We start from the raw sequence: 57,671 nt of genomic DNA on the forward strand, positions 1-57,671 counted from the left end.
GGTTTATTCTGGCCTATGTCGGTGTCGGTGAAGAGTATTATGCCGAGGCCAATGAGATTATCAGTGAAGAGACCAAGCAGACGCTGAAGAGCGGCGAGATCACCATCCGCGATGACGATACCGAGTACATGAACCGGGGCATCCGCTCGCTGATCATTATTCCGCTGAAGGAGAAGGGTGAAGTGACGGGGGCGCTCAAGATTTACTACACCAATGCGCATAAAATCACCTATTCCCTGCAGGCAATGGCAGTCGGGCTGTCACAGATCATCTCAACTCTAATGGAGGTTTCGCGGGTGGAGGGGATCAAGGAGATGGCCAACAAGGCCGAGCTGAAGGCGCTGCAGACGAGCATCAACCCCCATTTTCTGTTCAATGCGCTGAATGCCATTATCTCCTCGATCCGGATCGATCCGGACAAGGCGCGCGAGCTGATCGTCAACCTGTCGGGGTATATGAGATATAATCTGGAGCTGACCGATGAGTCCATTGATATCCGCCGGGAGCTACAGCAGGTCCAGCATTATGTGGAGATTGAGAAGGCCCGCTTCGGCAGCCGCCTGACCGTTCTGTACGATATTGATGAGGTGGCGGTGCGTATTCCAAGCCTGATTATTCAGCCGCTGGTGGAGAACGCGATTGTCCACGGGATTTTGAAGGAGAAGGGCAATGGCACTGTGGAAATTTCAGTCAAAGACCACGGTGACAGCGTAAGGGTGAGAATTGCCGACACTGGAGCGGGAATTAGCGAAGAGACGATTGCCAAGGTCTATAGCGGCAGTATGGAAGGGAACAAAATCGGACTGTACAACGTGCACCAGCGGGTGAAGCTGATCTATGGCACGGGTCTGACGATCCACCGGCTTGCTAAGGGTACGGAAATTTACTTTGATGTGATAAAGGAGCAGCGATGAGAGCGATAATTGTCGAGGATGAAGTGCTGGCGAGGCAGGAGCTTGCTTTTCTGATACAGGCACACAGCAGTTTCAAGATTGCCGCCGAGTTCGAAGACGGGCTGGATGCGCTGAAGTATCTGCAGACCGATGCTGTGGATGTGATTTTTCTGGATATTAATATTCCTTCGGTTGACGGCGTGCTGCTGGCCCATAATATTAGCCGTTTCGCGGTCAAGCCCTATATTGTGTTCATCACAGCCTATAAGGAGCATGCCGCCGAGGCGTTCGAGATCGAAGCGTTCGACTATATCCTGAAGCCTTACAGCGAGACGCGGATCAAAGCGATGCTGCAGAAGCTGGAGGGGGCCATTGCGGCCAGAAGCCGCCAGGGGGAAGAAGAGCCGGTCAAGCTCAGCAGCGGTAAGGTCAATCTGTGGAAAAATGAAAAGATCATCGTCGTCGATACGGACGAGATCTACTATGCTTCGGCGCAGGAGAAAACAACGAGCGTCATCACCAAAGACGGGGAGTACAGCATGGCCTTAAGCATCAGCGAATTCCATAGCCGCCTGCCGCAGGAGCAGTTCTTCCGCTGCCACCGTTCGTATCTCGTCAATCTGTCCAAGATCAAGGAGATTATCCCCTGGTTCAACAACACCTATCTGCTCCGGCTGCGTGATTTGGACTTCGAGGTGCCGGTCAGCCGCGGCAAGGTGAAGGAATTCAGGCAGATCATGCGCCTCTAGCGGCAGTTCATTCCCCGTTTGCGTCATCTCATTCCGGATTTCTCTTAAGTCAGCATCTTTTCGCTACAATGAAGAGGCAAAGCAAGCCTTGAAGCGACTTTGGAAGCGATATTAGAGAGAAAGAGGGAATCACCCATGACTACGACTACGCCAGGCAGCAAGCGGTGGCTCATCGTGCTAGGTACAGTGATTATGCAAATGGGACTGGGTACGATCTACACCTGGAGCTTGTTCAATGCCCATCTTGTCAGCAAATTCGGTTGGGAGCTCAGCTCTGTTTCGATAACTTTTTCCATCACCAGCTTTGCCCTGGCCTTCGCGACACTATTCGCGGGGAAACTGCAGGACCGGTTCGGCCTCCGCAGACTGACTGCTGCTGCCGGGATTATGCTAGGGCTTGGTCTGATTCTAAGTTCGCAGGCCAGCTCCCTCCCGATGTTCTACCTGCTGGCCGGCGTAATTGTCGGGTACGCGGACGGAACGGCATATATTACTTCACTCTCCAACCTGATTAAGTGGTTCCCGAAGAATAAGGGACTGATCTCCGGTGTATCCGTGGGTGCTTACGGCACGGGCAGTCTGATCTTCAAATATATCAACGGCAGCCTGATTGAGTCGGCGGGCGTGTCGAATGCTTTTCTGTACTGGGGCTTCATGGTGATGATTATGATCGTAATCGGCTCAATGCTGGTCCGGGAAGCGCCAGTGGCGGCCCCGGCAGCAGCGGGTATGGCTGCTGGGAATCGGGTGAAGCCTGCCGCTGGAGCCGTTATTGTACCGAAAGATTACACTGTTAAAGAAATGCTCCGCACGAAGGAAGCATACCTGCTGTTCGTGATCTTCTTCACCGCCTGTATGAGCGGCCTCTATCTGATCGGCATCGTGAAGGATATCGGTGTGCAGCTGGCCGGACTGGATGTTGCGGCAGCGGCGAATGCTGTAGCGATGATCGCGATCTTCAATACGGCCGGGCGCCTGATTCTGGGTGCATTATCCGACCGCATGAGCCGCTTGAAGCTGATTAGTGTAACGCTGGCTGTTACGGCTGCAGCGATGTTTACTCTCAGCTACGCCACCCTGAGCTACGGCATATTCTTCACCTGTGTGGCGGCGATTGCCTTCTGCTTCGGAGGTAATATTACCGTATTCCCGGCGATTGTCAGCGACTTCTTCGGCCTGAAGAACCACAGCAAGAACTATGGCATCGTCTATCAGGGCTTCGGCATCGGTGCGTTGTCCGGCTCGTTCATCGCCGCGTTCCTGGGCGGGTTCAAGCCTACGTTCATCGTGATTGGTCTGCTGTGTATCCTGGCCTGCATCCTGGCGGTTTCCCTGAAGCCTCCGGTACTCAGACAGGTAAAAGTAAAGGGAATGAGCCTGAAGCCTTCACGGCATACGGCTTAACCATATAGAAATTGATGCCGGCTTGAAAGAAACAGAGACAAAGAGTGTTGTAGAGAAAGAGAATGACGAGCAGCGAGTGTTGTAGAGAAAGAGCACTGTAAAAAAGAGTGCTGTAAAAAAGAGTGCTGAAGACCAAGAGACTGGTTTCGGAGAAGAGATGTCCATACTTCCGCGTGAGCGGAGGGGGATGTCTCTTTTTTTGTTCTGTGGTGAGGGATAAGAGTCTGGAGGGGGACGGATGAGAGGTGGAAAGTGCATAAATCAGCCTTCAATAAATCTGCTAAAGTTATATTATATTGGATTGAAAGATTACATAGGACGAAGCCCGTACAACCGTTTTTACTCGAATAAAGTTGTGCCGGTAGGCACTTTTTGCAGAAGTCAGGTGTTATAGAGATATACAAGCTAGGAGGTGAGGGCAACGTCACAGGAGAATATGCCGGATATGCGGCAGGTAGAGGCGGTCATTATCAGGGTTCAACAAGGGGAGCGGGAATCCTTTGCGTTCATTGTGGATGCTTTTCAGCAGCCGGTTTACCGGTATTGCTGCCGGATGCTGGGGAACAGGCAGGATGCCGAGGATGCGGTGCAGGATGTGCTGGTCAAAGCCTATCAATCCATCAGAGGGTACAAACCTACGGTTAGCTTCTCGGCTTGGCTGTACCGGATTGCCGGCAATCATTGTCTGAACCTGCTGCGCCGGCGGCGGATGCAGGGGCACTTCCTGCGGGTGTTCCGTCCCGATACGGCGGCAGCGGCCGGTCCGGAGCAGACGCTGGAAGAGCGGCTATACAGTCCGGCGCTGGAGGCTGCACTTGGACGGTTATCGCTGGAGGAACGGAATTTGCTTGTTCTGCGGGTGTTTGAAGAGCAGACCTTTCTGGAGATCAGCGCAATTCTGAACATTACGCCTAATGCGCTGCATAAAAGGATGGAGCGGATCAAACGAAAAGTGCGGGAAACGATGCAAGCGGAGGAGGGGATATCATGGAACGGGCAGGAATCGGCAATGAGTACCAAGATATAAGAGACGCTGCAGTCCGTGAAGAGCAGCTATCCGTGATAGAGGTTACTGATAGAGTTATGGCCCGTGTACGGGGGACTGAACAGAAGCGGAGTCCGCGCGGGATTAGATTCGCCGGTAAAACAGCTGCGTTCACAGGGATGCTGGTTATGCTGCTGCTGATCACAGTAACAGCCTACGCTGCCTCGGAGTATATTCAGATCCGGAATAAGGCAGGCGAGGTGAAGGTACAGCATCTTGCGGAGAGTCAGCTGCCGCAAAGCGGAGGGGGATCCTCATATTATAAGTATGAACAGAAGCTGATGGATTTTGCCGAGCCGGGTGAGGAAATTGTGTATTACGTCAGAGGAGAGCCGGTTTCTGAGGGAACGGGGGGCCTGCTGCAACTTGCTTACAAGGAGCAGAAAATCACAGACTATCCCACATTTCTCGAGCAATTGAAAACCAAAAACTCGCCTATTCTCCTTCCTGAAACAGCAGGTGGTTATGCTTTTAAATATGGCAAGGTGAACCCATTGTATCCGACAACGGCAGAACTGGACAGTAACCCGCTCTACAGCAATTCACTGCGTGAGCTGATCGGCGAAGCCAAGCAGGACCAGAAGCGGAATCTGTTCATGAAAATCGTGCCGTGGACGAAAACGGGGGCAGTGAGCGCCGAATATACGAAGCAGGGAGCCATTGTCGGGATCACGGCCTACCTGATGAACGGCGGAGACATGACAGTATATCAGCAACCGGAGAACCAGGTAGAGAAGCTTAACGTAGACGGCCGGGAGGTTATCTATAATCAGGTGGTCAGACCGGGAGTGGTCACCTACCATTACCTGAATTGGTACAACGAAGGGCAGGATGCCTACTATACGCTCACGACCTACGGGGATAGAGATCTGACCAAGGAGCAGCTGCTGAAGATGGCAGGTGAGTTGATGGAGGGGGGGCTGTAGGCCGGAGGCGGAGATTTCGGTATAGTAGGGTAGATGGGAAATGGAACAAACGGGCCCGGTCTCCACATCATGTGGGAATGGACCCGTTTGTTCTATTGTTGTAAGTGGAGAAACGCCGTACGTTGTTAAACGCGAATTGAGGAAAGCTCATGGCTATTCCCTCCCCAGAATGAAAGTGTGTCGATGATCTTTTGATAAAAGGCTTGACGGTTATCGCCCCGATGGATTTCAGCTGCCAGTTTGCCGTCTTTAATGAAGATAATTCTGTTGCAATAGCTGGCTGCCAGCGGATCATGCGTCACGAGCAATAGCGTGGTACCTTCTGTGCGGTTAATATCCTCCAGCGATTCCATTACAATTCGTGAGGAATTGGAATCGAGCGATCCTGTTGGTTCGTCGGCTAGTATGATCGCTGGTGAAATAATGATTGCCCGGGCAATCGCTGTACGCTGCCGCTGTCCACCGGAAATTTCATAGGTGCGTTTGTTCAGAATATCGGTGATGCTCAAGCGTTCTGCGACCTTTTGCAGCAAGGCTTCCATCTTGGTGAGTTTCGGATTATCCAGTGTTAGGGGCAGCACAATGTTTTCGGCTACCGTTAACGTCTCCAGAAGGTTAAAGTCCTGAAATACAAAACCGAGTTGTCTCCGACGAAAATGGGCGAGTTCATTTTTATTCATAAGATAGGGGTTGCTGCCGTTGATATTTACTTCCCCTGAGGTGGGTTGGTCAATCGTGGATACCATGTTAAGCAGTGTCGTCTTGCCGCTACCGGATGGGCCCATAATTCCGATGAATTCACCACTTTCAATGCTAAGTTGAATATCGGTGAGGGCATGGGTCGTTACTTTGCCCGGATATACCTTGTTAAGTCCTTTGACTTCTAAAACATTCATTGGATTCACTCCCTTACCCTCTGAACTTAGTGCTATAGGTGATTACTATTGCTAAAAGAGAGTCGAACGGTAGTTCCTTCACCGAGCTTTGATTGAAGTTCTACCTTGTGTCCAAGTCTTCTGCAAACCTCCCGGACAAGGTACAAGCCCATGCCTGTTGATTCGTGATACTGTCGTCCTCGTTCACCTGTGAAGTACGGGTTAAAGACCCGCTTAAGATCTTCGGGTGAAATACCGATGCCTTGATCGGTAATGTTCAAAATAATATCGGAGCCCCTGCGCTGAGCTGAGATTGTAACGCACTTGCCGGTGCCGGGGGTGTAATTCACAGCATTGGTTAGGATTTGGCTCAACATAAACATTAACCATTTGGCATCACTATATACGGCGAAGTTAGCACCTACTTGTATATCTGCTCTAATGTTTCGGCGGATAAAAAGTCTACGGTTCTCAGCTACAGCCTCACTGACTGCCTTGTGCAGAAGTAGCGGCTCCACTTGGAAATCTTCTTCGAATCGGTCGATCCGGGAGGTATAGATCACCATTTCGAGCCCTCTTCGCAGACGATCCAGCTCCTCTTGAATACTCGCAGCGGCCTCATCTTCGAGATCCTGTAATGTAAGCTGAATAACGGAGAGAGGCGTTTTCATCTGGTGTACCCAGCGGTTCATGAACACGATGTGCTGATCCATCCGGCGAACATGTGTATTCACCTGCTCTTGATACTGGCGATCAATTAGCTGCATTAGCTCATGAATGGCTTCGGGAAGCGGTGCTTCTCCCATGGAAACAGGTTGCTCTTGTGTCAGGCTCACGGGATCGCATAATGCCGTGTATAATTTACGATACTGAATGTATCGGTAGCCCAGATAGAGCAGGAGAACGACAGTGCTAAGCACTATTCCATACAGCATGATGGAGAGGGGTCTGTCCTCACCAGTCAGCCAATATAGTGATGGGACTAGCAGCATCTGTAGCAGATAGAATAGCAGCAGCGGAAGCTGGTCCTTCCAGAATAATTTCATTGTATATCCTTAGAAGTATTCAGCCGATAGCCGGCGCCTCTTACCGTTTCTACAACGTCTCCGAGACCAAGGTTCTTGAGTTTTTTTCGCACACGAGTTATGTAGACATTCAAGGTATTATCATCTATGAAATGCTGATCCTCCCACATAAGATCAAGCAGGCGCTCACGGTTAACAACTCGTCCTTCCTTAAGCAATAATCCCTCTAGTAAGATTGCTTCCTTCTGCGTAAGTTCGCTGGATTGCCCATTATATTGGATCACATAACGTTCAGGGTAAAGGATTAAATCACCCAATTGGACTTTCCGTTCCTCTTGGTGCTGTGAGTAAGAGCCATAAGCCCGGCGTAAATGACTGCGGATTTTGGCAAGAACGACTTCATAATGAAAAGGCTTAGTGATGTAATCGTCACCACCGTTCTCCAGCGCCATCACCTGATCGATTCCACCCTCACGTGCGGATATGAATAAGATTGGGCAGAGTGAGGTTGTACGAATCTGGCGGCACCAGTAGAAGCCATCGTATCTGGGAAGGTTAGCATCCAGCAGAACGAGGTTGGGGGAACTCTCGTTAAAAGTCTCCATTACCCTATTGAAATCTTCTACTATTATCGTACGGAATTCATACTTTGATAGATAGGCGCTCAGAAGGCCTGCTAGCTTGGCATCGTCCTCTATGATTAGAATAGTCTCCATAGGTTCACTCCTTTGTTCAGTTATACAGTAACACGTATCAGGAAAAATATGCAAAAAATGATTGCGAGTAGACTACTGAATATAAAGGCGAACGTAAGCTTAACCGTGATGTAAGCTATATTTAAGGAAAGTCGATAGTTCCTATGACGCTGATAAGGTACATTAATAGAGAAAGTACCAGTAATCCGCTTCCTTGAAAGGAATGAAAAGTATGAGCATTTTGCAAGTAAAGGCTCTTAATAAAGTATATCCGGGTAAAGTTGTGACAAATGCCTTAACGGATATACATCTGACCATAGAGCAAGGGGAATTTGTGGGTATCATGGGACCGTCAGGCAGCGGAAAAACAACACTGCTCAATATGGTTTCCACGATTGATGAGCCCAGCTCCGGGGAGGTGCTAATTAACGGCAGTAATCCTTTTAAGCTAAGAACAAAGGAACTGGCATTATTTCGCCGCCGGCAGCTTGGCTTTGTATTCCAGGATTTTAATCTGCTGGACACCCTTACTGTCGCAGAAAATATTGTTCTTCCGCTGACACTGGACAACCTTCGCCTGTCGGAGATGGAGAAGAGGCTGGGGCAAGTTGCCGAGCGTTTGAACATTACTTCGATATTAAACAAACGGACGTATGAAATATCTGGAGGACAGCGCCAGCGGACAGCCATAGCCAGGGCGGTGATCGCAGCCCCGTCGCTGCTACTCGCTGACGAGCCCACAGGATCGCTGGATTCAACCTCCTCGAAAGTTGTCATGGAATCGCTGGTCGACATTAATAAACAGCAGGGCACTACGCTGATGCTGGTTACTCATGATCCACTGGCAGCCAGTTATTGTCATCGGATTGTGTTTATTAAAGATGGGCGTATGGCCACGGAAATTCGCCGCGGGAAGAATCGCCAAACCTTTTTTCAGAAAATCATCGATACGTTGTCTTTCTGGGGAGGGAATCTGAGTGAATTTTCCTAAGTTCGCTTTTAATAATGTCAGTCGCAACGGCCGTGCTTACATGGCTTATTTATTAAGCAGCGCATTTATGGTGATGATTTTTTTTACATTTGCTGTATTCATCTATCATCCTGAAATTCGGCAGGCACCGATGGGTGCATTGACGTTAATCAGCATGCAGGTTGCCGCTTATGTGGTGTTTATTTTTGCGATCTTTTTTGTGCTCTACTCCATCAGCGCTTTTTTGAAGTCCCGCAATAAGGAGTTTGGGATTTTGATGATATTGGGCGCGAAGGCAGGACAAATTAATGGCCTGATTTTTTTGGAAAATATGTTTATCGGTACAGTTTCTATTATCACCGGAATAGCCAGCGGGCTGTTGTTTTCCAAGCTGTTTTTGCTGTTCAGTACAAAAATGATCGATATTAACGAGCTGGCCTTTTATTGGCCAGTGAAGGCAATCGTGCTGACAGCGGGCTGCTTTATTGCTTTATTTATGATGATATCGCTATTTACGCTGCTGTTTATTCGCAAAAACAGGGTGCTGGAGCTTTTGCAGGGCAGCAGCAGACCGAAGCGGGAACCGAAAGCTTCGATTTGGCTTTCCGTATTGGGCGCGATTTTGCTGACTATTAGTTTTGTGGTCCTTGGCAAAGACACTCTATCTCCAAAAACTCTGATGATTGCCGCTTTTTCCGGCATTTCTGGCACCTATTTCTTTTACTCCCAGCTGTCAGTTCTCATCATTCGTTTGCTCAAACGAAATCGAAAGCGGGTATGGCGCGGCACTAATTTGTTATGGATTTCCGAGATCGGCTATAAGCTGAAGGATAATGCCAGAATGCTGTTTCTGGTGACGGTTGTTACTTCGATCGCTTGCATAAGCGCGGGCTTCGTACTGGCAATTGATCAAGACAACAAGCAGCAGTTTATGAACAATAAATTTGCTTTCACTTATGACGTATTTCAGCCCAAGCATATCGGTGCAGAGCTGGCGACTATTGAGCAGTCAATGCAGGAAGCAGGCATCGCTTTTGAACGATATCGGATAGACAGTATCCTCGCTCATCGACCGAATGCGGTCGATGACCCAAGCAAGAGTAGCGATGTAGAACTTGTTCGGTCAAGCCAGATTAATAAACTAGCTACTTTGTTGAACATAGCGCCGTTGCGGCATCTATCGAAGCATACGGCTGTTGCGGTTTATGGGGACTCAAATCGTTTGCCAAGACAGCCATTAAAGCTTGAGGGAGCCGATTCAAGCATTACGATTGTGCAGGAAATCAGCATCCGCCAGATTGTAGGCGTTAGTGATGCAGGGGCTATGCTCATTGTTGATGATGCCTTTTTCACCAAATTATCAGCTGATTTACAAAGCAGACCCAAGTATTTCTATCATGTACCTGCCTGGACACAGCCTCCCTCACGGCAAGATGAGCAATCCAAGATCGGTACAGAGCTTTACGCATGGAATCAGAAGCAAATATTCGAGACTCGAGGCAGCGTTGCAGGCTGCCCAAATTGTGCTAATTTTTTAACGGTCCGTTCCTCCCAGTATTGGAGCACGAAAGATACGACCTCAGTGTTCAGCTTTATTGGGGTTTTTATCGCTTTAATCTTCTCGATTTCGACGGCAAGCTTTTTATACTTCAAGCTATATACTGAGCTATCTGCCGACAGCCGAATGTACCGTGCACTCTCCAAGATCGGGCTAAGCAGCAGAGAAATGAATGCGGCGGCCACGAAGCAAATTGCTTTTATCTTTTTTATTCCGATTCCGATATCCACGATACAAACGCTTGTAGTTTTGAAGCCTGTGCTGGGACATATGAAGGTCTCTTATGTTAATACGGCTACTTTTACAGTGGCGCTGGCTTTTCTGGCCGCCCAGACCGTATACTTTGTCATTGCGAGATCGCGTTATGTAAAAGCTTTGCAGAAAATGATGGTTTAAAAAGCATAATATTCTTAAGAGAATAGAGCCCAGGGTCACTGCATGTGAACTAAAATTATAGACAAATAAATCAAGGCGGAACTTATGAACTTTTTATGAAACACCGTTCAGTGATTATAGACTTCTTCCTGCGCTGAATTGGATATCTTCTTACAAGTATCTACATCAATATCTCTACTTCCAAATGAGCGGAAGGGAAAAACCACTTGGTTTTGGGCGTTAAAAAAGAGGGATACAGGACGATGCTGCTGTCCTGTATCCCTCTTGATATGTGATTGTCCAAGGCTGATGCTTGTAGAGGCGAGCTCCTGATGGCAGCTTAGCCCTCCAACAGCAGCGCCTCTGGATCTTCGAGTAATTCCTTGACTTTGACAAGGAAGCCTACCGCCTCTGAACCGTCTACAATCCGGTGATCGTATGATAAGGCGACATACATCATCGGACGGTTAGCTGTCCGCTCTTCATCCAAGGCGATCGGACGAAGCTGGATCTTATGCATGCCGAGAATGCCGACCTGCGGCGTGTTGAGGATCGGCGTAGACAGCAGAGAACCAAATACACCTCCGTTGGTAATCGTGAAGGTACCGCCCTGCAGCTCAGGCAGACTGAGCGTGTTGGCGCGCGCTTTGGAGGCGAGCTCGCCAATCTTCCGCTCGATTTCCGGGAAGCTGAGCCGGTCGGCATCGCGGACGACCGGCACGACCAGGCCTTCTTTGGCAGCTACGGCAATGCCGATGTCATAGTATTTCTTCAGCAGGAGATCCTCACCGTCGATCTCGGCATTCAACAGCGGATAAGCCTTGAGTGCGCCGATCACGGCTTTGGTGAAGAAGGACATGAAGCCGAGTCCGACTTCATGCTTCTCTTTGAAGGCATCCTTGCGGCGTTTGCGGATGTCGAGAATAGCGGTCATGTCCACCTCGTTGAAGGTGGTCAGCATCGCTGCCGTCTGCTGCGCTTCGACCAGGCGGCTGGCAATCGTCAGCCGTCTGCGCGACATGCGCTTGCGCTCGGTCGCTTTGCCGTCCTCCGCGTGCGGCGCCTTGCCCGCCGGCGCGGGCGGCTTCACCGGCTCCCCGGCTCCGGCCGCGCCGCCGCCGGAGCTGCAGGCGCAGCGGCCTCCGGCACGGCTGCGCCATGGCCGTTCACATCGGCCTGGCCGATCCGGCCGATGGGGTCGCGGGCACTGACCTCGCCGAGGTCGATGCCCCGCTCCCGGGCTAGCTTGCGCGCCCCCGGCGAAGCCAGGGCCGCAGAGTCCGCCGCCGCACCTTCGGAGGCGGCAGGAGCCGTTGCAGCAGCAGGCGCGCTGCTGCCTGGCGCTGCACTTGCCGCTTCCGGCTTACCGCCGTCAGAGCTCGCCGCTTCCGGTTTGCCGCCTCCTACTGCCGCACCGTCGGCGCTGCCGATAATGCCGATAGCTTCGCCAACGGCAACGTTCTCGCCCGCCTGGCGCAGGATGGAGGAGATGACACCATCCTCCTCCGCACTGATCTCCAGGTTGACCTTGTCGGTCTCAAGCTCCGCGAGCACATCGCCCTGGCCGACAGTGTCGCCCTCTTTAACCAGCCATTTGTAGATCGTTCCTTCGGAAATGGATTCGCCCAAATCGGGTACTTTAATTTCGGACACAGGCCGTTACCTCCCCAAATATAGTAGTTTACGTTATCGAGAGACCGCCTTGCTGCTGTCAGGAAGACGGTACAGGTGCTTGTACTTGAGCGTTTAGTTTCAGGGCTTCTCTAACGATGCGCCGCTGCTCGAAGCTGTGCACATCGGCATAACCGCTGGCCGGGCTGGAGCGCTCCGGACGGCCGATATACTGGACGGTAACATTCTGCGGGGCAATGGCGCGCAGCCGGGGTTCGGCGTAGCTCCAGCCGCCCATATTCTTCGGTTCCTCCTGCACCCAGATGATTTCCTGCAGGGAACGGAACGAACTGAGATGTGCGCCAAGCTCACGTTCCGGGAACGGATACAGCTGCTCCAGGCGGAGAATATGCAGCCAGGAGAAGTCCTGTCCGCGGGCGGCTTCCAGCTCAGTCTGCAGGTCGATGGCGACCTTGCCGCTGCATACCACCAGGCGCTTGACCTCTTCGGGCTTGCTGCCGAGCAGCGGTTCCGGAAGCACCGGCTGGAAGCTGCCGGAGGCGAGATCAGCACCGGCCGAGGTGCTGCGCGGATTGCGGATCAGGCTCTTCGGTGCCATGATTACCAGCGGCCGGGCATCGGGCTGTCCGCAGAGTGCAGCCTGACGGCGCAGCAGATGGAAATACTGGGCCGCGCAGGTCAGGTTCGCTACGGTCCAGTTCTCCTCGGCGGAGAGCTGCAGATAACGTTCAAGCCTGCCGCTGGAGTGTTCCGGTCCCTGGCCTTCATATCCATGCGGCAGCAGAATCGCAAGATTGCTGCGCTGTGTCCACTTGGCGCGTCCGGCGGAGATGAACTGGTCGATAATGACCTGGGCGGCATTGGCGAAATCGCCGTATTGCGCTTCCCAGAGCACGAAGGTCTCCGGTGCGAACACATTATAGCCGTATTCATAGCCGAGTACAGAGGCTTCTGACAGCGGGCTGTTGTAGACGCCGAAGGAGGCGCGGGAATCCTTAAGCTGGTGAAGAGGGGAGAAGAGCTCCCCGCTCTCACTGTCATGCAGGACAAGGTGACGGTGAGCGAAGGTGCCGCGCTGTGAATCCTGTCCGCTGAGGCGGATCGGCGTGCCGTCCTTCAGAATGGTAGCGAAGGCCAGGGTTTCAGCCAGCGCCCAGTCTACCCGCTCGCCGTCATTGAGCGCATCCTTGCGCCGCTGCAGAATCCGCTCCAGCTTCGGATAGACTGTGAAGCCGGCCGGTACGCTCAGCAGCTCACGGTTAATCTCCTGGAGGCTGGCCAGCGGAACCGCTGTGGGGCGGTGCACCGGTGTTCCCGTATCCAGGACGACCGAAGTCTTGGACTCGGCGTTCTTCTGTTTCCCTTCCTTCATCTGCTCGAAGGCCTGCTGCAGCACATTCTCGGCCTCGGCAATCATGCTCTTCACCTCATCGGCGGTAACGACCTTCTCGCGCTGCAGGCGTTCCGCATAAACACGGTAGACGGTAGGGTGGTTGCGGACCTTGCCATAAACCACCGGCTGGGTGGTTTCCGGATCATCCATCTCATTATGGCCGTGTCGGCGGTACCCGATCAGATCAATCAGGAAATCCTTCTTGAACAAATGGCGGTAAGCGCTGGCCATACGGACGGCAGCAATACAGGCTTCGGGGTCATCGGCATTGACATGCACTACCGGGATCTCATAGCCCTTCGCCAGATCACTGGCATAATGCGTGGAGCGGGAATCTTCACTTTCGGTGGTGAAGCCGATCCGGTTATTGACGATAATATGCACGGTGCCGCCATTCTGATAACCTTGCAATTTGCCGATATTAAGTGTTTCCGCAACAATGCCTTCACCAGGGAAGGCGGCATCGCCATGCATAAGCACGGCCATGGCTTTGTCCGTATTCAGCTTAGGCAGGCCTGGGGTGCCCCGTTCCTCCTGGGCTGCACGCGTGAAGCCTTCAACGACCGGATTCACGAACTCGAGATGGCTCGGGTTGTTCGCAAGCGTGATGCGTGTACGCACGGTTTCGCCTTCGCGGACGGCGCGGTCGGCGCCTAGATGGTATTTCACATCACCGCTCCAGCCATAGGTGACACCCATGGAGCCTTCGGACGGGAAGAGCTCCTTGTTCGGCGAATGATGGAATTCCGAGAAAATAATATCATAAGGTTTGCCCAGAATGTGGGCAAGCACATTAAGTCTTCCGCGGTGGGCCATACCCATCAGGATATGCTCTGCGCCGTCATGTGCGGCAGCGCGGACAATTTCATCCAGCATAGGCACGAGGGCATCATTGCCCTCCAGGCTGAAGCGCTTCTGGCCGACGAAGGTCTTATGCAGGAAGGTCTCGAACTGCTCTACCTGAATCAGGCGTTTCAGCAGCTCTTTGCGTTCCGCATGGTTCAGTGGAGCAGGCGACGTTGTGGATTCCGCCTGGCTGTTGAGCCAGCGCAGCTCACGCTCGTCATGCACATGCCCGAATTCATAGGCAATGGTCTGTGTGTAGGCCTGGCGCATTCTGTGAACGGCATCCATAGCGGTATGCACGCCCTCAGGGGCATTCTCCCAGATCAGTGAAGCCGGCAGGGCATTCAGATCTTCGCGCGTCAGCTCATAGGTCTCGATCTCCAGCCATTTCGCCATCGGGTTGGTGCTCCGCTCCAGCGGATCGATATCGGCAGCCATATGGCCGTATATTCGGATGTTAGCCATTAGCTTGGAAGCTTTAACGGCTTTCTTGAGCCACTCTGTATCTCCTGAGATGGCGGGGGGAGGCGTCTTGACGGCATCCGGAGCCAGGGGAGGCGGGCCGGATACTGTGAAGAGGTCGCGGTAATGATGCTCTACGGAAGTGGGGTCCTTGACAAACTGCTCGTATTTCTCCTGAATGTAGCCCAGATTGGGACCGTAATACTTGCTCCAGACAGATTCGTTATAGGGCTCTTTGACGGCCATGAGTAGGTCCTCCTAACGGATAAACTCCACATGCGGTATATTAGGAACACCGCTTAGCGGAGCTGCGATGTTTGCGGTTTCATTCTCATCTTATTGTGCTACTTTCCGGCAGGGTAATCAATTCATACTTTCGTGCAATCCGTTCGCAAAACGGTATGATTCAGCAGGGGATTCATACGGAACAATCATAAATTTTCCGGGTGAAGCCGGAGAAATAAAATATCGTTAAAAATAATAAAAAATTAAGGGGTTTAGGTGGTTGTAAATCATAGAAATGGGTAATTACATCTATATTGTATTACGGGATTAATATCTATTTAGTATATTTGAACTAATTTGGACCGATTGAAGATGAATTGGAATTATTTATACAAGCTATTGGCAATTTTAGCTAAGGGTCCTCACGATTTAACATAAAAAAATTCCAGAAAACGACACACTTTTCATGTAAGATCTTGTATAATGTTATTGCGGAGAACGGTTTCATCGATTCTTTCCAGATCCTTTCATGTAAAGGGTCCAGTAAAGGGTAAACCTGCCGAAAGACAGGGGCACAAAGTCTCGGATCTAAAGTAGAAATACTATGATGGCCGGACTGCCTGGGGACGCGAAAATTCTAGGAGGAGATTTCTTGGATAAGTCCAACCAGGGGAATGACGAACTGCAGGCAGTTGATCTGGATTTAGAATGGGTGCATTTGCTAATGTCTGCTAAGCAGGCTGGCATCCAGGCAGACGAGATTCGGCGTTTTTTTACTGAAAAAGCACTCCAGGCGATGTAGGGCATTCAGCATTGTACGGATACATACAGAACAGGGCACAGCGGTGTACACGCTGTGCCTTGTTCTGTTAACCGGGAAGGGGGCAGGCAACATTGTTCCTCCCTGCGGTTCATCCTGTTTAGTTATCCTTTTGCTCCAGCCGCCATTTCTGATAATCGAGAAATTCCTTGAATTCACGTTTGCTTATACCAGAGGCCATCGCATCCTGTACCAGCCTGAACCATTCTCCATCGAGAGCCGGTTCTGCAGTCTCTGCAATTCCGCCATACAGTAATACGTGAATCGATACTTGAAGTGCATCGGCAATTTTTTCGATAAATTGAATGGAGGGGTTGGATTGGATATTCCGTTCGACATTACTTAAGTATGATTTCGCCACGTCAGCCTTATCCGCAAGCTCGGATAAAGAATAACCCTTCTCCAGACGGAGCCTATGGATGCGGCTTCCCATGTTATCTGACACGATTACAACGCCCTCCGTACTTTTTGTTATCAGTATAACAAAAATTCGCAAAACGGACAAAAACCCTTGTTCCTGCCAGAAGCTGGCGGGGAGAGACAAAACGGCATATCCAGCCCGGATGAGGGAGGATATGCCGTTTTGTGTATATAGTTTAATGGCCTTATTTGGCTTCTCCCAAACCTTGCGTAGCATTGAATGTCCAGTTCAGCGCCAAGCCGTCACCCTGGAAGATATTCTGATCCTGGGTATTGTCAACGAATTCGAAAGCAATCTTGAAGGTTTTGGTTTGGGTAGCGGCGATGCCTCCCGGCAGTACACCCGCCGTTACGAGATCATAGCTGGAAGTGTTCTTCAGGTCCTTCAGGGAGATCTCGGACAGCACATGGCCGGCAAGCGGACCGCTGGTGTAAGAGCTGTCGAGAAGTTTGATTTTGAAGTGATCTCCAAGATCCTGGCCGGCATTATCGCCCTTCGCATCAGTTATAGTGTAGCTGGTGGCCAGCGTTAGGAGTTTGATATCCAGGGTGCCGTCATTGGACAAGGTGAAGGTGCGTACGGTGTAATCACCCGGTTTCAGATTGGTCAGGGCAACAGGTGTATTAAAGGAAGAGCCGAGCTTCAGCGTGCCTGCCGCAAAGGTTGCCGTGCTGGTTGCTGTGGAGCTGAAGTAAGCGAAGGTGCCCCCTCCGATTAAAGACAATCCCAGTGCTGCCGATGCTACGCCAAGACCCAAAGTTTTCTTGATACCCATAATTAATTTCCTCCTCGAGTATATTATGTTTTTTTAAGATTGGTGATCAGGAATCGTGTACAGACAGATTATTTGAGGGCGCCTTTTTCCTGATTGGCTTCGAAATTCAGGGTCAGGGCCAGCGTATCGCCTTGATAGTAGTTTTGCGGCTGGAAGGTTTCCTTGAAGGCAAACTGTACGCTCAGTTTATCTGAAGTGCCTGCTTTGATGCCCCCATTCTCTACACCAAAGATCCCGCCGAGAATTCCCTTAGCTACAAGATCCGGACTTTGCTGCTCAAGGTCGGCCAGTGAAATGACCAGGACAGGCGACGTTAGCTTATCCTTGTTAACAAGGAAGGTCACGATAATATCGTCTTTGAGATTATGGGCGCCGTTATCCCCCTGGGCATCTGTAATGACAGATGAGGTGCGCAGAACAACTTTGGGAATATTGAGCGTTCCGTCATTTTTCAATTTAAAATCTCTTAGGATTGTATCTCCCGGCTTAAGATTGCTGAGATTGACAATAACGGAGGGGTCCGAATTAAGTAATAAAGTTCCGTTGTTAAAAGAAGCTGCAGTGGTGGAGGTACTGCTGAAGTAAGCGAAGGTTCCTCCGCCGACCAGGGTTAATCCGAGTGCTGCCGATACAACGCCGAGACCTAATGTTTTTTTAACGTTCATTTGTTCATCCCTCTCTCATCGTTCTTTTTTTGTCTTTACCTGTCTTCGGGGAAAATTTATTGTTGCTCCGCGTTTCGTAAACGGGAGAGGACAATCGGTTTATTGCACAATGTCTGGAAGGGTATCCGGTCCGCCGGTCACCGCTGGCCCTGCATTCTTCTTCTCCAGTGCCGCAACGGCTTTCCAGGAGGAATACAGTGCGTAGAGCAGCAGGAGCAGCCCGGGGATAATCATCAGCATTACGCTTCCGGCTTTGGAGACCGCAAAATTCATGGCATATCCTACATAAGGGACGGTGACGCCGGTATATTGGCCTACCACATTTGTTGAGCTGACCGCTGAGGTATCGGCTGCATCGTTATTGTCCCCTTTGGTGGTATAGCTGGCCTCGCCTATGGCACTGTTTATTGAAGCATCGACCACACGGTGTGTAATCAGGAGGTTATCGGGATTCATGAATGTAATCACATCGCCTTTTTGAAAACGGGTCATATCCCCGCCCGGCTTAATCGCTACAATAGATCCGGTCTGGATGCCCGGCTCCATGGAACCGGATAACACCGTCTTGATCTGATAGCCGAAGAAGGAAGGTTCGCCTCCGGAGGCTTTAGAGATGACTACTGCTGTTACCAGCACCAGGAAAATCATAAATATCAGTGTGGACAATGTGGTGCTGACTATCTTTTTGATGCGCATATTATTCCCCGCCTTTGCTGATATCAGATTGTGGAGCAGGTGTAGCTGTAGGTATAGCTGTAGGTATAGCTGTAGCTGTTGGCTGCGCGGTATCTGTACCGCTATCCGGGAGCTCCTCAGGTGATTCTGCCGCTGGAGCCGCCTCCGGAAGATTGGCTTCCGGTGCCGGTGTGGCAGGCGGAGCGGTAACCTCTGCATCCGGTGAGGGTGCAGGAGCCGGCTTTTCTCCCTCAGGAGCTTCTATAGCAGGTTCTTCTATGGTCTTATCTTCTCCAGGAATCTCCGCTGCGGGTGGATTATTCTTGGTTTGATCGTTCTCCTGTTTCTGCTTCTCCAGTGCCAGCCGTTCCGCTTCCTCAGCCTTGGCTTTCTCCAGCGCCAGCCGTTCCGCTTCTTCAGCCTTGGCTTTCTCCTCCAGCGCCGCCTTCGCTTCTGCAATGTGTACCTGCTGTTCCTGCAGCGTGGTGATTGTGGACGATAGGTTGTCTCTGGAGGCTGTTAATTCTGCACTTAACTGATCGTAGCTTGACTGTAAGGCGGGAGATACATTGGGGTCTGCATTGTAGGCTCTGGCCATGAATGAGAAAATCGGTTCCTCGGCAGGGAAGCCGAAGCTTTCTTGCCGGAGAAGCACCCGGTCGGGATTACCGGTCGGCAGCGAGCCGCCGAAATCATGAATCGTATTCAGATAATGCACAATGCCCGTTAATGTATCCGTCAGGGATTCCGACAGCACCCCGCTTTGATGGAGACCTTCCTGCAGCTGTTCGAAGAACTGGGCGTCACGGATTTCCAGGCAATTGGGTTCGAGATTAACCATATATCCTCCGAGTTGATGCAGAATGGCTGCTGTACTGCCAATTTCCTGCAGAATTTGCTGCCAGATACCTGCATTGAGGCTCAGCTGTGTATCCAGTGCGCTAACTGTATCGCTTGCCAGCCGGATTTGTTCCGAGATCTCACTGGAGATCTGATCCAGTTCCTCCGCTGACAGTTCTTCAGAGACCGGGGGAGTGTTATAGTTCCCGCTCGTAATGTGGCTGCCAAGAGAAGATTTCAGTTCGATAATTGTGCGGACATGTCCGCTGAACTCTGACAGCAGCTGTTCGATCTGACCCGGGAATACGGAGCAGAGCCCGATAGAGGTGTTCTGTTCCTGGGAAGTGTTATACTCTCCGTAAGTACTGCCAATCTGATTGGATGTATACATTATAAGGACAGATACAGCCACACCGGATTGCAGGATCCGAAGACCGAGTTTCGCGTATTTCCGTTTACGCCGTTTGGCGGATCTGGGGTACAAAGGTAGGCCCCCTCTCATGGCTTACTGATTAATATTCGTTATATTCGTTCTTTATTAAGAACGTTTTCGTAATGAAATCATACACTGCGCACCCGGGAAAAGAAAAATGTCAATTTCAGCGAATTGTTCGCAATAAAGCACGAATGCATCTTATTATCTTTAATTATCTTTATATATCGCTGTTTTTCACAAATGTTCTTTATTGAGAACGAAAAAAGGTTATGCTATCCGCATAATAAATACGGATGGCATAACCTTTTCCATTTGTAGTGAAGCCCGCTCCTTAAGGAAGCTTCTCTCCGCGAGAGCTGACGTACAGCTCGTACCATTCCTTGCGGGAGAGCTCAATCTTATCCGCTCCTCCGCAGGCTGCGATGCGCAGCGGATTGACGGTGCCGATTACAGGCTGGATGGCTGCAGGATGCGTCATCAGCCAGGCCAGGACGATGGCCTCAGGTGTTGTATTCTTCTCATCGGCAAGCGCCTGTACTCTGGCCGCTGTATTCACCACGTTCTCCGGCTGTCCGTCAAGCGGCCGTCCGCTGAACAGCCCCTGGGCCAGCGGGCCCCAGGCCTGAAGCTGGATGTTCCCCGCGCGGCAATACTCTATTGTACCCTCAGGAAACGTGAGGTCTTTCCACTGTTCCCGGTTCACGCTGAGTACGGCATCGACCCAGCTGATTTTGGCCAGGCTCATATGCAGCTGATTGACGATGAAGGGCTCGTCACAATAGGTCTCCAGCAGTTTGATCTGGGCAGCACTCATATTGGAGACACCGAAGTGGCGCACCTTGCCGGCTGCCTTAAGCTGGCGCAGTGCTTCGGCGACTTCCTCGGGGTCCATCAGCGGGTCGGGGCGGTGCAGCAGCAGAATATCAATATACTCTGTGCCCAGCCGGGAGAGGGTTCCGTCTACACTGGACAGAATATGCTCCTTGGAGAAGTCGAACATATTAGTGATATCACCCGGCTCCATCAGCCTGATGCCGCATTTCGACTGCAGGATGATCTCATCACGCAGACCCGGACGCTCCCTGAAGATCTGTCCGAACACCTTCTCCGCCTTGCCCCGGGTATAGATATCCGCATGGTCAAAAAAATTGATGCCGATCGACAGCGCCGCATCCAGCGCCTCATGCCCCTGCTTTATGTTCTCCGCTGTAACCGGTTCATGGTCCCAGCCTCCGCCAAGCCCCATACAGCCCAGCGCAATGCGGCTGGCGGGAATTCCGCGTTTGTTAAGTGGCAACGCTTTCAGCAATTGTATCCCTCCATAAGCTATAACTTTTGAATGCACTAAGATTAAGTGTACACTTTTAGAATCCGGTATGGTATTTTTTGTCGCTGGAGGAGCGGTGTTTCGTGCCTTCCTTATCCTTCTCCTCCTGCTTCTCGAGTGTCAGATCCTCGACCGGAATCGGATCTACATTCTGTTCGCTTTCATCAAGGTCGAATAAGCTTGGCTTGTCGGTCGGGTATTGCTCGGGGTGGTCGCGTTCGTCTCTTATCGGCTTCTTATCGTCACTATGGCTCATCTTAAGTTCACTTCCCTTTCGGAATATTTGCAGGGCAAGGATGGGAATGTGCTAGACAATTCTCCTGTGCCTTGCCGGCAGTTTGCTCCCTAATAAACACAATTCGGGCTAATTAAACACAGGGACCTGTGATAAACCGCAGGTTCCTGTGAGAACAGGCTTTGGAAATGAAATGGAGGACTGCCCCGGCTGCCTGTAACGGCGGCGGAACAATCCTCCTGAAATTCTATGCTTATTACTATGGAATAATCGGGCTGCCTTTGTCACTCAGCCTGCGGGCGGCCACATCCTCATGGAGCCGCTTCAGCCATTTCAGCTCTGTCAGGCTATGCTCATACCGGCCGTACATCAGATGCAGCGCCGAGCGGGGCACAATGGAGATATGCTCCTCGTATACCTGGTAGGCGAAGTTAACCTGGTGCTCCGCTTCGCGGATGCGTTCCTCCAGCAGCTTCTCTACCTTCTCCTGATCAATATAGCGCGAGAGCGCCAAGGCCATGTAGAGCGGATGATACAGGGGATCGTTCTTCTTGATCTGCTGCAGAATGAGTTGTTCCATTAACTCCTTGCCTTTATCCGTAATCCGGTAGATCGTTTTATCCGGCCGGTCCGCGCTGCGGATGATCTCTACAGCTTCGATATGCCCGCCTTCGGCCAGCTTGTCGACAGCATAATACAAGGAGCCCATCTGCAGCTTAATGAACTGGTCCATCGTGCGTTCCTTCATAACGAGTGTAATCTCATAAGGATGCATGTCCCGTTCCAGCAGCAGCCCCAGAATCAGCAGCTTCATGGTCATGGTGTTTACCTCTGCCCGGAAGCTGGAGCAGGCTGGGATTCCTTAGGCTGAATCGTCAGGCGGTCTTTGGGCATCAGCAGGACAAAGACAACGGCAAGCACCGCAGGAACAATAGCCCACATGAAGGTATGTGCGATCGAGCTAGACAGTGAATTCGTGATTTTCTCCAGCACCGGTGCCGGAATCTGTGCACGGGCCTCAGGAGTCAGTGCAGAACGCGGATCGCCGAATGAAGAGGCCTGAGCGCCGTCTCCGAAGGCAGTGCTAAGCTCCGAAGTGAAGCTGTTGCGCTGGATAATGCCGAAGATGGTGATTCCCAGCGTCATCCCGAGCGAGCGCAGGAAGGTGCTGGTGGAGGTTGCTGAGCCGCGCTGGCGCATATCGAAATGGTGAATGGACGACATGCTGAGCACGGAGAAGGAGAATCCTACCCCGAAGCCAGTTAGCGCCATGAATGCATTAAGCAGCAGACGGGAAGTATCCGGAGTCAATGTGCTGAGTGAGAAGATCCCGGCAACGAAACAAACTGCGGACAGCAGCATGATGTTGCGGAAGCTCGTCTTGGTGGTGAGCAGACCGCCGGACTGGCTGCCGATGACCGTACCGATCATCATCGGCATCAGGATCAGACCGGAGTTGGTGGCGGAGCCGCCGTATACCCCCTGGACATAGATCGGAATGTATACCGTAGCTACGATAAACGCCGAGCCGTAGAACAAGCCGAGCAGACTGCTGGTGGCAAACAGGCGCCCCCGGAACATGGCGAACGAGATGACCGGCTCTGCCGCATTCTGCTCAATGAAGATGAAGGCAATCAGGAATACGGCGAAGCCGGCGAACAGTCCGAGAATCGTTGCTGAATCCCAGGCATACTGATTGCCGCCAAGCTCAAGCGCGAACATCAGGCAGATAATTCCTGCCACCAGCGTGAAGGCGCCGCCCCAGTCAATCCGCTGTTTGGCATGGGAGACGGATTCCTTGTAGGACGTCATAATCAGGAAGAAGGAGACGATACCAATCGGCACATTAATATAGAAAATCCAGTTCCAGCCGACGAAATCAGTGATATAAGCGCCAAGCAGAGGACCGATTACGCTGGAGATTCCGAAGACTGCACCGAATAATCCGGTGAGCTTGCCTCTTTTTTGCGGCGGGAAAATATCAAATACAATCGTGAAGGCAATCGGCATCAGCGCACCACCGCCAACCCCTTGAATCGCCCGGTAGATACTGAGCTGTGTGATGCTCGCCGCCGTACCGCACAGGGCGGAGCCGATCAGGAACACGATGAGTCCGAAGATGAAGAAGCGCTTGCGCCCGTACATATCGGACAATTTGCCGAAGATGGGGGTTCCGGCCATAACCATGACCATATAAGCGGAGGTTACCCAGACGATTTTATCGAGTCCCCCCAAGTCGGAGACGATGGTGCCCATAGCTGAGGCCACAATCGTATTATCCATGGCAGACATCAGAATACCGAGCAGCAGGCCGGCGACGACGAGCTTAAGATTGCTTTCTTTAGTATGCATTTACAAACTCCTTTACGTTCAATATTCAATGTGGAATTTCATTATATTCAAATTTGAATAGGGTAGCAATCATTTTTTCAAAATTAAAGTAAGTTGTGGACGCAAATAAGCCGCCCTTGTACAACAAGAACGGCAGGACTTCTATGTATGGTATTCCCTTACAGGCGAACCTTTATCCGTAGCGGGGGTGCAGGCTTCCTCCTACATGGCCGCACCGCTTGAACGCAGCTCCCGGGCCTCAATATATCCGATGAACAGCTCAGTCAGCTCCGGGTCAAATTGGCTTCCCGCGCAGGCCCGCAGCTCCACAATAGCTTCCGCGAATGATTTGGTCGGCTGGTACGGACGCTCCGTGGTCATGGCATCGAACGAGTCGATAATGGTCAGCATCCGGCATAGCCGGGGAATCTCTTCTCCTTTGAAGCCGTACGGATACCCTTTGCCGTCATACCGTTCGTGGTGCAGCTCGATATAAGGGGCGAGATCCTTGTATTTATCGTTGGTAAGTGCCATCTCTTTGCCCCAGGTGACATGCCATTTGACCATCTCCCATTCCTCCGGCGCGAGCTTATCCTTCTTGTTAAGTATGCCCCAGGGAATCTCCAGCTTGCCGATATCGTGGATCAGTGCGCCGAGCGTGAACTGGCGTTTGGAGAGATTGTCCAGCGCCAGCAGCTCGCTGATGTCCATGGCATAGCGGAATACTCGTTTGGAATGCTTGAAGGTCTCCAGATCCTTGTACATAAAAAGATTAAGCTGCTGCTCAATATCGCGCACATCCTGGCTGAAATCGATGTCACGCTCCAAGAGAGACTGGTTACCGTAGACGTGGACCATGTTCTTGCCCTGTTTTTTGGCATAGTACAGCGCCTGATCGGCATGGTCGACCAGCTCTGACTTGAAGTGGACATCCGGCCGGTATCCGGCTACGCCTGCGGAGAACGCCAGACAGCCCTGCGGGAAGATCTCGCTGCCTTCAAAAATAGAATTGTTGAGTGTTTTGCGCAGCTTTTCGATGAATTGCTTGGCCGTCACGGCATCGTAGCCCGGCATCAGCAGGGTGAATTCTTCACCGCCATATCTGGAGACAATAATATCGGTGGACCCGGTTTCCTTCTTCAGCAGGTCAGCCAGAAAAACGATCAGCCCGTCGCCCTTAAGATGGCCGAAGTGATCATTGTATTTCTTGAAATCATCAATATCAATCATGGCCAGGGAGAGTGCGCTGCCGCCTGCCTGCGATCTGCGCATTTCTTCTTCAAGCGCCGCTTCGAAATAGCTGTGGTTAAACAGTCCGGTACGTTGATCACGGTTGGCCCGCTCTTCAATGTCACGGTACATGCTGAACAGCCGTTTGAAGGAATAGGAGATCAGTACACTGAGGCCCAGGAACAAGGCCAGGCCGGTAATTCCGTTGTAAAAAAGCAGAACGGTCAGCACCAGGGAGAGCACCAGCGTACACAGATACGCCAATACGGCGTCTGTCAGCATTGCTTTGAGTGTATTGTAGAGATTCTCATGGAAAATTATGTAGTAGAAGAAGCCGACAAGCAGCAGGTTCAGGATGAAATAAACAGCCATGGCACCGATGTATGCTGTCAGATGGCTGCTGAGAAGCGGTCCCTGCCGGCCCCCGAACCACGAGAAGATAAAGGCTGCGGAAGTGATCATGATACAGTACACGGCGAAATTATTGAGATGCTTCCAGAGTGGAGTGCTTCCCCATTCGATGAATAGCAGTACGATGGAGCAGAGCAGGAGAACCAGAAGGGCGGACGGGGCGCCGAAGATAAAGATGCAGGCCAGATAGATGGAAGAATCCAGTGACAGCCCGTTCCCCTGCGGAGGCAGCTGAAAGGTGAAGACTGTAAGGAGGACGGCCGCGCCTGACATGGCGGTAACCCAGCCCCAATCAGATGTGGAGAGTTGAAGAATTTGCGGTTCCGTTTGATAAATGAACAAGCCCAGCCCTGCGAGGCATATGGTAAAGGAGTACAAATAGCTCCTGCGGCGATGCATCTGGCTGATGATTGATTTGAGCACTGCTCCTCCTCCATTCGCGTAGTTGTAGATGTTTTATTCTAGGAGATTCGCGTTTACACCAAGAATCTCCTGCTAAATCATGACAAATCCGCATGTGTTATAGGATAAGGGAGGTAAGTTGCGGTGAGGTCTTGACATACCCATGGGGGGTATATTATATTGTTACTTGAGGAGGCTGATTCCTGTGTCAACAAATGAGAAGGAGCATGCCGGGCATGACTGCGGCGAGGATTGCCATTCTTCTGCATCCGGTGTCCGCAAGAGCCATCATTCCCCGGAATTCAAGAATGGACTGACCACCCGGCTTAACCGGATTGAGGGACAGATCCGCGGCGTCAAAGGCATGATTGAACGGGATACCTACTGTGATGATGTGCTTAATCAGCTGGCGGCGGTGCAGGCGGCACTGAACAGTGTCGGCAAGCTGCTGCTTGAGGGCCATATGAAGAGCTGCATTATCGAGCGGATCGAAGCCGGCGAGCATGAGGTTATCGATGAGCTGCTGATTACGGTGAATAAGCTGATGAAATAGAGGTTGGCCTGGATAAGCAGAGCTCTGAAATTCATGCAAGGGTGGCGGGCGTAACTGCGGTGAATGTTTGAACTTTCGGCCGCTGTTGTCCCAGGATTTCTTTGATTTAAACCGCTATTTGCGGTAGAAATCCGGTGACAAAGGCGGTCGCTGGCGCTCCTACAGTTTCAAAATTCCCCTCCGTTACTTTCATCCCTTGTTTGGATTTAATAGTTCAAGTTATCCAGGCTGTGGTGGGGAAGGAAGCAATGAAAAGCTAAGTGCTTGCTATTGAAAACTAAGCGCAAGCTTACAAAGCCGGTTTGTTGCGGTGAAGAATCAGGGAGCTATGCTCCCTAAAAGGTAGCGAATGCTAACCAAACTTTTAGGAGGGTAATCAAATGTCGAACGTAACATTGAATGTAGAAGGAATGTCTTGTGGTCACTGTGTAAGTGCTGTAGAGAAAGCTGTGAGCGGCGTTGGGGCTGCGGCGAAGGTAGATCTTCCGGCGAAGACGGTAGCGGTTGAATTTGACGAGAACACTGTAAGCCTGGATGCAATCAAGGCGGCTATTGAGGATCAGGGCTACGACGTAGTTTAAGTGAAGAATTGTAATGTAAGGGCTTGGAGCCGGGAACCCTAGAGCAATAGGGCCGGGCGCCAATGCCTTTTCTTTTAAAGATAAATATACCCCTTGGGGGTATAGGGAGGTGCGTGAATCATGGAAAAGAGTGCAGAACCGGTCCAGCAGCAGGCTACGCTGCAGATTACCGGGATGACCTGCTCCGCTTGTGCGGCGCGGATCGAGAAGGGATTGTCCCGCATGGAGGGGGTATCCCGGGCGAATGTCAATCTGGCGCTGGAGCAGGCAACGGTGGGATTTGATCCGAAGGTCGCTGGCGTTCCGCAGATTGAGGAGAAGATCCGTTCGCTTGGCTATGATACGCTGAAGGAATCGGCGGATTTCGATATTACGGGCATGACCTGTGCGGCATGCTCGGCCAGAATTGAGAAGGTGCTGGGACGGATGCCCGGGATTGCCGCAGTGAATGTGAATCTGGCGCTGGAGACAGCACATGTGGAATATTCGCCGGGTAATATCAGTACAGCCGAGATTATGGATAAGGTGAGCAGCATCGGCTACAAGGCGGCACTGAAGCAGGACCGCAAGGATATCGCCGGACAACGCGGAGAGGAGATTACGCGCAAGCGCAATAAGTGGATGATCTCCGCCCTGCTGTCTTTGCCGCTGCTTTGGGCTATGGCGGGCCATTTCTCCTTCACTACCTGGATCTGGACGCCGGAGCTATTCATGAATCCCTGGTTCCAACTGGTGCTGGCGACTCCGGTACAGTTCTTCATCGGCTGGCAGTTCTATGTCAGCGCTTATAAGGCACTTAAGAACGGCAGCGCCAATATGGATGTGCTGGTGGTACTGGGCACCTCAGCCGCTTATTTCTACAGTCTGTACCTGACGGTGGATTCCTTGAACATGAGCGGTATGCACCATACGGTGGAGCTGTACTTCGAGACCAGTGCGGTTCTGATTACATTGATCCTCGTAGGCAAGTGGTTCGAGGCGCTGGCCAAAGGGCGTTCATCGGATGCGATCCGCAGCCTGATGGGGCTTCAGGCCAAGACTGCGCTGGTGCTGCGTAACGGTGCGGAGCTGAACATTCCCGTAGAGGATGTAGTAATCGGAGACATCGTGCTGGTGAAGCCCGGCACGAAGGTTCCTGTAGACGGTGAAGTGGTAGAGGGACTGTCCTCAGTCGATGAATCCATGCTCACCGGTGAGAGCATCCCGGTGGAGAAGAAGCCGGGTGACTCCGTGATCGGAGCGACGCTGAACAAGAACGGCATGCTGCGGGTCAAAGCCCGCAAGGTCGGCCGTGATACGGCACTGGCACAGATCATCAGAGTAGTGGAAGAAGCCCAAGGCTCCAAGGCGCCGATTCAGCGGGTCGCCGATGTCATCTCCGGCATCTTCGTGCCGATTGTTGTCGGCATTGCCGCTGTTACCTTCGGGATCTGGTATCTCTGGGTGGCACCCGGACAGTTCGCCGAGGCCCTGGAGAAAGCTATCGCAGTGCTAGTCATTGCCTGTCCGTGCGCACTTGGGCTGGCAACCCCGACCTCCATTATGGCCGGTTCCGGCCGGGCCGCTGAATTCGGCATCCTGTTCAAGGGTGGAGATCATCTGGAGGCTGCACAGGGCGTCAAGGTTGTGGTAGTGGATAAGACGGGAACGGTGACCAACGGGAAGCCGGTGCTGACCGATATTATAGCGACTGCCGGAAATGAGACACAGGGCAGGGTGCTTGCTGAGAATCGTCTGTTGTCGATTACAGCGGCTGCGGAGAAGCTCTCGGAGCATCCGCTGGCGGATGCTATTGTGGCAGGCGCACAGGGCAGAGGCATTGATCTTCCGCCTGCCGAACAGTTCGAGGCTGTGCCGGGCCGCGGCGTGTCGGCTGTCGTAGACGGCCGGAAGGTGAGCGTAGGGACGCGGCGGATGATGATAGAGAACGGGCTGGATATTGAAGCCTGGACGGGGATCATGACCCGGCTTGAGCATGAAGGCAAAACAGCGATGCTGATCTCTGTGGAGGATGCGGTAGCGGGAGTAGTGGCAGTGGCGGACACGATCAAGGAAACCTCGCGCGCGGCCGTAGCCAGATTGCAGGATATGGGTATCGAGGTCGTAATGATTACCGGCGACAACAAGATTACGGCTCAGGCTATTGCGGAACAGGCGGGCATCCACACGGTGCTGGCAGAGGTGCTGCCGGAAGGCAAGGCAGCCGAGATCCGCAGACTGCAGGAAGGCGGAGTCAAGGTCGCCATGGTCGGCGACGGCATCAACGATGCACCGGCGCTGGCGACAGCAGATACGGGGATGGCTATCGGCACGGGTACGGATGTGGCGATGGAGGCAGCGGATATTACGCTGATGCGCGGTGACCTGATGAGTATCCCTGATGCCATTCTGATGAGCCGCAAAACCATGCGCAACATCAAGCAGAATCTGTTCTGGGCGCTTGCTTACAATACCATTGGAATCCCCATTGCTGCGCTGGGCTTCCTGGCTCCGTGGCTGGCCGGTGCAGCAATGGCCTTCAGCTCTGTATCCGTTGTGCTGAATGCGCTGCGGCTGCAGCGGGTCAAGCTGTAATGTTCACTGCTTCTGCTGCAGACGGAGCGATCCGGACTTGAGTGCCGATAACCGGCTGAGCGCCGATAACCAAAGAACCGCCGGAGCGTTAATGCCGGCGGTTCTTTGTGTCGCCGCCGAAAGCGGAACAAGGGAGGAAATGAGGGGCATTAGTGCCCTTGATTCCGCCGAAAGCGGGCCAAAGGAGGAAATGAGGGGCATTAGTGCCCTTGATTCCGCCGAAAGCTGGACAAGGGAGGGAATGAGGAGCACTAGTGCCCATGATTCCGCCGAAAATGTACCAAAGGAGGAGATGAGGAGCACTAGTGCCCTTGATTCCGCCGAAAATAGGCGAAAGGGAGGAAATGAGGGGCATTAGTGCCCTTGATTCTGCCGAAAGCTGGCCGAAAGGTAACCGGACCCAATGTATGCAAAAAATCGAATACAATGTGCTCTGCGAAGGTAACCGTGCCTAATGTATGCGAAAAATCGAATACAATGTGCCTCCGCGAAGGTAACCGGACCTGTATGCGAAAAATCGAATACAATGTGCCTCCGCGAAGGTAACCGGACCAATTGTATGCGAAAAAATCGAATACAATGTGCCTCCGCAAAGGTGACCGGGCCTAATGTATGCGAAAAATCGAATACAATGTGCCTTCCTAGAAGTAGTCTGAATAAAGCCATGTGGAAAAGCGCACTACCTGCTTGCAGACTCGTCCCGGCCGGCAACCTGCACGCCAGGCTTGTTCCGGCCCAGCCGGTTGGTGCCGATTACCCCGGCTATGATCAGAAGAGATCCGATCCAGTGGTACACTGTAATCTCTTCCCCCAGGAAGAATGCTCCGGCTGCAATGGAGACGATGGTTGAGAGATTGGTGAACACGCTCATGAGTGAAGCTTCGATTTTGGACAAGATATAAGTTGAAGTCAGGGTAGTCACCAGCGAGGCTATGACTCCCAGATATACAGCAGACAGGATAAAGGTGCCGCTCCCTAGCGGGCTCAGGAATTCGCTGAAGGTTCCGCTGGCTGCATGTCCGGTGAGCGAAATGATCAGGAAGATTGCGAAGCCGATCCCCATCATGAGGTAGCTGAGTTCAGCGGGGCTGAAGTGCCTGGAGAGTGAACGGGCCAGCACGCTGTATCCGGCAAACGCGAGACAAGTCAGGAACAACAGCACAATCCCGGTCATATTGGATAGCTGAATACTGCTTCCCTTCATGACGAAGATAAACACAACGCCAAATACCGACAGGAAAATACACAGCTTTTGCAGCAGAGAGGTCTTCTCCTTCAAGAAAAGAGAAGCGATGATCATCGTCACGACCGGAGTGAACGAATAGAGAATTCCGCCCTCGGCAGAGGTGGCACGCTGAAGTCCGAATACCTGAAGGGTGAAGAATCCCAGCGGATACATCGCTGCCAGCAGCAGTGCCCGGCCAACCGGCTTGCCGCGGTAGGAGATTTTGACCCAGCCGAAGGCGACCGGGACCGACATCACTGCAAACGAAGCAGCGAAACGGTAGGTTAGTGTATCGAGCGGTCCGGCATGGCCGAGAGCCACTTTGGTGAACAGGAATGAGAATCCGATAATGACCGCATTGAGTACGGCAAAACTATAAGCCAGCTTGAGTCCTTGCTGCTGCATAGGTACATCTCCTTTGTGTGAGTAAGACTGGATGCTGTAAACATCGTATGTGTTACTTTAAAATTAAAGGGAATTCAGCAGCAGAACAATACCGCCTTTCCGTTACTGTACCGGTACAGTTTGTTGTTTCCTGTATAATAATTGAAGAATGATAGAGGTATCATGAAAAGCAGGCCGTAAAATGAAGGAGATGGGAGGCGAGGCAGCGTGAAAAAGTATCATTCGGTTGTATCGGAGATAGAGAAGCGGATGAAGGAAGGACAGTACCGTCCTGGGGAAAAGCTGCCTTCCGTGCGCAGTGCCGCAGCATTCTACGGCTGCAGTGTCAGCACCATTCTGCGGGCCTACGGGGAGCTGGAGAGGACACATGCCATATATTCGATTCCGCAGAGCGGCTATTATATGGTGGAGAAGACGGAAGAACCCGGACCTGCCGGGGGCAGCGGAACAATCGACTTCGCTTCGGCATCGCCCGATCTGAACGTATTTCCGTATCTGGATTTCCAGCATTGCCTTAACAAGGCGATTGACCATTACAAATACAACCTGTTCACTTACGGGGATGCGCAGGGACTGGATTCGCTGCGCCGCACGCTGGTGTCTCATCTGGCGGAGTATCAGGTTTTTGCCAAGGCAGAGCGGATTATCATTACTTCGGGAATCCAGCAGGCACTGGAGATTCTGGCCAGAATGCCGTTCCCCAGCGGCAGGACGGAGATCCTCGTTGAACAGCCGGGGTATGATATTTATTTGAGGTATTTGGAGGCGGAGGGACTGCCTGTCAGCGGAATCGGCCGCTCCGCAGCCGGCATTAACCTGCGGGAGCTGGAGGAGCGGTTCGCAAGCGGCAGGTTTAAATTGTTCTATACCATGCCCAGGTATCATAATCCGCTCGGAACATCTTACAGTACAGCAGAGCGGCAGGCTATTGCCAGACTGGCAGGCAAATACGATGTGTATATCGTTGAGGATGATTACATGGCTGATCTGGGTGCCGGACGGCAATTTGATCCTGTATACGCGTATGACCAGACTTCACATGTGATTTATTTGAAAAGCTTCTCCAAAATCATCTTCCCCGGCCTTAGGCTGGGGGCGGTTGTGCTGCCGGAACCGCTGCTGGAGACCTTCCGCGCCTATAAAGGATACACGGACACCTCGCTGTTATCCCAGGCAGCGCTTGAGGTATATATCAAGAACGGCATGTATGAGCACCACAGGCACAAAATAAAAGCGATGTACGCAAAAAGAATCCAGGCGGTGTATGAGGCGCTCCGGCGGCACAATACGGAGCGTCTGATTGAGGCCTCTGCGGACAGCTCTGGCGTCTACATACAATTCAAATTGCCGGTAACCGTGAATCTGGAACGGCTGGTCAAACGGCTGGGAGAGCGGAAGATCAGCGTCGTACCCGGTAATGGATTCTATTTACCCTATTACCGGGCCCGGGACAAGTTCATACGCATCAGTATTTCCCGCGCCGGGCTGGACCAGATTGATGAGGGGATCAAGGGTATAGTCCAGGAGGTGAAGCGGGGGAGCGGATGGTAACGCGAAGGCCCTCCTGTTGTCTGGATATTAAATTGTGTTCATAATATTCCTATATAACTGTGAAAAGAGAGGCGAACCTACTGTGAAACCTGTGAATGAAACCCTTGAGCTGTTGAACCGTCATACCTCCGTCCGCCAGTTTCAGGACAAGCCGGTCAGTGACGAGCTGCTCGCTGCCATTATCGGGGCGGGGCAGATGGCCTCCACCTCCAGCAATGTACAGGCTTATAGCGTAATTGCCGTAACGGAGCCTGCACTTAAAGCGCAGCTGTCCGCCTTATCCGGCAATCAGGCGTATATCGAGCAGTGCCCGGTCTTCCTGGTCTGGTGCGCCGACCTGTACCGGCTGCGTGAGGCAGCGGCTCCCCATCTGCAGGGGGCGCCATCCTATGAGGACAGTACAGAGAATCTAATCGTTGCCACCGTCGATGTGGCGCTCGCGGCGCAGAATGCTGCGGTTGCCGCCGAATCGCTCGGTCTTGGCATCGTGTATATCGGCGGCGTCCGCAATAATATTGCCGGGCTGTCAGAGCTGTTGGGCCTGCCTGAGCTGGTCTACCCGGTATTCGGCATGTGTCTTGGTTATCCCGCTGCTGTGAATGGAGTGCGGCCGCGTCTGCCGCTGCAGGCTGTGCTGCATCATAATAGTTATGATGCCGAAGCCGCATTGCAGCAGGCCGGGGTGTATGACGGAATCTCACGGGACTATATGCGTGAGCGGACCGGTGGCCAAAGTGAGGCCTCGTGGTCGGAGATCATGGCGAAGCGCCAGGCCCAGCCGTCAAGAATGCATATGAAAGAGTTCCTGCTGGGCAAAGGGTTCATGCAGAGATAACCGGTTAAAGTGTGTAACTGAAGCTATATGGATAACAAAAGAAGCCTTCCCCCTTAAAGAAAGGGCGAAGGCTTCTTGCTGTTTACAGGATTCAGCCCGCTTTAGAACGGATTGCCGTACCACTTATATGTCATCACTGACTTGGCGGGCACATTTACGATAAACGACTGGCTGCCCCATTGTATCTTGACGTTCTTGGCCGAGGTCTGCGGATTATAAGCGACAACTACCTTGGAGCCGTCGGGATTCTTGAACGCCACATTCTTCAGATCATTGCTGGTGTTGGTCTGGATGCGGTAAGCACCCGGAACGACAAATTTGCTGAAGTGGCCCAGCAGATAATATTGCTTGGTATAAGTGACATTGTTCTCCGGATTGCTGTTTGAATTGTCGGAGTTCTGAACAGTGACCATGCCCCGGTTGGTGTTGTAGGCGGACAGCAGGGCAGGACCGTCTTTCTGATCAAGTGCGGCGTTCCAGAGAATAATCGATTTGGACCAGTTGCGAGTAATATTGATGAATTCAGTAATCATGTTGTCGAAGCCCTGGCTTGTGCCGTTCTGCGGATCATTCCAGGTGCCGAACCCTCCCTCTGTGAACCAGATGTCTTTATCAGGATGGGCATTATGCATGGAGGTCATCTGCGAGCCGTCGCCGCTGTCGTAGTGATGGAAGGCGCTGCCGGCGATATAGCTTGCTTTGCCGGAGTTTTTCAGATTCTGAACGACCGTATCCGGGAAGCTCCAGTTCAGATAATTATGGTCAAAAGCAATGATCTTGGTATTGATCCCGGCGTTCTGCAAAGTTGGGCCCAGGTAGTCTCCGATGAAGCCGGTCTCATCCTGCTCGTTCATGCCCATCGAGGGGTAAGCTCCGGTTTCATACATGGGCTCGTTCTGTACGGTGACGGCATAAATGGGAATCCCCTGGGCCTGATAGGCCTGAATGTATTTTTTGAAATAATCGGCGTAGGTCTGATAGTACTCAGCTTTGAGCTTGCCGCCGTTCAGGGTGCCGGAATACTTCATCCAGGCCGGGGCGCTCCACGGTGAAGCAAACACCTTGATACCGGGGTTCTTGGCAATCGCGGCTTTGACCATTGGAACGATATAAGGCAGATCACGGCTAATCGTGAACTGGCCGAGTGAGGTGTCCCCAGCCGTGTCATCATACGTGTAGGCCGACCAGGTGAAGTCCGAGCTGCCCATCGGCTGCCGCAGCACACTCAAGCCAATACCGGTGTTGCCAAACAGCTTCTCCATCACCTCGGCCCTCTTGGCGGCATTCAGCTTATAGTTCAGCAGCCAGGCTGAAGAGTCGGTCAGGGAAACGCCGAATCCATCCATTTGCTGATAGGTGGTGCCTTCGTTAACAGTAATTGTATAATCGCTGCTTCCGGTGGCGGCGCTGAAGCTCTTATCCCCGATGCGTGTCAAGCGGGCACCAGTGCTTAATCCGACAGCCGGCTCCGTATTCGGATCTGAGGTGGATATCCATACCTCTGCCGTTTCCCCTGCAGCCGAAACCGGTTGCGGCGCAATGCCTCCGCTGCCCGCAAGCAGCGTGGCGATCAGCGCTGCCAGTCCAATTCTTTTGATCATACCTTAAACTCCTCTCGATTATGCAGAAATGTAATCGCTTACTTTTATGGCAGGATTATCTTAAATCAATCGTCCATAAAAATCAATAATTTCCTTAAAAAGTTATTCATCCGGGTGACAGTTGTCACCTTGAACGAATGACAGTCCATACTGATGTTCATTTTCGGCCTCCTGTACTATAGAAATATAGCCGGAGGGCATATGGATACGGAGGGATACAGAATGGATCATGTGATCGAAATGAAGAATGCCAGCAGAAGCTTTCATGATACAAAAGCGGTAGACGGCGTCAGCTTCACCATTAACAGAGGTTCCATTACAGCAGTGCTCGGGCCCAACGGAGCAGGGCTGAAGGATGAGCCGGTGGACAAGCTGGCGGAGGCGATCCGCCGGGTGATGGGCGGGCACCGGGAGGTGTCCCCCGAGCTGGTCTTCGGCAGCCTGCGGGAAGAGAACCCGCTGTCGGACCGGGAGCGGGAGATTCTGAAGCTGGCCGGAGCGGGCCGGAGTGCCGGGGAGATCGCCTCGGCGCTGCATCTCTCCTACGGCACCGTCCGCAATTACATCTCGGAGATTCTCGGCAAGCTGGAAGTGAAGAGCCGGATTGAAGCGGTGCGGCTGGCTGAGGAGAAGGGCTGGATGTAGGAACAACAGCTGACCCCGAAATCTGCTGGAAAAATGAATCTGTTGTACTTTGTACAGCAGAAATCTGTAAAGACAGTGTTACTGGATGAATATTCAGAAATCGGTTGTACGAAATACAACAGAATGGGATTTATCTCTGAACATTGGGAATTCTGTTGCACCAAATGCAATCACTGAGACAATTAAGCTTCTTAAGGTCACATGAACAGGCATTATGTTGTACGAAGTGCAACTCTGGTACCCCTATAATAGGGTGTTTGGGAGAATTGTTGTACGAAATACAGCAGTTCTCCCGCTAAGCCGCTTTGAGAAGGAGAAATGCTGCCTTTTGTACAACAATCTTGGATCAGAGGCGGGGATTAGGAGGGGAATGTTGTATTTAGTGCAGGATTTCTCCGGAATTCCGGAAAATGTGACTCCTCACCGCAAACGGCAGGTCATCGGGAAATGTGAATAGCTAGGTTCAGCATACATGGGCCGAATAGCGCCGACTCACGTCAAAGGCTCTTGGCCTGCTCCTCGCGCATCCACAGCGAGAGCTGGCGCTTGAGCTGCAGGAACTCCGGCGCATCGGTGATTTCATCGCGGCGCGGACGCGGGAACGGCACATCGACGGTGTGCAGGACGGAGCCGGGACGTCCGGAGAAGACATAGATGCGGCTGGAGAGCAGCAGCGCTTCTTCGATGTTGTGGGTGATGAACAGCACGGAGCGGCGGTTCTCCTCCCACAGCTCCAGCAGCCAGCGCTGCATCTGCTCGCGCGTCAGCGCATCGAGTGCGCTGAACGGCTCGTCCAGCAGCATCAGCTCCTGCGGAGCGAGCATGGCCCGCAGGAAGGCGGCCCGCTGCTGCATGCCGCCGGACAGCATATGCGGATAAGCGCGCTCGAATCCGCCCAGGCCGACCTTGGCCAGCCAGTGGCGTGCCGCTTCGCGAGCCCGCGAGCCTCCGCTTGCGGCGCGCCCTGCAGCTCGGCGCCGAGCAGGACGTTGTCCAGCGTGCTCCGCCACGGGAACAGCGCGGGCTGCTGCGGCATATAGCTGATCTTGCCGCGCTGCCCGGTAACCGGGATGCCGTCCATGCTGACGGTTCCGGCATCCGGCAGCGTCAGGCCGCCGATAATGTGGAACAGGGTGCTTTTGCCGCAGCCGGAAGGGCCGACAATGGAGACGAATTCCTGCGGCTCTACCGTCAGCGACACCTGATCCAGCACATGCGTCCCCCGGCGGCGGTGCGTGAACGACTTGGAGACGCTGCTGACTTCAAGTGCAGGCGGTGCACTTCTGGCCTCATCAAGGCTGCTGCCGGGGCCGTCCTTCTTGAGCTGTACGCTATTCGTGAGTGGAGACACTTCGGTCAGCTCCTTCTATATAGAAATCTTTGTACTTAAGGCTTTATCTCAAACGTGCTCAGTATAGCGGTGTATTGTTACCCTATGCGTGTTAAGCTTCCTTGCGCGGTTTCCAGCGCACGAGCCATTTCTCCAGCAGGGCAATCAGTGCGAACAGCACCAGACTCAGCAGCACAATAATGACAATGGCCACGAACATCCGGTCCGTGCGGTAAGAGGCCTTTTGCAGCAGCATATAATAGCCGATACCTTTGTCCGCGCCAATCCACTCGGCAACCACTGCGCCCATGACGGCATAGGTTGCGGAGATTTTGAGCCCTGAGAACAGGGAGGGCAGGGAGCCGGGAAGCTCCAGCTTGGTGAAGATCTGCCAGTTGCTTGCGCCGGCCATTTTCATATAGTTCAACATTACCCGGTCGCTTTGCGCCAGCCCGCCCATGGCCGCTACGGCTACCGGGAAGAAGCAGACGAGGGTGATCAGGACGATTTTGGGCAGCAGGCCGAAGCCGAACCAGATAATGAGCAGCGGTCCAAGGGCAATGGAGGGCACATTCTGGCTGAGGATCAGCAGCGGATAGAGCGCTCTTTTGAGCCAGGGCAGCAGATGCAGCAGCAGAGCCACAATGAGGCCGATGCCGGTGCCGACCGGGAAGCCGATCAGGGTCAGCCGCAGCGTTGCGGCCGTATGCGCCCAGATCCCGGAGGCGTTGCCGCGTGATTCACGCGCGATATCGGACGGGCTCGGCAGCTGCCAGGCCGGGATATGGAACACCGATACCGCAATTTGCCATGCGCCCAGAAAAAAGATGACCGCCACAAGGGGCGGCCAGATTTGTCTCCAGGTGCTTCTCACGGCCGGTATTTCTCCGTCAGCTTGTCCATGCTAATGCCGCTGGGATTATGGGCGATCTTGATCTGGGAGATCACGCTCGGGCTGCCGGAGGCAATCAGTGCCTCATGCATCTGGCGTACAACTTCCAGCAGCTCCGTGAGCTCGCCTTCCATGGTAGTATCAAGCGGATTCACCTGATGTTTAACCCCCGACTTCTGAATTACCTCAATCGCAGTGTCCACGTAAGGGATCGAATCCTCATTGTTTGGAGTCTTGGGAATTACCTGAATGCTAAGCAGTGTATTAGCCATTTATTATTCATTCCTCTCATGTGAGTTAGTGTCAGTATTATTCCACTCGGTGTTTACTGGCCTTCCGGCAAAAATTCATTCGTAAATGTACTTGCGGCATCCAGCGGTTTATCCAGCAGCTTCAGGCCGTACATCCACTCTGCGTAATTCTGCCAGATTTCAAGCTTCTGCTCACCCCAGCGGGCGGCATCGTCCTTGTATTTCGGGCTGAGCCATTTCTGGCTGGCCAGCACCAGCTCGGGATCAAGATCAGGCACTGCATCGGACAGGACCGTGGCCGCTTCTTCCGGATGGTCGATCGCGTATTGGTATCCTTTCGACGTAGCTTTGAGGAAAGCCTTCACCACTTCCGGATGCTCGGCGATTTCCTTCTCACTGGTGGTCAGCACCGGTGTGTAGTAATCCAGCTGCGGCGCATAATCCTTCAGGTACAGCATATCCAGCGGCTCGCCGCGCAGCTCGGCTTCGATCCCGGTCCAGGCGTAGAAGATCCAGGCAAAGTCGATATCGCGTTTCACCGCAGTGAAGAAGTCAGCTTCGCCGATATTCACCAATTTCACTTTGGAGACGTCTCCGCCATCGGGGTCCATGATGGCTTTCATAGCTGCTTCTTCCGCTGGAGAGCCCCAGCCTCCGTAGGTTTTGCCTTCGAAGTCTTTTGGCGTCTTAATGTTGCGGTCCTTCGGAGCGGCAAAGCCGGAGGTATTATGCTGAATGATTGCGGCGATGGATACGAGCGGCACATCCTGCAGGCGGGCCAGGGTGAGCGCCTCCTGTGCACTGATGCCAAACTGGGCTTCACCGGAAGTAACCATGGTGTCAGATCCGGCAGCACCCGGCTGCACGATCTCCACGTCAAGACCTTCCTCAGCGTAATATCCCAGCTCCTTGGCGGTATACAGGCCGGTGTGATTCGTGTTCGGCGTCCAGTCCAGCGCAATCTTAACCGGGGTCAGCTCTTTAGGCGCGTCGGTGGTACTGGCGGCTGCGGTTGCTTCAGGTGCAGCGGTGCTGTTCCCGGCGGCAGGTGTGCTGCCTCCGGCATTGCTGCCCGGGTTGACGTTCCCGTTGCCGCATCCGGCCATCACGAGCACAAGCATAGAGCTAAGCAGCAGCGGTAATACTTTTTTGACTCCCATTTCTCTTCTCTCTCCTTCCAGCAATCCCTAGTCTTCCAAAATTCAGAGTAACCCATACCAAAAAGCGCCCCGGAGACCGGGACGCCAGTTATTTGCGCAAGGTGAGTTCAACTTCAGGCCCATGAAGGGGTTCAAGTTAAATGAAGATTCCTACGCTGGCATTATCCAGATCAGGTATAAGGGTCAGTATCTTGTGGGATACAATCTCAGCCGGCCAATTCCAGCACCCCTGGTTCTATGAAGTTCACGGGTATTGCTATGTTCTTACGGTGTATTATAGACGCCGCTCTTGCGGTTGTCCAGTCTCCCCGTCCTAATCTTCGAGCTTTAGCGGCAGAATCCAGGGGCCTTTGAGCAGGAATAGAGGCTCCGACATTCTAAAACGCAGCGTATCCGCGCCGGGCTCTGCATCCAGAAGAAGAGTCTTCAAGATTCTTGGGAATGTCTCGGTATCCTGCCAGCCGTATGAATATTTGTCCCCAGAACCCGGATAGCGGATGAAGAAATGCGTCAGTGACTTTGCCGCTTCGGGATCAAAATTCATATCCACATCAACACTGACAGCCGTCCCGCTGCTGCGCTCAATGCGGGTGAATTCTACCGGGTAACCGGCGATCTCAGCGGTAATGTGGAGAGGCGCACTCTCCCCGCTGGCGGGCAGCGGCAGAACGACCTCCCGGGAGAGTGCCTTCCGTTCCGCTATTTCGATGTAAGGGATGACGACCCTGTAAGACTGTTCTTCAGCTGATGCCAATTCCCGGAACGAGAACTCCGACGGGTAGACCATAGTTGAAGGAGGTTCAACCTTCGCTTTGACACCCTCTTCATTCTCGACATACAGGTCATTCCAGGATACCAGCGGCTCCAGTGAATAAGAATGGACGGCGGAGAACGAATCTGGAAGGGCCGGAACTAATTCGACGCGGACAAGCCCGTCATCCAGACGTACCGGAAAAGCCGTAATCCGCACATCCTGGTGCACATCACTTGCGCCTAAATGCTGCAGATCATCGGCGGTCACCGGTGCTTGAAGCACCAGTGGCCCGACTGCTGCTCCATTGATATACAGAGTAACCGGTTCAGCGGTTTCAAGCTCCAAATTTCCGGGAAGTGCAGCGCTGTAGCTTGCATACCAGTCTCCGGATGCAGAAGACCGCATATTGGAAGTAAAGGTATAACGGTCCCCTCCGATGTCTGCCTGAAATTCAGTAATGACGGGAGTCAGTTGTCCCCGCAGCGTAATGGTCCCGCTGTTCTCCTGCAAAAGTATGGCATGAACTATCAGCTTTCCCTTGCCTATGGCAGCAGTGTAAGGCTTCTCCAGAACATAAAGCTGACTGTCCGGGCTGCTTTCCAGAACAGTGCCGAAGCCGGGCAGGAAGCTAAGGGCTTGCTTTAGACCTGCCTGGACGTCAGGGGAGAACGACAGCAGGCCTGCGGCCATAAGGATCGCGGCCGCCGCCGCTCCAATAGCCGTACGCCGCCGCGGCTTGCGGACAGCAGCAGGCAGTTCAGGCGCCGGTTCAGTCTGAATAAGGGCGAGGGTACGGCTCTTGATCCGCTCAAGTGAGGCAATCTCTTCTTTAGACCCGGGTACCGGGCTGGACTCAGGCTCCCCCAGCAATCCGTTCAGTGCAAGTTCAGCCTCGCTGAATTCCAGATGATCGAGCTGATCAAATATGCTTTTCTCACCGCTGTTCCTATCCTTTACCATGATCCGAGTTCCCCCTTTCCATCTTCGCCAGTCTGATGTATAGCCTGCTTCAGCATTGTCCGGCAGCGGTACAGACGGCTCTCGACAGCTTTTTTACTGAACCCAAAGGCCGCAGCCAGTTCATCCAGACTCTCGTATAGGTAATACCTGCGCAGAAACAGGCTGCGGTCCGGTTCACGGAGCTGCCCGATATAGCGGAGCATTTCCCCCGCTGCCTCACGTTGTAGAAATTCCTGTTCGGTGTTGCTCCCGCTCTGCATGTTAAGCGCTGCTTCGTTCAGCGTCCTGCCAAGGTCCGGCTGCAATTTACGCCTCAGATCCAGTGCCTTGTATTTCGCGAGCAGGAATATCCAGGTGCGGAAAGAAGCGCGTGACGGGTCGTAACGTCCGATATTGTTCCAGGCTGCCAGAAACACATCGCTGACACATTCCTCGGCATCCTCTGCACTCCCGCAGCCGGCCAGAATGCGCTGGACCAGTCTGTGCACATCGGGTCCGTAGAAGTCGATGGCATCCGCGAGAGCTTGCTTATCTTTTGTTCTGAACCGGCCGGGCCAGGCCAGGCTGTCATGATCATTACGCGTCATTGGAACCTCCGGCATTTCTTTTCATGAGTTACCTACTAATAAGTCATATATGTATTACTACGCATGCCTGCGGGAAGATCACTCAGAAGATTTGTGAAGTGAATAATAAAAAAAGCCGCCGTCACCGGCAGCCCCTCAATCCTTATCATAGAACCGCTTCTTACGGCTGCTGCGTATTCCGTTCCACGCCTCCCTCAGTGTCAGGCCCAGACTGACTGCGATCCCGGAGAAGGTGAGGAACAGCGCCAGGTACTCAAACGCAGAGTACTCCAGCATTTTGCTCCAATCGATGGGTGCCTTCAAGTCCTCAATGACCTGATTCATCCCGTAAATCCCGCTTATTACCGTAAATACAGTCAGGACCATCAGCAGCGTATCCCGGCGTTTGGCCTGGAATTTATCCTGATACTGGAACAGGTCATTCAAGGTCATCTTCACTTCATCGAACAGGGCGTCATTGCCGTAAACCTTGCGCAGCTGGAAGAAGATCTCCCGTCCCTGCGACTGCGAAATCAGCTCCAGAAAGTAGAATTTGGCCGAGAACTTATTAATCAGGAAGATCAGATTCTCGATCTCGTCATAATCGTGGTTGATGCGCAGCCGGGAATGCAGATTGGCCAGCTTCAGCAGCACGATTTTATGAAAAATACTCAGCAGCAGCCCGTAATAATACTCCCCGTACATCTGGTTAATCAACTGGGTGGCGATGTCGGATTCGGCCCGGCTCAGGCAGCAGAAGGTCTGCTCATTAGTCATATAATAGGTGTCCGGCCCCCAGCGGCTGTAGCAATGTTCAGAGGTATACTGTTCGATATATTCGGGATCGCTGGCACTGGTATAGGGTTTACCCTCCATATTCAGCCCATCCAGCTGGGCGGCACGGTAGCGCAGCTCGATACTGATCTCATCCGATTCTTCCCCGCGGTTGAAGCCATAGAAAGCCTGCACCAGCATCCGTTCATCCACGAAAAAAGGCAAGGTCTCGAAATACGCGCCATCGATCTCCGCAGGGTCGAGAAACGGCTCCAGCCCGGCAACCAGATTCTTGAATACGAAATCCTCCACCTGACCAAAAGACTTCTTATGACAATGGATAAAGGACTGCTTATCCTGGTAGGATACGTCCTCCAGTGTACGGAAGCGGTCGGCGAATTCCAGCGCAGTGCTGAAGGAGAGATTTTCTTCTTCAATAGCCACTCTTATGGTCAGGAAGCCCAAATCAAACGGGCAAAGGAACACATCCGTGGACAGCACGCGGAAATTTACGGATTGAAACGGCATTTCAAGCTGGCACTGCAGATCGTTCACCCGGGAAAAGCGGCGGAAGGAATCAGCATCCTTCTCACGCGGAAAGAGGACATGAGCGGCGAACGGCAGGTAGCTGCGCTCCATTTTCTCATGGGACACGCAGTAGCCCTCCCCGTAATAAGCATGCTCAAGATCCTTGTTATCGAGAAAAAAACGCGTAAATCCGTCCTGCTGCAGACGCCCGGCCAGATCTTTGTCCTGCCCGGCCTTGATGGAGAAGGGGAAAATGAATTGCAGCAATGCAGTATGCAGCAGCGGTTCGGGTCTCTCGGAGTGCAGCTCAGCCATATAGGGGTTCCGTCCTTATTCACAGGATATTAATCTCGTTGCTATATTACCCGATTTTCCAGGCGGCCACGCTAAGCAGGAATAATACGGCGGCAAAAGCGGCCAGCAGCCCCGATGTCTGGGCCACCTGCATATGGTCCATGGACCAGCCGGTCAGCAGCGGCAGCACCGCGCCGCCGATTCCGCCCGAGGCGATCATGATACTTGGCGTGGATTCCTCTGCACCGGGCAGCAGCTTGCTTGCGAAGACCAGGGCGATGGAGAAGATGCCGGACATGAACAGCCCGAGCAGCAGAATGACGGCGAATGCGGCAATCCGGTGCTCTGCGAACGGGAAAATAACCAGCAGCAGCAAAGCGGCGAAGCAGCTGATGAGCACATAGATGCGGTAGGAAATCCGCTCGGCAACCACACCGGCGAATAGTCTGCCCGCCGACATAGCCAGCCAGAAGAAGGTAACCGTCAGCGCTGCCGCAGCTTCGCTCATGCCCAGCTTGGCGATGAAGATCGCCGGCATGAAATTGACCAGACTCATCTCGGTACCTACATAGAGAAAGAAGAAGACGATGAACAGGGCAAGCAGTATCCACTGTTTGCCCTTGTACGGCAGGCGTCCGGATTTGCCGGCGGCGGGTACTGTTGCGGTTGCTGTTGCGTCTGCGGGGGCCGCGGCAGCGGCAGGGCGTGACGGCCGCTCATCCAGCACACGCTGGAGCGGACCGAAGCTGCTCTTCGCCCAGAAGAGCAGTGAAACCAGAGAAAAGGCGGCAACGATCAGGAAAGCCAGCCTCCAGCTGCCGGCGGCAATCAACGGACTTGCGGCCAGCGGCATGAGCAGCGCGCCTACACCGAACAGCACCTCCAGCCGGCTCATGGCAATTGCCGTCCCTTCGGTGATCGCGGCGATAATGATCGTGCCGATGACGGCTTCGATCATGCCGAAGCCGAAGCCTGCGGCTACCGCGATCACGTACATCCAGCCCCAGGGCGGGAGGAAGGCGTAGGCCGTTTCGGCGCAGACCAGCAGCCCGGTGGCGATCAGGATGCCGCCGCGTTTGCCGAAGCGGCGGTTCAGCAGCGGCGAGACCAGCACACCGGCGAGGAAGCCGCTGAACTGGCTGAAGATCAGCTCGCCTCCGGCACTGTAGCTGCGGTCATAATGCTGGAGCAGCACAGGCAGAATAGAGCCCAGCACCACATGGGCAAGGCCGATGACGAAATAGGAGAGACAGCCGATCCAGATTAATTTTTTCAAGGGGAGAGACTCCTTCTGGGTGAATTTATGAACATAGTCCGGGATTCATTATGAACCGAACGGGTACACTATAATAAGCACAGTTTTTATAATAAATCCAAACTGCGGATGTGAATATATAAACTTATATTCACATGAATTCGAAAGGAGCTTTCTCGTCAATGGATAACAAAGAGCTGGAGAAAACGATCATACAGGTGCTGGATGACAACAAGTTCGGGTCCTTCGGCACGATAGAAGCCGGCAACAAACCTAAGGTGCGTTATATGGCGGTATTTCATGACGGATTGAACATTTATCTGGCTACGAACCGCAAGACCCATAAGGTAGAAGAGCTTAAGGATAATCCGAATGCTTGTCTGCTGCTGGGTTACGAGCAGGGCGGCGGCAAGGATGTGCTGGAGATTGAAGCTACAGTAGCTGTCACCAAAGATGAGGGTTTGCGTTCGAAAGTATGGAACACATCCTTGGAGCAATGGTTCAAGGGACCGGAGGATCCGGACTATGTAATCCTGGAGCTCTCCCCGACACGGATTGAATATATGGGCAAAAATAAGGAACACGGAGTATGGCAGGGAGCAGCTGCAGTATCCAAGTAAGTAAGCAGCGGTACTGAAAGGACCCAGTCCATTCTAATAATAGAGGTAATGTTTATGATCAGGCCTTTCCTGAGCCTTAGGGTTCAGGAAAGGCCTTGCCGCGTTGTGCAAATATAAGAAGTTACAGGTTTCACACGATAACTTATCCTTCTATTTCTCGCTGAAACGGTACCGTCCTTTAAAAAGGACGGCAAAGCCGTTTCCACTTGTGCATGTCCGTAAATAATAGATGGAACATGGGGAATCATGCTATACTTGCCTCAGTATTTTGACATCCTGAGGCGGAGGCGATTGCCATGAATTGTGTTGACTGCGCTGACATAGACCCGATTGAAGATGAAGGGGAGCTGAAGCTGCGCCCCTATTCTGTTCCGCTTGCCGCTGCGGTAAGGAATGCAGGATATGAAGTATTCGGGACAAGCAGGACCTGTATCATTCCCTACCGCTGCAAAGAAGAGTTGCTGGAGCTGTTAGGACGGCTGGAGGTATTTGAGGAGCAGCAGCAGATCTCCTTGTCCTTATGTATTAAGGGCAGAGGAGCCCGCATTTCTCTGGAGCACTGGCTGACTCTGGTTCAGCTGAAGGTCCGCTTTTCCAGCGAGAATCTGGTTTCGATTATTATGAGCCATGATTTCTGCAGCCACATGCAGCCGATTGTGAATTTCTCCGAAGAGATTATTGGCTTTGAACTGCTGCTGCGGCCGCTGCCGCAAGGGAATCATTTTCAGCCGTATGAGCTGTTTGAGATTGCCCGGCGTACAGGATTCCATTCCTTTCTTGACCGTGCGGCCAGGATTTCAGCCATTGAGACGAGTACAAAAATGCTGCCGAAGGGCATCAAGCGGTTCATTAACTTCCTGCCTTCCTCTATTTATAATCCCAAGTACTGTCTCACGCATACCTTCGAGACGATTCAGCGGCTGGATCAGAATCCGGAGGATTATGTATTTGAAGTGGTGGAAACGGAAAAAATAAACGATATGCCGCATCTCCGCGCCATTTTTGCCGAATACCGCCAGCAGGGTATGCTGGTTGCGCTGGATGATGTCGGTGCGGGGTATTCGACTGTAGAAGTGATGTCCAGCCTGCAGCCGGATTATGTCAAAATCGACCGGGATTTGATCAGCTTCTGCGATCAGAATAAGGACAAGCAGTCCGTTCTGCGGGATATTATCTCCCGGGCCGGGGATTTCGGTGCAAAGGTGCTCGCCGAGGGAATCGAGCGCCGGGAGGAGTTTCTCTTCTGCCGTGACCTCGGCATGGATCTGGGGCAGGGGTATCTCTTCGGGAAGCCGGAAGAGAAGCCGCCGGCACATTTCGGATTCAGTGCCTGAATCAGCAAGATCCATTCTCCCCGGAGCGCAGCCTGGAACACTGTCTGCTTCCGGGGATTTGTTATGTTATTTGAAGGAGAGAGGGGAGAGGTTCTGCGTGGGTGTTACATTACTATATGTAGAAGATGACCGTGAGATTGGCAACGCAGTATCTGCGGATCTGCGGGAACGGGAGTATGCTGTCCGCTGGCTGGAGAGCGGAGAAGGCGCGCTGGAAGCGGCTGAGGGCTGCCAGCTGGTGATACTGGATGTGATGCTTCCGGGACTTGACGGGTTCACCGTCGGCCAGCGGCTGAAGCGGGTATACCCGGAGCTGCCGATCCTGATGCTCTCGGCGCGTACCTCCATTGACGATAAGCTCCAAGGGCTTGAATTCGCGGATGATTATTTAACCAAGCCGTTTCATCCCGATGAACTGGCAGCCAGGATTGAAGTCCTGTTAAGAAGAAGCGGCACGGCTGCCCCTGCTCCCTTGATTCTTAAGCATCTGGTGGTTAGTCCGGGCAGCAGTGTGGTTACGGAAGCCGCAAGCGGACGGGAGATTATGCTTACCGGCAAGCAGTTCCAGATCTTCTCTTATCTGCTGCGCCATCTTGGCCAGATTCTGACCAAGGAGCAGATTTACGAAGCCGTCTGGGGCGAAAGCTATATCGAAGGCGACAAGACACTTATGGTACATATCCGGTATCTGCGCGAGAAGCTGGAGCTTGATCCGGCTGCGCCGGAGATTATTGAGACGGTCAGGGGTATCGGTTACCGGGTGAGAGGATGAAGAGGGCGGGGCGTTTCCAATTTCTGCGCCGTTCCCTGCTCTTCCGGTATCTGCTTATTCTTTTGGCCGCGCTGTTGTTTATCCCCGTTATCGTTCCATTGACTGTTATGCTGTACAGTATCTTTGGCGGACTCACCCATGAAGCGCCTCCCAAGGAGTATGCGCTGTATTCCAGTGTCGATAAGCTGGAGATCATGTGGCATGAGGAAGCGCGCAAGCTCCTTGACCAGCCGCCGGAGGGGATCACTGAGCGTCTCCGGGCTTTGAGCGAAACCTACCGTCTGGCCAGAATATTCTGGGTAGATAACGAGGGCAGAACACAGCTGGTTACAGAGCCCTCCGGTCCTCCGCTGCTGCAGGATGGACAGGCGGCCCGGGATATCCCTGCTTATTGGGGCGCCGCCGAGGCAGTATCCTTCATGAAGGACAGCACGGCGCTTAAACCACTGGCGATTGTTGCTTTTGTAGGGGATCAGGCTGAAGCCGGAGAAGGCTTCATGGTCATGCAGATTCCGGAAGAAATCAGGAATGGGAAATATGCCCCAGGGCTGGATAAGTGGTATTCGATTATGATGCTGGTATTCTTGATCGTCTTCGTCGTCAGCTCCTGGCTCTTCTTCATCATGATCCGCAGAAGACTGCTGCGGCTGCAGACCGCTATGGTTTTTACCGGACGTGAAGGTCTTCCTAAGGTGGTTATTCCGGGCAAACCTGATGAAATCGGGCGGCTTGAGGAGGCATTCAATACGATGGTGACAGAGCTTGCCGCCAGCCGCTCCAGAGAGACGGAAGAAGAGGGCCTGCGCAAGCGCCTGGTTGCCGACCTGTCACATGATCTGCGGACTCCGCTCACCGTGATCCGCAGCCACCTGCATGTGCTGGGCAAGGAGGATTTATCGGCTCGCGGCCAGGAATCCCTTGAGCTGATGGATCAGCGGATCGAGAGTCTCGGAGGGCTGATTGACAATCTGCTGGCCTATAATCTGCTGAACAGCGGGCGGATGACGCTCAAGCTGGAGCAGAAGGATGTGCTGAGACTGCTGCGTGAGAGCGCTGCGGCCTGGTACCCGCTCTGGGAGAAGGAGGGTTATCAGATTGAGATTGATCTGGAGGCAGCGCCGCTCTACTGGAATGTTGATGTCAGCTGGTTCCGCAGGGTGCTCGATAATCTGTTCCAGAATATTCTGCGTCATGCGCGCAGCGGTCTATATGTAGGCATTTTTACAGAGATCCGCGGCGGTAACCGTGTCCTTGTAATCTCGGACCATGGCGGCGGTCTGGACGGGAGTACCGATTCCAAAGGGGCGGGCCTGGGCCTGTCCATTGTTGATCTGCTGCTCAAGCGGATGGAGCTGGAATGGAGTATGGAGAGTACGGGGCAGGGCACCGAGATTACAATCTGGAAGCGGCTGCCGGACCGGATAATTTAAACAAAATGCCGGACCGGAAAATTTAAACAAAATTTAAACTTGCTGCTTCCGCGCTTTTAACCTTGGGACGTTATGCTGAATACCGAGGTGAAGAGAATGAAGGATACAGTAATAGAAACAAGAGCTCTGCTTAAGGAATACCGTGGCCGTGCAGCCGTGAAGGAACTGAATCTGAATATCAGACAAGGGGAAATCTATGGATTCCTCGGTCCGAACGGCGCCGGCAAAACAACAACGATCCGTATGCTGCTGGGTCTGATTAAGCCGACCTCCGGCAGTATCGAAATTTTTGGCCGGGAGCTGCGCCGGAACAAACTGCAAATCCTGCGCAAAGTAGGCTCTCTGGTGGAGTCCCCTTCCTATTACGGGCATCTGAGTGCCCTGGACAACCTGGAGGCAATCCGCCGGATTCTGGATGTGCCGAAGCCGCGCATTGCCGAGGTGCTGGATATTGTTTCGCTTACCGGGGAAGAGAAACGGCCGGTCAAAGGCTTCTCGCTGGGCATGAAGCAGCGGCTGGGCATTGCCGCAGCGCTGCTCGGCAGTCCGGAGCTGCTGATTCTGGATGAACCGACCAACGGGCTGGACCCGTCAGGCATTCAGGAAATCCGCTCACTGATTAAGCGGCTGCCGGAAGAGCAGGGAATTACGGTCCTGGTATCCAGCCATCTGCTGAGCGAAATCGAGCAAATGGCCGGAACCGTCGGCATTATCCGTGAGGGGCAGATGGTCTATCAGGATACGATTGCCCATCTGCAGGAGCAGGCGGCAGGCAATCTGAGCGTGGCGGTATCGGAGCCGGAAGCTGCGCTGGTGACTGCACTGCGGCGCGGGTGCGGCGGTGAGCTGCAGGAGGGAAGGCTGATCCTGCCCCGGATGAGTGATGCCAGAGTATCGCTCCTGGTCAAAGAGCTGGTCGAGGACGGCCATGCGGTCTACAGAGTGGAAGAGCACAGACAATCGCTGGAGGAATTCTTCCTGCAGGTGGTTGGGGGAGGGCAATCATGATGTGGCGTGCGCTGTCGGCGGACTGGCTCAAGATCCGCGGCAAAGGCTTATGGTTCCTGGTGTTCCTAGGACCGGTCGGCCTGATTGCCATGCAGGGATTGAATTTCGGGCTCCGCTATGATTATCTGCGGAATCAATACCAGGCGGATTTGTGGGGAGGCCTGCTTCGCAATGTCTCCGATTTCGTGCCGGTAGCCCTATATCTTGGCGGGACACTGGTCTGCTCGCTGATTGCAAATATCGAGCATCAGACGAGTTCGTGGAAGCAGCTGCTGGCGTTGCCTGTCTCGCGCACGGCTGTGTTCATGTCCAAGCTGCTGATCTGCCTGATGCTGCTTGTGGTGTCTTGTCTCCTGCTGTCGGCAGGGACCGTCTTCCTGGGTCTGCTGCTCGGATTCAGTACGCAGCCCATTCCTTATACTGATGTCCTGCGGATAGGATTTGCTTCTTACGCAGCGGCTATGCCTGTCATTGTGCTGCAGCTGTGGCTGTCCTTGTCCAGCCGTAACCAGACGCTTCCCGTATCTCTGGGTATGACATTGTCGCTGCTCAGCCTGTTCTCGGTATTCCTCTCCGAGTGGATTCCGTTATCCTGGCCTTCCCTGGCCTGGAATGCTGAGCATCCCTGGTTATTCAGCGGAGCAGGCCTGCTCCTTGGAGTCATAGTGCTGCTGCCGGGAGCCCTGCATTTCGCCCGAAAGGATGTGGCCTGAAGATGAGACCATTCTTGCGAATTATGTCTGCGGAGCGGCTGAAGATGTCGGGGTCCTGGGTCTGGCTGCTGGTGCTGATCAGTCCGCTGATCGCCTTGGCCGTCGGGGCTGTCGCAGACCGGCAACCGGACGGGGTATTCACCTGGCAGGTGTTGCTCAGTGCCATGTCGGTTATTCACGCCATGTTATTCCTTCCGGTGCTCTCGGGCATCTTCGCGGCTCTGATCTGCCGCAATGAGCATAGTGACGGCGGCTGGAAGCTGCTGCTTGCCTTGCCGGTTAGACGGACCTCGGTATACCTGGCCAAATATACAATGGTTATGGCGCTCCTGGCTGCTGTGCAGCTGTTGTTTCTTGCAGCTCTGCTGGGCATGGGATTGTACCGCGGTGCAGAAGGAGAAATTCCCTGGGAACTGCTGCTGACCAGTCTGTTCGGCGGCTGGTTCGCCTGCCTTCCGCTGGCTGCGCTGCAGCTGGCCGTATCCCAGGGCTGGAGCAGCTTTGGCGCTCCTCTTGCGCTAAATGTATGCTTCACCATCCCCAATATCCTGATCGCGAACTCAGCTGAATACGGGCCGTATTATCCATGGGTGCAGCCGATGCTTGCCATGTCGCCTTTCGGGGAGGACCGGTTCGGCGCGTTCAACCTGCCTGTGGAGAGCCTGATGATTGTAGTGTCCGGGAGCCTGGCGATATTCCTGGGAGCGGGGTTGTTCTTCTTTTGGCGTAAAGCAGTATAAAGGCCGGGGTATTGCGGAGTAGGATATAATATTTGTGAGTGTGATTATGCTGATATTTCTAATTTTAGTTTGCTTCTGCTTATACCAGTTATGTGCTGTCTCTCCTGTTCTACATTTCTCTCCATGGACATTGGCCGCAGTTTTTTCTATAATTAATCGTAGAAGTAACTATTAACGGCCGGTGAAGCCGGATAAGCATATGGAGGAGGGCGAGAGCATGGAGCCAGCGGCACTTGAAGAATGCGACAACACATGCAATGGTTCCGAGCTGGAACCGGAATCTATGGCATTGATCCTGCCTGACCGCGGGACTACAGACAAGATGGCGGAGATGTTCAAGGCACTCGGCGATCCGACCAGAGTAAGGCTTATTTACGCCTTATCCCAACAAGAGTTATGTGTGCATGACTTGTCGTCGATCCTGGATATGGGACAGTCCGCTGTTTCCCACCAGCTCCGTTACTTGCGCAATCTGCGGATTGTGAAACGCCGCAAGGAAGGTAAGACTGTATTTTACTCGCTGAATGATGCACATGTGGAGCAGATCTTCCTGCAGACCCATGAGCATATCCGGCATGAATAGATGACCCTGAACATGAACAAGGGAATGTTCCGGCAGCTGCGAATAGGCTGCTCGGGGACATTCCCTTTTTGTATTATGAGGTGAATGAATTAACTGGCTTGAGCTAAAATCCTGTACGAAATACAACATTCCGCTCAGTAAAACGGCGCTAATTGAAAATTGTTGTACACAATGCAGGATTCTTCCTCTTCCAGGCGGCTTAGCGGGAATATTCTTGCATTTCATACAACATTCCTCCCTACACCCTGGTATCTATGAACCCAAGTTGCAATACGTACAACAATTATGCCTTGTCCGGCAAAAGCCGCGCAATTACACAGGAAGCTCCCTATGCTTCAAGGAAGAATTCTCAATCTGCAGGGTAGTGTGGTGAATGCCGAATTTGTCTTCCACAACCTTAAGTGCCTGCTGCAGCACCTGCTGGTGGTCAGTATGATCCCCGATCAGCAGATGGCCGCTGAGTGCATCCAGTCCGGAGGTAATCGTCCAGATATGCAGGTCATGCACATCAAGGACCCCTTCGATTCCCAGCAATGTTTCCTGCACATCACGTATATTCACCGTGAGAGGAGTACCTTCCATAAGAATATGAAAGGCCTGTCTGATAACGCCCCAGGCGCTGCGCAGGATGAGAAGGGCAACCAGCACGCTGATGATAGGATCTGCGACGTACCAGGAGAACAGATTCATGATAAGACCGGCAATGAGGGCGCCGACGGAGCCGAGGGCATCGCCCATAATATGCAGATAAGCGCTCCGGATATTGATGTTGTCTTTAGCTTCGCTCTTGCGCATCAGCGACCAGGCGCTGATGAGATTGGCCAGCAGTCCGACAGCGGCAATCACCATCATGGTTCCGCTGGCAACAGCCGGAGGCGAGAAGAAGCGCTGGTACGCCTCCCACATAATAAAGCCGGCGATAACAAACAGCGTCACCCCGTTGAATAAGGCTGCCATAATCTCAAACCGGAAGAACCCGTAGGAGTTCTTCGATGACGGCGGCTTTGCGGCAATAATCATCGCAACCAGACTCAGTGCCAGCGAGGCGGTATCGCTGAGCATATGCCCGGAGTCAGATAACAGGGCCAGACTGCCGGTGACAAGGCCGCCGAAGAATTCGAGAAACATAATGCCGCCGGTGATAATTAAGGCGATCAGCAGGCCTTTCTTATTATCCGGTGCATGAGAATGAGAGTGCGAGTGCGAGTGCGAATGGGAATGATCCGCAGCCTTGTGTCCGTTGTGCGGGTGTCCGCCGTTCCCATGTTCACTGTGCTGATGCTCGCTGTGCTGATGCTCACTGTGCTGGTCTCCGCCGTTCCCGTGCTCGCCGTGCTGGTGCTGCTCTGATTGGTCTGAGTGGGTTGAATGCCCCGAATGCCCCGCATCCTTACCATCAGGTGCCCCATTCTTCGTTGTCGTGCCGGAATTATTAGAATGATTCATGGGTAAAACCTCTTTTCAGTTAACATATGAATGATTGCTCATATGTTAATACTATGACGGCTGAAGGTAATTTACAAGGGTTAGCAGCAAGTTTTTTTTCGTTTCAGAGCTGGTTGTCGCAAAAATCCCTGTCGCTTCAATTACCGGTATACCGCCCCTTCTCCAATTCAAGCTATTAAGTTTTATTTAACCTTGTTTGAATTGTTATTTTTCATGAAAAAGCCAAAAACTATGCGCGGAGTGCATTGACACTGCAAGATTCAGGGGAATATAATATGTGTAAGTTAACATATGAACAAATACTCATATATAGGTTTTACCAAGGGAGATGAGTCATTTGAATACGGTACAAGGTAATGTGAAGCGTAAATGGGTACTCGAGGGTCTGGACTGCGCGAATTGCGCCATGAAGATTGAGAATAAGGTTAAGAAGATCGAAGGGGTATCTTCCTGTTCCGTGAACTTTGCGATGAAGACCATGACGCTGGAGACCGCTGCTTCTGCTGCAGAAGAAGTAGCAGAACAGGCGCAGCATACTGTCACTGCACTTGAACCGCATGTGAAGCTGCGTGAAGTAACCGCTTCGCGGGCGGTCAAGAAGCCGCTTCCTGCGGGCAGTCCCGGCCAGGCTCGCCGCGTAGCTACTCAGGGTCAGGAGCATGACCATGCGGGCGGGGAGCTGCATAGTCATGCCCATGACCATGACGACACACACGGTCATGCCCATGCGGCTGCGGAGCATACCCATAATCATACCTCTGCCGCTGAGCACGGTCATGACCACAGTCACGGCCACAGCCATGAGCACGGGGAAGGCGGTACGCGCAGAATCCTGCTGCGTTTGGCCGGCGGAGCTGTTCTGGCCGCTGCCGGGATGTTCCTCCCGGTCAGTGGAATCGCGGAACTGTTACTCTTCCTGGCAGCGTATCTTATCGTCGGCGGTGAGGTAGTCTGGTCCGCCGCGCGGAATATTATCCGCGGCCAGGTGTTTGATGAGAATTTCCTGATGGCGCTGGCGACCATCGGGGCCTTTGCCATCGGAGAGTATCCGGAAGGCGTTGCGGTTATGCTCTTCTATCAGGTAGGTGAGCTGTTCCAGGGGATGGCGGTGAACCGTTCACGCCGTTCGATTACAGCGCTGATGGATATCCGGCCGGAATTCGCTTACTTGAAGGAAGGCAGTAATCTGCGCAAGGTCTCGCCGGAAGAGGTAGCAGTTGGAGACAGCATCGTGGTTAAGCCGGGCGAGAAGGTACCGCTGGATGGCATCATTCTGGAAGGCAGCGCGATGATGGATACCTCGGCACTGACCGGTGAATCCGTGCCCCGGTCTACCCAGCCGGGCAGCCAGGTGCTGAGCGGATTCATTAACCGCAACGGTGTGGTTACCATTGAGGTGACCAAGGATTTCGGCGAATCGGCGGTCTCGCAGATTCTGGAGCTGGTGCAGAATGCGACCAATAATAAAGCGAAGACAGAGAACTTCATCACGAAATTCGCCCGTGCCTATACGCCGGTAGTAGTGATAACAGCCCTGCTGCTGGCGGTGGTTCCGCCGCTGGTACTCAGCGGAGCCACGTTCTCGGACTGGATCTACCGCGCACTTGTCTTTCTTGTTATTTCTTGTCCTTGTGCACTCGTCGTATCGATCCCGCTCGGATTCTTCGGCGGCATCGGAGCCGCTTCGCGGAACGGGATTCTGGTCAAGGGCAGCAATTTCCTGGAAGCATTAAATGATGTGAAGGTTGTCGTATTTGATAAGACGGGAACCTTGACCAAAGGGCAATTCAGCGTGACCGGGAATTACCCGGCGGAAGGATTCACCCCGCAGGAATTGCTGCGGATTGCCGCTTATGCCGAGAGCCATTCCAGTCATCCGATTGCCGAATCGATCCGCTCCGCTTACGGAAAGGCCATCCCTGGAGAAGCCATCACGGACTATAATGAAATTTCCGGCCATGGCATTGCTGTAGCAGTCGAAGGCAAGGCAGTACTCGCCGGGAATGCAAGGCTGATGGAACGGGAGGGGATTGCAAGCCAGATCCCGCAGCAGAGCGGCACTGTGGTTCATATTGCTGTCGATAAGCAGTATGCAGGTTATATCGTTATTGCTGATGAGGTGAAAGAGGATGCACAGCGGGCCATCCAGGAGCTGAACGCGCTGGGAATCCGCAAGACCGTCATGCTGACCGGCGATGCTTCATCTGTAGCCGAGTCCGTCGGCAGACAGCTGGGTATTCAGGAGATTCATGCGGAGCTGCTGCCCGGAGATAAGGTCGAAGCGATTGAACGACTGGAGCGGGAGAAGGGACCGAAGGAGAAGATTATTTTTGTCGGAGACGGGATTAATGATACTCCGGTGCTGGCTAGAGCCGATGTCGGGATCGCCATGGGCGGACTTGGCTCCGATGCAGCCATTGAAGCAGCAGACATTGTAATCATGACGGATGAACCCTCGAAGATTGCCGCCGCTATCGGCATCGCCAAGCGCACGCGGACCATTGTGTGGCAGAATATTATTTTTGCGCTGGGGGTCAAGGCCGTCTTCCTGCTGCTGGGAGCGTTCGGAATTGCTACCATGTGGGAGGCCGTCTTCTCCGATGTCGGGGTAACCTTGCTTGCCGTGCTCAACAGTATGCGCGCATTGCAGCCTCCGAAATCAGGATAATGCTCAGCTGCCATATTTATAAATTCACTACTTTTGCCGGATTCTGATTTATAAATTATGAAATAATTATGAAAAAATAAGTCGTCATGATCCTAAATTTTGGGTCCTGAGGCTTATTTTTTATTGGATGTATAATGTTTTTTGTCTATTTATGCCGATATATCATTATATATTTACAGCATATGGAAGATTACAACGGTTTTCTGGGGGGACATTCGGTGAAGAAGGCAGGCTTGTGGTCAAAAATGAAAATGAATGCAAACAATGGAAAATCTGTATCTCTGCAGAAAAAGTGGTCGTTGGTCATTTTAGCAGTTGCCATTATACCTCTGCTGGGAGCGACCCTCTTTTTCATGCAATACTTTGGGGGCGTGACCCGGGCGGACAGTGAGGAGCTGGCTGAGAGTATCCTGGAGATGAATACTACACGGATCGATGAATGGATAGACTCCAAAACGTCTGCGGTACAGGAACTGATGGCCATGCATCCTGAATTCGACACTGCACAGCCGGCCACTATATTCCCGGTAGTCAAGGTGCTGGAAGACAGCGACAGACAGTCCGAAGGCTACAGTGTCATTAATAAGGAAGGGATATTGTCGAATTCCCTTAATCTTAGCGCCGATGTCAGCGGAGAAGCGTATTTCCAGGAAGCCAAGACGAGCCATGCACCGGCTGTAGCCGATATGTCTTTTTTGGAGCAGCTGAATAAAAATATCATTCCGGTCTTCGTCCCGGCAGTGGACAAAGACAATCAATTCGCCGGAGGCATCGCCTTCTCGGTAACACCTGATATTCTGACGGAGATGAGCAAGAACATCCATGTAGCCGAAACCGGTTATGGATATGTGATTTCAGGACAAGGTAATTATTATACCTCTTCGGATCCGGAGCGGATCGGGAAGAACATTGCGGACTATGCCGGAACGCCGGAAATGAAGGAAGCCTACAAGAATATACTGGCAAACGACAAGGGTTCGGAGACCTACAAGGGCGAAGACGGGAAGCAGGTCATCACCTATTTCCGCACGATCCCCAGCACAGACTGGAAGCTGCTGATCAGCGTTCCAAAGAGTGAGATTACAGCCAAAGTAACTTCGGCCCAGACCATCTCTCTGATATTCGTTGTTATAGTTATGCTCGTTGTTATCGGTATTTCCCTATATCTTACCCGCTTGATTGTGAAGCCGATTGTAGCGATCTCCGGTGTAATGAGACGGGTGGCAGAGGGTCATCTGAGTGAACGGGTGGCAGTGCGTTCGGGAGATGAGATTGGCCAGATGAGCCAGAGCATCAATGATATGATCGCAAGCCTGGCCGGAATTGTCGGCAAAATCGATGCCACAGTCGCCCAAGTGGCTGTCTCTGGAGAAGGTGTGCTGAATTATGCCAATCAGACCTCCAATACTTCGGCGGAGATTGAGACGGTTGTCCAGGAAGTAGCAAGGGGCATGGAGGAGCAATTCAGAGGTTCGGAGCAGGCGGCAAGAGCCACGGAAGAGATGGCCATCGGACTGCAGAGAATTGCCGAATCCTCGGTCAGTGTATCAGATCAGGCGGAAACGGTCAGTACCGAGGTAGAGAGCGGTTATCTGGAGATTCAGGCTACGCTGGAACAGATGACAGTAATCAGTACTACCGCAGGTAAGACTTCAGAGCTGATCAACAACCTGACCGGTCAATCAGAGCAGATTGGACAGATCGTGGATGTGATCTCAGAAATCTCCAATCAGACGGGGCTTTTATCGCTTAATGCTTCTATTGAAGCTGCCAGAGCAGGCGAGCACGGGCGCGGCTTCGGAGTTGTAGCGAATGAAGTGAAGAAGCTGGCTGAGCGCACAAACGGCGCCATCGTGAACATTGTTGAACTGATCCGCCAGATTCAAGAATCGACCAAGAATGCTGCGGTCTCTATGGAGAAGAGCGTGGTTGAAATCGGCGACGGTATGGGGAAAATGAAAAATGTGGGCGTATCCTTCGAC

The 57,671-nt window shown here is 52.8% G+C and carries 47 protein-coding genes, 3 pseudogenes and 2 riboswitches (2 of these 52 cut by a window edge); of the genes and pseudogenes, 24 read left to right on the forward strand and 26 right to left on the reverse strand.

Going from position 1 to position 57,671, the window contains the following annotated elements; translation table 11 throughout:
- The 5 genes from QW71_RS14760 to QW71_RS14780 form a co-directional block, all read left to right on the forward strand.
- Positions 1–914, forward strand: partial view of a sensor histidine kinase gene (locus tag QW71_RS14760; RefSeq protein ID WP_200905925.1) — the 3' portion only. Its footprint begins 691 nt before the window's first position; the window shows 914 of its 1,605 coding nt (coding positions 692–1,605); its start codon lies beyond the left edge, outside the window; it ends in the stop codon at positions 912–914.
- A complete protein-coding gene (locus QW71_RS14765; protein WP_039299436.1) occupies positions 911–1,642 on the forward strand; it encodes a LytTR family DNA-binding domain-containing protein in 732 nt (243 codons plus the stop codon). Before QW71_RS14760 ends, QW71_RS14765 begins: the two co-directional genes overlap by 4 nt.
- Positions 1,643–1,777: 135 nt before the next feature.
- The gene (locus QW71_RS14770) at positions 1,778–3,046 is read left to right on the forward strand and encodes an OFA family MFS transporter (RefSeq protein ID WP_039299438.1); all 1,269 of its coding nucleotides are present in this window, start codon (positions 1,778–1,780) and stop codon (positions 3,044–3,046) included.
- A 445-nt stretch (positions 3,047–3,491) separates the two neighbouring features.
- Positions 3,492–4,073 carry an RNA polymerase sigma factor gene (locus QW71_RS14775; RefSeq protein ID WP_039299633.1) on the forward strand — a complete coding sequence of 194 codons (582 nt, stop codon included), beginning with the start codon at positions 3,492–3,494 and terminating at the stop codon, positions 4,071–4,073.
- On the forward strand, positions 4,034–5,017 hold the full coding sequence (locus QW71_RS14780; RefSeq protein ID WP_152679767.1) for a hypothetical protein: 984 nt from the start codon (positions 4,034–4,036) through the stop codon (positions 5,015–5,017). Before QW71_RS14775 ends, QW71_RS14780 begins: the two co-directional genes overlap by 40 nt.
- 125 nt (positions 5,018–5,142) lie before the next feature.
- On the opposite strand, the gene QW71_RS14785 is transcribed toward QW71_RS14780, so the two are convergent.
- From QW71_RS14785 to QW71_RS14795, 3 genes are read right to left on the reverse strand one after another with little or no spacing between them, the layout of a single operon-like run.
- Positions 5,143–5,913 carry an ABC transporter ATP-binding protein gene (locus QW71_RS14785; RefSeq protein WP_039299444.1) on the reverse strand — a complete coding sequence of 257 codons (771 nt, stop codon included), beginning with the start codon at positions 5,911–5,913 and terminating at the stop codon, positions 5,143–5,145.
- 32 nt (positions 5,914–5,945) lie between these two features.
- Entirely contained in the window at positions 5,946–6,938 is a 993-nt protein-coding gene (locus QW71_RS14790) for a HAMP domain-containing sensor histidine kinase (RefSeq protein ID WP_039299447.1), read from the reverse strand.
- Positions 6,935–7,633, reverse strand: a complete 699-nt coding sequence (locus tag QW71_RS14795) for a response regulator transcription factor (RefSeq protein WP_039299450.1) — start codon at positions 7,631–7,633, stop codon at positions 6,935–6,937. The genes QW71_RS14790 and QW71_RS14795 overlap by 4 nt, the downstream gene beginning before the upstream one ends.
- 211 nt (positions 7,634–7,844) lie before the next feature.
- On the opposite strand from QW71_RS14795, the gene QW71_RS14800 reads away from it, so the two are divergent.
- Positions 7,845–8,603, forward strand: coding sequence for an ABC transporter ATP-binding protein (locus QW71_RS14800; RefSeq protein WP_039299453.1), 759 nt, complete (start codon positions 7,845–7,847; stop codon positions 8,601–8,603).
- Positions 8,590–10,536, forward strand: coding sequence for an FtsX-like permease family protein (locus QW71_RS14805; RefSeq protein ID WP_039299455.1), 1,947 nt, complete (start codon positions 8,590–8,592; stop codon positions 10,534–10,536). Before QW71_RS14800 ends, QW71_RS14805 begins: the two co-directional genes overlap by 14 nt.
- 319 nt (positions 10,537–10,855) lie before the next feature.
- Here QW71_RS14805 and odhB read toward each other — a convergent pair.
- Positions 10,856–12,168 (reverse strand): annotated as a pseudogene (gene odhB / locus QW71_RS37110) (2-oxoglutarate dehydrogenase complex dihydrolipoyllysine-residue succinyltransferase).
- A 58-nt stretch (positions 12,169–12,226) separates the two neighbouring features.
- Positions 12,227–15,094 carry a 2-oxoglutarate dehydrogenase E1 component gene (locus QW71_RS14815; RefSeq protein WP_039299458.1) on the reverse strand — a complete coding sequence of 956 codons (2,868 nt, stop codon included), beginning with the start codon at positions 15,092–15,094 and terminating at the stop codon, positions 12,227–12,229.
- Positions 15,095–15,612: 518 nt separating this feature from the next.
- A riboswitch (cyclic di-GMP riboswitch) is annotated at positions 15,613–15,697 on the forward strand.
- 28 nt (positions 15,698–15,725) lie between these two features.
- On the opposite strand from QW71_RS14815, the gene QW71_RS38995 reads away from it, so the two are divergent.
- On the forward strand, positions 15,726–15,875 hold the full coding sequence (locus tag QW71_RS38995; RefSeq protein WP_083442555.1) for an anti-repressor SinI family protein: 150 nt from the start codon (positions 15,726–15,728) through the stop codon (positions 15,873–15,875).
- Between the two features lie 118 nt (positions 15,876–15,993).
- Here QW71_RS38995 and QW71_RS14820 read toward each other — a convergent pair whose 3' ends face one another.
- The 10 genes from QW71_RS14820 to QW71_RS14865 form a co-directional block, all read right to left on the reverse strand.
- A complete protein-coding gene (locus QW71_RS14820; protein WP_039299636.1) occupies positions 15,994–16,326 on the reverse strand; it encodes a helix-turn-helix domain-containing protein in 333 nt (110 codons plus the stop codon).
- Positions 16,327–16,498: 172 nt separating this feature from the next.
- Positions 16,499–17,089 carry a TasA family protein gene (locus QW71_RS14825; RefSeq protein ID WP_039299460.1) on the reverse strand — a complete coding sequence of 197 codons (591 nt, stop codon included), beginning with the start codon at positions 17,087–17,089 and terminating at the stop codon, positions 16,499–16,501.
- Positions 17,090–17,157: 68 nt separating this feature from the next.
- Positions 17,158–17,754, reverse strand: coding sequence for a TasA family protein (locus QW71_RS14830; RefSeq protein WP_039299463.1), 597 nt, complete (start codon positions 17,752–17,754; stop codon positions 17,158–17,160).
- 99 nt (positions 17,755–17,853) lie between these two features.
- Positions 17,854–18,450 carry a signal peptidase I SipW gene (sipW, locus tag QW71_RS14835; protein ID WP_039299468.1) on the reverse strand — a complete coding sequence of 199 codons (597 nt, stop codon included), beginning with the start codon at positions 18,448–18,450 and terminating at the stop codon, positions 17,854–17,856.
- 1 nt (position 18,451) lies between these two features.
- Positions 18,452–19,753 (reverse strand): hypothetical protein, encoded by a 1,302-nt coding sequence (locus tag QW71_RS14840; RefSeq protein WP_039299471.1) that lies wholly within the window; start codon positions 19,751–19,753, stop codon positions 18,452–18,454.
- A 283-nt stretch (positions 19,754–20,036) separates the two neighbouring features.
- Positions 20,037–21,014, reverse strand: coding sequence for an aldo/keto reductase family oxidoreductase (locus QW71_RS14845; RefSeq protein ID WP_039299473.1), 978 nt, complete (start codon positions 21,012–21,014; stop codon positions 20,037–20,039).
- A 55-nt stretch (positions 21,015–21,069) separates the two neighbouring features.
- Complete coding sequence (locus tag QW71_RS14850) at positions 21,070–21,288, reverse strand: hypothetical protein (protein ID WP_039299476.1); 219 nt, start codon at positions 21,286–21,288, stop codon at positions 21,070–21,072.
- A 238-nt stretch (positions 21,289–21,526) separates the two neighbouring features.
- Complete coding sequence (locus tag QW71_RS14855; RefSeq protein WP_039299479.1) at positions 21,527–22,087, reverse strand: PadR family transcriptional regulator; 561 nt, start codon at positions 22,085–22,087, stop codon at positions 21,527–21,529.
- A gap of 5 nt (positions 22,088–22,092) precedes the next feature.
- Positions 22,093–23,619, reverse strand: a complete 1,527-nt coding sequence (locus tag QW71_RS14860) for an MDR family MFS transporter (RefSeq protein WP_039299482.1) — start codon at positions 23,617–23,619, stop codon at positions 22,093–22,095.
- A gap of 201 nt (positions 23,620–23,820) precedes the next feature.
- The gene (locus tag QW71_RS14865; protein WP_039299639.1) at positions 23,821–25,638 is read right to left on the reverse strand and encodes a diguanylate cyclase; all 1,818 of its coding nucleotides are present in this window, start codon (positions 25,636–25,638) and stop codon (positions 23,821–23,823) included.
- A 166-nt stretch (positions 25,639–25,804) separates the two neighbouring features.
- On the opposite strand from QW71_RS14865, the gene QW71_RS14870 reads away from it, so the two are divergent.
- From QW71_RS14870 to QW71_RS14880, 3 genes are all read left to right on the forward strand, one after another.
- Positions 25,805–26,194 carry a metal-sensitive transcriptional regulator gene (locus QW71_RS14870; protein WP_047013785.1) on the forward strand — a complete coding sequence of 130 codons (390 nt, stop codon included), beginning with the start codon at positions 25,805–25,807 and terminating at the stop codon, positions 26,192–26,194.
- Between the two features lie 380 nt (positions 26,195–26,574).
- The gene (locus QW71_RS14875; RefSeq protein WP_039299488.1) at positions 26,575–26,775 is read left to right on the forward strand and encodes a copper ion binding protein; all 201 of its coding nucleotides are present in this window, start codon (positions 26,575–26,577) and stop codon (positions 26,773–26,775) included.
- Between the two features lie 120 nt (positions 26,776–26,895).
- On the forward strand, positions 26,896–29,349 hold the full coding sequence (locus tag QW71_RS14880; RefSeq protein WP_039299491.1) for a heavy metal translocating P-type ATPase: 2,454 nt from the start codon (positions 26,896–26,898) through the stop codon (positions 29,347–29,349).
- Between the two features lie 679 nt (positions 29,350–30,028).
- Here QW71_RS14880 and QW71_RS14890 read toward each other — a convergent pair.
- The gene (locus QW71_RS14890) at positions 30,029–30,979 is read right to left on the reverse strand and encodes a DMT family transporter (protein ID WP_039299499.1); all 951 of its coding nucleotides are present in this window, start codon (positions 30,977–30,979) and stop codon (positions 30,029–30,031) included.
- A gap of 207 nt (positions 30,980–31,186) precedes the next feature.
- Here QW71_RS14890 and QW71_RS14895 point away from each other — a divergent pair, with 207 nt between their 5' ends.
- Together QW71_RS14895 and nfsA are read left to right on the forward strand one after the other, a co-directional pair.
- Positions 31,187–32,530, forward strand: coding sequence for a PLP-dependent aminotransferase family protein (locus QW71_RS14895; RefSeq protein WP_039299502.1), 1,344 nt, complete (start codon positions 31,187–31,189; stop codon positions 32,528–32,530).
- Between the two features lie 91 nt (positions 32,531–32,621).
- On the forward strand, positions 32,622–33,365 hold the full coding sequence (gene nfsA, locus QW71_RS14900; protein WP_039299641.1) for an oxygen-insensitive NADPH nitroreductase: 744 nt from the start codon (positions 32,622–32,624) through the stop codon (positions 33,363–33,365).
- A gap of 101 nt (positions 33,366–33,466) precedes the next feature.
- Here nfsA and QW71_RS14905 read toward each other — a convergent pair whose 3' ends face one another.
- Positions 33,467–34,966, reverse strand: coding sequence for a glycoside hydrolase family 30 beta sandwich domain-containing protein (locus tag QW71_RS14905; protein WP_039299505.1), 1,500 nt, complete (start codon positions 34,964–34,966; stop codon positions 33,467–33,469).
- A gap of 330 nt (positions 34,967–35,296) precedes the next feature.
- On the opposite strand from QW71_RS14905, the pseudogene QW71_RS14910 reads away from it, so the two are divergent.
- Positions 35,297–35,611: pseudogene (locus QW71_RS14910) on the forward strand (response regulator transcription factor); the annotation flags it as partial.
- Between the two features lie 497 nt (positions 35,612–36,108).
- On the opposite strand, the pseudogene QW71_RS37115 reads toward QW71_RS14910, so the two are convergent.
- The 8 genes and pseudogenes from QW71_RS37115 to QW71_RS14950 all read right to left on the reverse strand — a co-directional run bounded on the left by QW71_RS37115 (position 36,109) and on the right by QW71_RS14950 (position 44,396).
- Positions 36,109–36,962 (reverse strand): annotated as a pseudogene (locus QW71_RS37115) (ABC transporter ATP-binding protein).
- Positions 36,963–37,053: 91 nt separating this feature from the next.
- Positions 37,054–37,815 (reverse strand): ABC transporter permease, encoded by a 762-nt coding sequence (locus QW71_RS14920; RefSeq protein ID WP_039299509.1) that lies wholly within the window; start codon positions 37,813–37,815, stop codon positions 37,054–37,056.
- Positions 37,812–38,105, reverse strand: a complete 294-nt coding sequence (locus tag QW71_RS14925; protein ID WP_039299512.1) for an MTH1187 family thiamine-binding protein — start codon at positions 38,103–38,105, stop codon at positions 37,812–37,814. The genes QW71_RS14920 and QW71_RS14925 overlap by 4 nt, the downstream gene beginning before the upstream one ends.
- A 53-nt stretch (positions 38,106–38,158) precedes the next feature.
- The gene (locus QW71_RS14930) at positions 38,159–39,244 is read right to left on the reverse strand and encodes an ABC transporter substrate-binding protein (RefSeq protein ID WP_039299515.1); all 1,086 of its coding nucleotides are present in this window, start codon (positions 39,242–39,244) and stop codon (positions 38,159–38,161) included.
- A gap of 130 nt (positions 39,245–39,374) precedes the next feature.
- Positions 39,375–39,485, reverse strand: a riboswitch (TPP riboswitch).
- A 72-nt stretch (positions 39,486–39,557) separates the two neighbouring features.
- Positions 39,558–40,958, reverse strand: coding sequence for a hypothetical protein (locus tag QW71_RS14935; RefSeq protein ID WP_039299518.1), 1,401 nt, complete (start codon positions 40,956–40,958; stop codon positions 39,558–39,560).
- The gene (locus QW71_RS14940) at positions 40,952–41,545 is read right to left on the reverse strand and encodes a sigma-70 family RNA polymerase sigma factor (RefSeq protein ID WP_047013786.1); all 594 of its coding nucleotides are present in this window, start codon (positions 41,543–41,545) and stop codon (positions 40,952–40,954) included. The genes QW71_RS14935 and QW71_RS14940 overlap by 7 nt, the downstream gene beginning before the upstream one ends.
- 135 nt (positions 41,546–41,680) lie before the next feature.
- On the reverse strand, positions 41,681–43,141 hold the full coding sequence (locus QW71_RS14945) for a hypothetical protein (protein ID WP_039299521.1): 1,461 nt from the start codon (positions 43,139–43,141) through the stop codon (positions 41,681–41,683).
- Positions 43,142–43,187: 46 nt separating this feature from the next.
- Positions 43,188–44,396 (reverse strand): MFS transporter, encoded by a 1,209-nt coding sequence (locus tag QW71_RS14950; protein WP_039299524.1) that lies wholly within the window; start codon positions 44,394–44,396, stop codon positions 43,188–43,190.
- Between the two features lie 161 nt (positions 44,397–44,557).
- On the opposite strand from QW71_RS14950, the gene QW71_RS14955 reads away from it, so the two are divergent.
- The 8 genes from QW71_RS14955 to QW71_RS14990 all read left to right on the forward strand — a co-directional run bounded on the left by QW71_RS14955 (position 44,558) and on the right by QW71_RS14990 (position 51,575).
- Positions 44,558–44,995, forward strand: a complete 438-nt coding sequence (locus QW71_RS14955) for a pyridoxamine 5'-phosphate oxidase family protein (protein WP_039299527.1) — start codon at positions 44,558–44,560, stop codon at positions 44,993–44,995.
- Positions 44,996–45,291: 296 nt separating this feature from the next.
- Positions 45,292–46,329, forward strand: a complete 1,038-nt coding sequence (locus QW71_RS14960) for an EAL domain-containing protein (protein ID WP_039299530.1) — start codon at positions 45,292–45,294, stop codon at positions 46,327–46,329.
- A 97-nt stretch (positions 46,330–46,426) separates the two neighbouring features.
- Positions 46,427–47,101 (forward strand): response regulator transcription factor, encoded by a 675-nt coding sequence (locus tag QW71_RS14965; RefSeq protein ID WP_039299532.1) that lies wholly within the window; start codon positions 46,427–46,429, stop codon positions 47,099–47,101.
- The gene (locus QW71_RS14970; RefSeq protein ID WP_039299536.1) at positions 47,098–48,531 is read left to right on the forward strand and encodes a HAMP domain-containing sensor histidine kinase; all 1,434 of its coding nucleotides are present in this window, start codon (positions 47,098–47,100) and stop codon (positions 48,529–48,531) included. The genes QW71_RS14965 and QW71_RS14970 overlap by 4 nt, the downstream gene beginning before the upstream one ends.
- 96 nt (positions 48,532–48,627) lie before the next feature.
- Complete coding sequence (locus QW71_RS14975) at positions 48,628–49,539, forward strand: ABC transporter ATP-binding protein (RefSeq protein ID WP_039299539.1); 912 nt, start codon at positions 48,628–48,630, stop codon at positions 49,537–49,539.
- Positions 49,536–50,252, forward strand: coding sequence for an ABC transporter permease (locus QW71_RS14980; RefSeq protein ID WP_039299542.1), 717 nt, complete (start codon positions 49,536–49,538; stop codon positions 50,250–50,252). Before QW71_RS14975 ends, QW71_RS14980 begins: the two co-directional genes overlap by 4 nt.
- A 2-nt stretch (positions 50,253–50,254) precedes the next feature.
- Complete coding sequence (locus QW71_RS14985; protein WP_039299544.1) at positions 50,255–50,992, forward strand: ABC transporter permease; 738 nt, start codon at positions 50,255–50,257, stop codon at positions 50,990–50,992.
- Positions 50,993–51,209: 217 nt separating this feature from the next.
- On the forward strand, positions 51,210–51,575 hold the full coding sequence (locus QW71_RS14990; protein WP_039299548.1) for a metalloregulator ArsR/SmtB family transcription factor: 366 nt from the start codon (positions 51,210–51,212) through the stop codon (positions 51,573–51,575).
- A 312-nt stretch (positions 51,576–51,887) separates the two neighbouring features.
- On the opposite strand, the gene QW71_RS14995 is transcribed toward QW71_RS14990, so the two are convergent.
- Complete coding sequence (locus tag QW71_RS14995) at positions 51,888–53,021, reverse strand: cation diffusion facilitator family transporter (RefSeq protein WP_083442557.1); 1,134 nt, start codon at positions 53,019–53,021, stop codon at positions 51,888–51,890.
- Between the two features lie 337 nt (positions 53,022–53,358).
- Here QW71_RS14995 and QW71_RS15000 point away from each other — a divergent pair, with 337 nt between their 5' ends.
- Both QW71_RS15000 and QW71_RS15005 read left to right on the forward strand, forming a co-directional pair.
- Positions 53,359–55,689, forward strand: coding sequence for a heavy metal translocating P-type ATPase (locus QW71_RS15000; protein ID WP_039299551.1), 2,331 nt, complete (start codon positions 53,359–53,361; stop codon positions 55,687–55,689).
- 353 nt (positions 55,690–56,042) lie between these two features.
- Positions 56,043–57,671, forward strand: the 5' portion of a protein-coding gene (locus QW71_RS15005) for a methyl-accepting chemotaxis protein (protein ID WP_235441465.1). The gene runs 264 nt beyond the window's last position; only the first 1,629 of its 1,893 coding nucleotides appear in the window; the start codon lies at positions 56,043–56,045; the stop codon falls past the right edge of the window.

It is taken from the genome of Paenibacillus sp. IHB B 3415 (assembly GCF_000802655.2).
GTDB classification, from domain to species: domain Bacteria; phylum Bacillota; class Bacilli; order Paenibacillales; family Paenibacillaceae; genus Paenibacillus_AQ; species Paenibacillus_AQ phytohabitans.

Bases quoted from the DNA above. Each gene is read 5' to 3' on its own strand.
- QW71_RS14765 (WP_039299436.1), top strand. From the start codon at position 911: ATGAGAGCGATAATTGTCGAGGATGAAGTGCTGGCGAGGCAGGAGCTT.
- QW71_RS14770 (WP_039299438.1), top strand. From the start codon at position 1,778: ATGACTACGACTACGCCAGGCAGCAAGCGGTGGCTCATCGTGCTAGGT.
- QW71_RS14775 (WP_039299633.1), top strand. From the start codon at position 3,492: ATGCGGCAGGTAGAGGCGGTCATTATCAGGGTTCAACAAGGGGAGCGG.
- QW71_RS14780 (WP_152679767.1), top strand. From the start codon at position 4,034: ATGGAACGGGCAGGAATCGGCAATGAGTACCAAGATATAAGAGACGCT.
- QW71_RS14785 (WP_039299444.1), bottom strand. From the start codon at position 5,913: ATGAATGTTTTAGAAGTCAAAGGACTTAACAAGGTATATCCGGGCAAA.
- QW71_RS14790 (WP_039299447.1), bottom strand. From the start codon at position 6,938: ATGAAATTATTCTGGAAGGACCAGCTTCCGCTGCTGCTATTCTATCTG.
- QW71_RS14795 (WP_039299450.1), bottom strand. From the start codon at position 7,633: ATGGAGACTATTCTAATCATAGAGGACGATGCCAAGCTAGCAGGCCTT.
- QW71_RS14800 (WP_039299453.1), top strand. From the start codon at position 7,845: ATGAGCATTTTGCAAGTAAAGGCTCTTAATAAAGTATATCCGGGTAAA.
- QW71_RS14815 (WP_039299458.1), bottom strand. From the start codon at position 15,094: ATGGCCGTCAAAGAGCCCTATAACGAATCTGTCTGGAGCAAGTATTAC.
- QW71_RS14820 (WP_039299636.1), bottom strand. From the start codon at position 16,326: ATGGGAAGCCGCATCCATAGGCTCCGTCTGGAGAAGGGTTATTCTTTA.
- QW71_RS14825 (WP_039299460.1), bottom strand. From the start codon at position 17,089: ATGGGTATCAAGAAAACTTTGGGTCTTGGCGTAGCATCGGCAGCACTG.
- QW71_RS14830 (WP_039299463.1), bottom strand. From the start codon at position 17,754: ATGAACGTTAAAAAAACATTAGGTCTCGGCGTTGTATCGGCAGCACTC.
- sipW (WP_039299468.1), bottom strand. From the start codon at position 18,450: ATGCGCATCAAAAAGATAGTCAGCACCACATTGTCCACACTGATATTT.
- QW71_RS14850 (WP_039299476.1), bottom strand. From the start codon at position 21,288: ATGAGCCATAGTGACGATAAGAAGCCGATAAGAGACGAACGCGACCAC.
- QW71_RS14855 (WP_039299479.1), bottom strand. From the start codon at position 22,087: ATGACCATGAAGCTGCTGATTCTGGGGCTGCTGCTGGAACGGGACATG.
- QW71_RS14860 (WP_039299482.1), bottom strand. From the start codon at position 23,619: ATGCATACTAAAGAAAGCAATCTTAAGCTCGTCGTCGCCGGCCTGCTG.
- QW71_RS14865 (WP_039299639.1), bottom strand. From the start codon at position 25,638: ATGCATCGCCGCAGGAGCTATTTGTACTCCTTTACCATATGCCTCGCA.
- QW71_RS14870 (WP_047013785.1), top strand. From the start codon at position 25,805: ATGGGGGGTATATTATATTGTTACTTGAGGAGGCTGATTCCTGTGTCA.
- QW71_RS14875 (WP_039299488.1), top strand. From the start codon at position 26,575: ATGTCGAACGTAACATTGAATGTAGAAGGAATGTCTTGTGGTCACTGT.
- QW71_RS14880 (WP_039299491.1), top strand. From the start codon at position 26,896: ATGGAAAAGAGTGCAGAACCGGTCCAGCAGCAGGCTACGCTGCAGATT.
- QW71_RS14890 (WP_039299499.1), bottom strand. From the start codon at position 30,979: ATGCAGCAGCAAGGACTCAAGCTGGCTTATAGTTTTGCCGTACTCAAT.
- QW71_RS14905 (WP_039299505.1), bottom strand. From the start codon at position 34,966: ATGATCAAAAGAATTGGACTGGCAGCGCTGATCGCCACGCTGCTTGCG.
- QW71_RS14925 (WP_039299512.1), bottom strand. From the start codon at position 38,105: ATGGCTAATACACTGCTTAGCATTCAGGTAATTCCCAAGACTCCAAAC.
- QW71_RS14930 (WP_039299515.1), bottom strand. From the start codon at position 39,244: ATGGGAGTCAAAAAAGTATTACCGCTGCTGCTTAGCTCTATGCTTGTG.
- QW71_RS14935 (WP_039299518.1), bottom strand. From the start codon at position 40,958: ATGGTAAAGGATAGGAACAGCGGTGAGAAAAGCATATTTGATCAGCTC.
- QW71_RS14940 (WP_047013786.1), bottom strand. From the start codon at position 41,545: ATGACGCGTAATGATCATGACAGCCTGGCCTGGCCCGGCCGGTTCAGA.
- QW71_RS14945 (WP_039299521.1), bottom strand. From the start codon at position 43,141: ATGGCTGAGCTGCACTCCGAGAGACCCGAACCGCTGCTGCATACTGCA.
- QW71_RS14955 (WP_039299527.1), top strand. From the start codon at position 44,558: ATGGATAACAAAGAGCTGGAGAAAACGATCATACAGGTGCTGGATGAC.
- QW71_RS14960 (WP_039299530.1), top strand. From the start codon at position 45,292: ATGAATTGTGTTGACTGCGCTGACATAGACCCGATTGAAGATGAAGGG.
- QW71_RS14970 (WP_039299536.1), top strand. From the start codon at position 47,098: ATGAAGAGGGCGGGGCGTTTCCAATTTCTGCGCCGTTCCCTGCTCTTC.
- QW71_RS14975 (WP_039299539.1), top strand. From the start codon at position 48,628: ATGAAGGATACAGTAATAGAAACAAGAGCTCTGCTTAAGGAATACCGT.
- QW71_RS14980 (WP_039299542.1), top strand. From the start codon at position 49,536: ATGATGTGGCGTGCGCTGTCGGCGGACTGGCTCAAGATCCGCGGCAAA.
- QW71_RS14985 (WP_039299544.1), top strand. From the start codon at position 50,255: ATGAGACCATTCTTGCGAATTATGTCTGCGGAGCGGCTGAAGATGTCG.
- QW71_RS14990 (WP_039299548.1), top strand. From the start codon at position 51,210: ATGGAGCCAGCGGCACTTGAAGAATGCGACAACACATGCAATGGTTCC.
- QW71_RS14995 (WP_083442557.1), bottom strand. From the start codon at position 53,021: ATGAATCATTCTAATAATTCCGGCACGACAACGAAGAATGGGGCACCT.